Source organism: Streptomyces sp. NPDC054863 (assembly GCF_053610825.1).
The window spans coordinates 1-46,644 of the sequence record NZ_JBSGZD010000033.1 but is presented as its reverse complement, the minus strand read 5'-3'; the positions used below and the strand labels follow the sequence as shown (position 1 = coordinate 46,644).

The 46,644-nt window shown below is 71.1% G+C and carries 25 protein-coding genes and 4 pseudogenes; 10 read left to right on the top strand and 19 right to left on the bottom strand.

Annotated elements, in window-relative coordinates; all coding sequences use genetic code 11:
• Positions 1-11,532 (bottom strand): amino acid adenylation domain-containing protein (locus ACWGIG_RS09510; protein WP_453320959.1); only part of this gene is annotated, 11,532 nt, incomplete at its 3' end.
• A gap of 427 nt (positions 11,533-11,959) precedes the next feature.
• On the opposite strand from ACWGIG_RS09510, the gene ACWGIG_RS09505 reads away from it, so the two are divergent.
• Positions 11,960-13,495 carry an MFS transporter gene (locus tag ACWGIG_RS09505; RefSeq protein ID WP_453320958.1) on the top strand — a complete coding sequence of 512 codons (1,536 nt, stop codon included), beginning with the start codon at positions 11,960-11,962 and terminating at the stop codon, positions 13,493-13,495.
• Positions 13,496-14,324: 829 nt separating this feature from the next.
• Here the strand turns inward: ACWGIG_RS09505 and ACWGIG_RS09500 are convergent.
• From ACWGIG_RS09500 to ACWGIG_RS09470, 7 genes are read right to left on the bottom strand one after another with little or no spacing between them, the layout of a single operon-like run.
• Entirely contained in the window at positions 14,325-15,302 is a 978-nt protein-coding gene (locus ACWGIG_RS09500) for a radical SAM protein (protein ID WP_453320957.1), read from the bottom strand.
• The gene (locus tag ACWGIG_RS09495; RefSeq protein WP_453320956.1) at positions 15,299-16,357 is read right to left on the bottom strand and encodes a hypothetical protein; all 1,059 of its coding nucleotides are present in this window, start codon (positions 16,355-16,357) and stop codon (positions 15,299-15,301) included. The genes ACWGIG_RS09500 and ACWGIG_RS09495 overlap by 4 nt, the downstream gene beginning before the upstream one ends.
• Positions 16,357-17,103: an SDR family NAD(P)-dependent oxidoreductase gene (locus ACWGIG_RS09490; RefSeq protein ID WP_453320955.1), complete on the bottom strand. Its 747-nt coding sequence runs from the start codon at positions 17,101-17,103 to the stop codon at positions 16,357-16,359. The genes ACWGIG_RS09495 and ACWGIG_RS09490 overlap by 1 nt, the downstream gene beginning before the upstream one ends.
• Positions 17,096-18,202, bottom strand: coding sequence for a DegT/DnrJ/EryC1/StrS family aminotransferase (locus tag ACWGIG_RS09485; protein ID WP_453320954.1), 1,107 nt, complete (start codon positions 18,200-18,202; stop codon positions 17,096-17,098). The genes ACWGIG_RS09490 and ACWGIG_RS09485 overlap by 8 nt, the downstream gene beginning before the upstream one ends.
• 15 nt (positions 18,203-18,217) lie before the next feature.
• Entirely contained in the window at positions 18,218-18,970 is a 753-nt protein-coding gene (locus tag ACWGIG_RS09480; protein ID WP_453320953.1) for a class I SAM-dependent methyltransferase, read from the bottom strand.
• Positions 18,971-18,985: 15 nt separating this feature from the next.
• Positions 18,986-20,293 carry a glycosyltransferase gene (locus ACWGIG_RS09475; protein ID WP_453320952.1) on the bottom strand — a complete coding sequence of 436 codons (1,308 nt, stop codon included), beginning with the start codon at positions 20,291-20,293 and terminating at the stop codon, positions 18,986-18,988.
• Entirely contained in the window at positions 20,290-23,376 is a 3,087-nt protein-coding gene (locus ACWGIG_RS09470) for an amino acid adenylation domain-containing protein (protein ID WP_453320951.1), read from the bottom strand. The genes ACWGIG_RS09475 and ACWGIG_RS09470 overlap by 4 nt, the downstream gene beginning before the upstream one ends.
• 1,125 nt (positions 23,377-24,501) lie before the next feature.
• On the opposite strand from ACWGIG_RS09470, the gene ACWGIG_RS09465 reads away from it, so the two are divergent.
• The 5 genes and pseudogenes from ACWGIG_RS09465 to ACWGIG_RS09445 form a co-directional block, all read left to right on the top strand.
• Complete coding sequence (locus tag ACWGIG_RS09465) at positions 24,502-27,828, top strand: condensation domain-containing protein (RefSeq protein ID WP_453320950.1); 3,327 nt, start codon at positions 24,502-24,504, stop codon at positions 27,826-27,828.
• Positions 27,829-27,864: 36 nt separating this feature from the next.
• Positions 27,865-29,664 (top strand): asparagine synthetase B family protein, encoded by a 1,800-nt coding sequence (locus tag ACWGIG_RS09460; RefSeq protein ID WP_453320949.1) that lies wholly within the window; start codon positions 27,865-27,867, stop codon positions 29,662-29,664.
• Between the two features lie 51 nt (positions 29,665-29,715).
• Complete coding sequence (locus ACWGIG_RS09455; protein ID WP_453320948.1) at positions 29,716-31,299, top strand: amino acid adenylation domain-containing protein; 1,584 nt, start codon at positions 29,716-29,718, stop codon at positions 31,297-31,299.
• Positions 31,300-31,361: 62 nt separating this feature from the next.
• The gene (locus tag ACWGIG_RS09450; RefSeq protein ID WP_453320947.1) at positions 31,362-31,574 is read left to right on the top strand and encodes a hypothetical protein; all 213 of its coding nucleotides are present in this window, start codon (positions 31,362-31,364) and stop codon (positions 31,572-31,574) included.
• Positions 31,575-31,940: 366 nt separating this feature from the next.
• Positions 31,941-32,099, top strand: a pseudogene (locus tag ACWGIG_RS09445) (IS701 family transposase); the annotation flags it as partial.
• Positions 32,100-32,157: 58 nt separating this feature from the next.
• On the opposite strand, the pseudogene ACWGIG_RS09440 reads toward ACWGIG_RS09445, so the two are convergent.
• From ACWGIG_RS09440 to ACWGIG_RS09430, 3 genes and pseudogenes are all read right to left on the bottom strand, one after another.
• Positions 32,158-32,356 (bottom strand): annotated as a pseudogene (locus ACWGIG_RS09440) (IS701 family transposase); the annotation flags it as partial.
• A gap of 259 nt (positions 32,357-32,615) precedes the next feature.
• Positions 32,616-33,005, bottom strand: coding sequence for a hypothetical protein (locus tag ACWGIG_RS09435; protein WP_453320946.1), 390 nt, complete (start codon positions 33,003-33,005; stop codon positions 32,616-32,618).
• A 935-nt stretch (positions 33,006-33,940) separates the two neighbouring features.
• Positions 33,941-34,843 carry a hypothetical protein gene (locus tag ACWGIG_RS09430; RefSeq protein WP_453320960.1) on the bottom strand — a complete coding sequence of 301 codons (903 nt, stop codon included), beginning with the start codon at positions 34,841-34,843 and terminating at the stop codon, positions 33,941-33,943.
• A gap of 143 nt (positions 34,844-34,986) precedes the next feature.
• Here ACWGIG_RS09430 and ACWGIG_RS09425 point away from each other — a divergent pair.
• Positions 34,987-35,085 (top strand): annotated as a pseudogene (locus tag ACWGIG_RS09425) (dihydrofolate reductase family protein); the annotation flags it as partial.
• A 38-nt stretch (positions 35,086-35,123) separates the two neighbouring features.
• Here the strand turns inward: ACWGIG_RS09425 and ACWGIG_RS09420 are convergent.
• Together ACWGIG_RS09420 and ACWGIG_RS09415 are read right to left on the bottom strand one after the other, a co-directional pair.
• Positions 35,124-35,651: a tetratricopeptide repeat protein gene (locus ACWGIG_RS09420; RefSeq protein WP_453320945.1), complete on the bottom strand. Its 528-nt coding sequence runs from the start codon at positions 35,649-35,651 to the stop codon at positions 35,124-35,126.
• A 40-nt stretch (positions 35,652-35,691) separates the two neighbouring features.
• Positions 35,692-35,799 (bottom strand): annotated as a pseudogene (locus ACWGIG_RS09415) (hypothetical protein); the annotation flags it as partial.
• 393 nt (positions 35,800-36,192) lie between these two features.
• On the opposite strand from ACWGIG_RS09415, the gene ACWGIG_RS09410 reads away from it, so the two are divergent.
• The gene (locus ACWGIG_RS09410; RefSeq protein ID WP_453320961.1) at positions 36,193-36,333 is read left to right on the top strand and encodes a hypothetical protein; all 141 of its coding nucleotides are present in this window, start codon (positions 36,193-36,195) and stop codon (positions 36,331-36,333) included.
• A gap of 258 nt (positions 36,334-36,591) precedes the next feature.
• Here the strand turns inward: ACWGIG_RS09410 and ACWGIG_RS09405 are convergent, their stop codons facing one another.
• The 3 genes from ACWGIG_RS09405 to ACWGIG_RS09395 all read right to left on the bottom strand — a co-directional run bounded on the left by ACWGIG_RS09405 (position 36,592) and on the right by ACWGIG_RS09395 (position 38,982).
• Entirely contained in the window at positions 36,592-37,050 is a 459-nt protein-coding gene (locus ACWGIG_RS09405) for an NUDIX hydrolase (RefSeq protein ID WP_453320944.1), read from the bottom strand.
• 409 nt (positions 37,051-37,459) lie between these two features.
• Positions 37,460-37,837: a hypothetical protein gene (locus tag ACWGIG_RS09400; protein WP_453320943.1), complete on the bottom strand. Its 378-nt coding sequence runs from the start codon at positions 37,835-37,837 to the stop codon at positions 37,460-37,462.
• A gap of 254 nt (positions 37,838-38,091) precedes the next feature.
• The gene (locus ACWGIG_RS09395) at positions 38,092-38,982 is read right to left on the bottom strand and encodes an MBL fold metallo-hydrolase (RefSeq protein WP_453320942.1); all 891 of its coding nucleotides are present in this window, start codon (positions 38,980-38,982) and stop codon (positions 38,092-38,094) included.
• Between the two features lie 828 nt (positions 38,983-39,810).
• On the opposite strand from ACWGIG_RS09395, the gene ACWGIG_RS09390 reads away from it, so the two are divergent.
• A complete protein-coding gene (locus tag ACWGIG_RS09390; protein WP_453320941.1) occupies positions 39,811-41,145 on the top strand; it encodes an NAD(P)/FAD-dependent oxidoreductase in 1,335 nt (444 codons plus the stop codon).
• 152 nt (positions 41,146-41,297) lie between these two features.
• Here the strand turns inward: ACWGIG_RS09390 and ACWGIG_RS09385 are convergent, their stop codons facing one another.
• On the bottom strand, positions 41,298-41,963 hold the full coding sequence (locus tag ACWGIG_RS09385; RefSeq protein WP_453320940.1) for a DUF1345 domain-containing protein: 666 nt from the start codon (positions 41,961-41,963) through the stop codon (positions 41,298-41,300).
• A 194-nt stretch (positions 41,964-42,157) separates the two neighbouring features.
• Here ACWGIG_RS09385 and ACWGIG_RS09380 point away from each other — a divergent pair, with 194 nt between their 5' ends.
• Complete coding sequence (locus ACWGIG_RS09380; protein WP_453320939.1) at positions 42,158-42,829, top strand: TetR/AcrR family transcriptional regulator; 672 nt, start codon at positions 42,158-42,160, stop codon at positions 42,827-42,829.
• Between the two features lie 142 nt (positions 42,830-42,971).
• Here the strand turns inward: ACWGIG_RS09380 and ACWGIG_RS09375 are convergent, their stop codons facing one another.
• A complete protein-coding gene (locus ACWGIG_RS09375; protein ID WP_453320938.1) occupies positions 42,972-43,361 on the bottom strand; it encodes a hypothetical protein in 390 nt (129 codons plus the stop codon).
• Between the two features lie 2,036 nt (positions 43,362-45,397).
• Positions 45,398-45,688: a hypothetical protein gene (locus tag ACWGIG_RS09370; protein ID WP_453320937.1), complete on the bottom strand. Its 291-nt coding sequence runs from the start codon at positions 45,686-45,688 to the stop codon at positions 45,398-45,400.
• Between the last annotated feature and the right edge of the window lie 956 nt (positions 45,689-46,644).

The following is a 46,644-nucleotide window of genomic DNA, read 5'->3' as shown; positions in this document are numbered from 1 at the left end:
CAGTGGCGCGAGGTCGGGTTCGAGACCGGCCAGCCGTCGGCGGTAGGCGGCCGACAGGTCGGCGGCCAGCGGGCCGAAGGACCAGCCGTCGGCGGCGATGTGGTGGATCACCAGGGCGAGGACGTGATCCTCCTCGCCCAGGGCGAGGAGGCCGGCCCGCAGCGGGAGGCCGGCGGCCAGGTCGAAGGGCTCCCGCACGATGCGCTCCAGGGCGGCCGTGAGCCCGGCCTCGTCGACCGGGGTGCGCACGAGGGCGGGGCGGGCTCGTTCCGCGGCCAGGACCACCTGGTGCGGGAGACCGTCGGTGTCGGGGTAGACGGTGCGCAGCACTTCGTGCCGGGCGGTGAGGTCGGCCAGTGCGTCCCGCAGCGACGCGAGGTCCAGCGGGCCGCGCAGGCGCAGCACCACCCGCATGTTGTACGCGTCCGATTCCCCTTCGGCGAAGCGGTGCAGGAACCACAGGCGGCGTTGCGCGAAGGACAGCGGCAGCGGGTCGGGGCGCCGTACCAGGGCGGTCGGCGCGGGCCGGAGCGGGGCCCCGGCCGCCGCGGCGACGCGCTCGGCGAACGCGGCGACCGTCGGCGCATCGAAGACGGCCCGGACGGGCAGTTCTGCGCCGAGTTCCGAACGGACGGCGCCCACGAGCCGGGTGGCGAGCAGGGAGTGTCCGCCCAGCTCGAAGAAGCTGTCGTCGATGCCGACCCGGTCGGCGCCCAGGATCCTCCCGTACAGACCGCACAGCACTTCTTCGAGCGGTGTGCGCGGTACTCGGCCGGTGCCGGTGACCGCGGCGCCGGGGGCGGGCAGGGCGCGGCGGTCGAGCTTGCCGTTGGGGGTCAGGGGCAACCGGTCGAGGAGGACGATCACGGACGGCACCAGGTGGGCGGGCAGCCCCGCGGCGACGTGCCGGCGCAGCTCCGCCGGGGCCGGGTCGGTGCCCGGCTCGGGCACGGCGTACGCGACGAGGCGGGGGGCGGCGTCGGGCCCGTCCTCGCGCATCACCACGGCGGCGCGGGCGATCTGCTCGTGGTGCTCCAGGAAGGTCTCGATCTCGCCGGGTTCGACGCGGTGGCCGCGTATCTTCACCTGGTGGTCGGCGCGCCCGAGGTGGTCCAGACGGCCGTCGGGCGTCCGGCGGACCAGGTCGCCGGTGCGGTACATCCGGGTGCCCGGTGCGCCGAAGGGGTCGGCGACGTAGCGTTGCGCGGTCAGGGCGGGACGGCGGTGGTAGCCGCGGGTGATGCCGGGGCCGGCGAGGTAGAGCTCTCCCCGGGTGCCGGGCGGGACCGGTCGCAGCCGGTGGTCCAGGACATAGGCGCGGGCGCCTGGAACCGGGCGCCCGATGAGGATGCGGCCCTGGGCCCCGTCGGCTTCCGCCCGCTCGTCGAGCGGCTGGAAGGTGCTGGTCATGGTGGCCTCGGTGGGCCCGTACTGGTTGACGACGCGGACGCCGTCGCCCAGCGCGTCCACCCGCTCCAGGTGTCGTTCGGCCAGTGCTTCGCCGCAGGTCATGACGGCACGCAGGGCCGGGCCTTCGGCGTCGGGGAGCTGGGCGGCCTCTTCGGCGAGGGAGGCCAGCAGGGACGGTACGGCGGACAGCAGCACCGTGGCGCCGTGCCGCCGCATGGCGCGGACCAGGGCGCGGGGGTCGTTGGCCTCGTCGGGCGCGACCACGGCCACGGTCCCGCCGGCCGTCAGGGTGGCGAAGATGTCCCTGACCGAGGGGTCGAAGGAAACGGAGGCGAGGTTCAGCACGACGTCGGCGGCGGCCAGCCGGGCGGTGGCGGTGAGGTGTCCGAGGTAACCGGCGACCCCGCTGTGCGGTACGACGACACCCTTGGGGTGTCCGGTCGATCCCGAGGTGTGGATGACGTAGGCGGGGTGCGCGGGCAGCAGCGGGCGGGCCCGGTCCTGGTCGCGCGGGTCGGTGTCCGGGGACAGGGCCAGGGCGGCGCCGGTCTGCGGCTCGTCGAGCCGCACGGTCCTGGCCGGGTCCGCGTCCGGAAGGCGCAGGCCGGTCTGCGAGGTGGTGACCAGGAGGGCGGGTGCCGTGTCGGAGAGCAGGTACGCGATGCGGTCCGCCGGGTATCCGGGGTCCACGGGGACGTAGGCCGCACCCGATTTGAGGACCGCGAGCAGTGCGACCACGAGGTCGGCCGAGCGCGACACGGCCACGGCGACGGTGCTCTCCGGGGCGGCGCCGCGGGCGACGAGCAGATGGGCCAGCCGGTTCGCGCGGGCGTTGAGCTCGCGGTAGGTGAGCCGCTCGTCGGCGGAGACGACCGCCTCGGCGTCGGGGGCGGCCGCGACGCGTGCCTCGACGAGGGCGGTGACGGTGGTGGCGGGGGCCCGTACGGGTGTGCCCTGCCAGGATTCCAGCCGGTGGCGTTCCTGCCGGGTCAGCAGGCCGTCGCGCCCTGCGGGCCGGTCCAGCCCCTCGGCCAGCTCCTCGAAGAGCCGTACCAGCCGGTCCATCGTCGCTCCGGCCGTGGCGTCGTCCATGGCCGAGGCGTGGTGGCCCAGCGTGAGGTGGAGGCGCTCGCCCGGGGCGGCGAGCAGCCGTACGGGGTAGTCGGTGGCGACGCCGCCCTCGGCGGCGGTGACCCGCAGGCCGTCCACCGCCCGGAACGCGGCCGGGTCCAGCGGGAAGTTGAGGAAGACCACCATGGTGTCGGCGAGGGGGCCGGTACCGGCGGCGCGTTGGATCTCCGGGAGTCCCAGGTGCTGGTGGGCGACCAGGCGGGCCTGCTCGGCCTGGAGGCGGCGCAGGACGTCGGCCATGGGCCGTACGGGGTCGAGGCGCACCCGTACCGGAACGGTGCTGAGGAACAGCCCGATCATCGACTCCACGCCGGCGACCTCGGCCGGGCGGCCGGCGCTGGGCGCGTCGAGGACGACGTCGTCACGGCCGGTGAGGGCGCCCAGGAGGACGGCCCAGGCGCCCTGCACCAGGGTGTTGAGCGTCAGGTCGTGGCGTCGGCACTGGTCGGCGAGGCGTGCGGTCAGCTCCGCGGACAGCAGCCGTTCGACCGTCCGGGCGGTGCGCGGCGCACTGTCGCCGGGTCCGGTGGGCGGTGCACCGTCGCCGGGCCCGATGCGCGGCGCACCGTCGCCGGGTCCGGTGGGCGCGGGGAGAAGGAAGGTGGGCTCCGCACCGTCGAGGGCGTGGCGCCAGGCGTCCCTTGCGGCTTCCCGGTCCTGCCGGCCCAGCCACTGCAGGTAGTGGGCGAACTGCGGCGCCGGGGCCCGGGGGCCGGGTTCGGCGTAGGCCGTCAGCAGGTCGTTGAGCAGCAGGGGCTGTGACCAGCCGTCGAGCAGGATGTGGTGGTAGGTGACGACCAGCACGTGGTGGTCCGGTGCCAGGCGCGCCAGGGCGGCGCGCAGCAGGGGCGGCCGGGCCAGGTCGAAGCCGCCTGCCCGGTGTGCGGTGCGCAGGGCGGCCAGTTGTTCCGCGCGCGCCTCGTCGTCCTGTCCCAGCAGGCAGGTCTCGGTCCACGGAAGCCGCACCTGCGCGGGGAGGACCTGGACCGGTCCGGCGGCGGTGTCGTGCACGAAGGCGGCCCGCAGCACGCCGTGCCGGTCCGGCAGCGTCTCCCAGGCGGCCCGCAGCCGCGCCGGGTCGAGTTCTCCTTCGAGGGTGAGGGAGAGCTGGACGACGTAGTCGTCCGCGTCGGCCCCCCGCGCCGCGCCTTCCCCGGCTCCGGTCAGCGACCGGTAGAGGAGCCCTTCCTGAAGGGGCGTCAGGGGCAGGAGGTCCAACGGGCCGTGGTAGCGGGCTTCGAGTTCCCGTCGCACGGGTGCGGGCACGGTTTCCGCGGGTTCGCGGGACTCCGCGACGGCGGCCACCGGCCGTGCGGCGGTGGCGAGTGCGGCGACGGTGGGGTGGCCGAAGACGTCGCCGACGGTGAGGCCGAAGCCCGCCCTGCGGGCGGCGGCGACCAGCTGCATCGCGAGCATGCTGTCGCCACCGAGGGCGAAGAAGCTGTCGTCGATGCCGACGTCCGGCACGCCGAGGAATTCGGCGAACAGCGCGCACAGTGCCGTCTCGGCCGGGTCGCGGGGCGCCCGGCTGTCCGGCGCGGCCGCGAAGTCGGGGGCGGGCAGCGCGGTGCGGTCGAGCTTGCCGCTCGCGGTGAGGGGAAGTGCGGGCAGCACGACGACGGCGGCGGGCACCAGAGCTTCCGGCAGCAGGCGGGCGGCGTGTTCGCGCAGTGCGGCCGGGAGTGCGGCGGCCCGGCGGCCGACGGCGGGGTCGTTGGCGTGGGCGGCACCGGGCGCCGGACCGGACGACGGGGACGAAGGGTAGGGCAGCCGGACCGTCTCCGTGGGCGCGAGGGTGTCGGTGCGGCGGAACACCGCGTCCACCGTGCCGGGGCCTCCGGTGGCGGAGGGAGCCACTGCCACGCGGTAGCCGTGTGTGCCGGCGAGGGAGTGCAGTTCCTCGGGTTCCACTGCGTGCGTGTGCGGTTCACCGGAGCCGAGCGCCGCCACGGCGGCGGCCACGTCGCCCGTCGAATCCAGCCGCAGTGCCGCGCGGACCTGACGGGCGGTGCGCGCGTCGGGCAGTCCGGTGACGCGCACCGCGGGCGGGCGTTCCCCGGCCAGGACCCGGTGGAGTTCGCCCGGTTCCGGTTCGGCCTCGTAGGGGGCCGGGGCGTGCGGTGCCTCGGTGGTGTGGAGCACCACGTCGTAGCGGTAGCGGCTCAGTTCGTTGCGGTAGCGGCCCCGCTTCACACGGATGTCGGCGGCGGCCAGGGGCAGGTCTCCGGCTTCCTCCGCCAGAGCACTGAAGTAGGCGGGGTCCACCAGCAGTTCGTTCTCGCCCAGCAGCCCTCGGCCGATCGAGCGGTGCAGGGCGGCGGCGGTCGTGCGGCGGGCCGGATGGACGCGGACCAGGTGCTTCTCGGTCTCGAAGATCCGCGCGGCACGCAGGTCGCGGACGTCGCCGACGAAGATCCGTCCGCCGGGTGCGAGCAGCGCGGCGACGGCGCGCAGGACCCGCGTCAGGTGGGCGGCGTCCGGGAAGTACTGGACGACCGAATTGAGGACGACCGTGTCGAAGTGGCCCCGGGGAAGGCCGTCGGTGTCGTCCGCGGTGCGGCAGCTCAGCGTCACCCGGTCGGCGAGGTCCGCGGGCAGCTCCTCGGTGAGCCGGTCGATGACCTCGGCGGAGAAGTCGGTGGCCCAGTACGCCTCGACGCGCCCGGCGAGTTGCGACAGCAGCAGTCCGGCGCCCACGCCGATCTCCAGCACCCGCGCGGGCCGCAGGGCGAGGATCTCCTCGACGGTCCGCTCCCGCCATTCGCGCATCTCGTGGAGCGGCAGCGGCCGGCCGTCGTAGCTGCTGTTCCAGGTGGAGAAGTCCTCCCCGAAGGCGGGGAGGTGGGTGTCCGTCTCCGTGGCGGCCGCACCGTACGCCGACTCCCAGACCTCCTGCCACTCGCGCACCCGCCGTGCCGACTCCCGTTCTCCGTCGGGGGGTGTGCTCGCGCCGCCGGAGGGGGCCGGTACGACGTACGCGGTCAGCCGGCGCTGTCCCGGCCTGTCCTCCCGGACGGTGACCACCGCGCTGCCGACCCCCGGGTGGGCGGCGAGCACCGTCTCGATCTCGCCCGGCTCCACGCGCACGCCGCGGATCTTGACCTGGTGATCGGTGCGCCCCAGGTATTCGAGCTCGCCGTCCCGCCGCCATCTGGCCAGGTCACCCGTGCGGTACATGCGGGTGCCGGGCGTCCCGTACGGGTCGGCGAGGAAGCGCTCCGCAGTCGTGCCTGCCAGTTCCGGGTAGCCGCGGGCGAGCTGCTGGCCGGCCAGGTACAGCTCGCCGGGGACGCCCGGGGCCACCGGTCGCAGCGTCGCGTCGAGCACGTACGCGCGGGTGTTCTCCACCGGCCTGCCGATGGGGACGGGGCCCGGTCGGCCGGGCCGGCAGCGCCACTGGGTGACGTCGATGGCGGCCTCGGTGGGGCCGTAGAGGTTGTGCAGGGGCACGTGGGCGAACACGGTGTGGAAGTCGGCCGCCGTGTCCACGGGCAGGGCCTCACCACTGCAGATCACCCGCCGCAGCGTGCCGCCGCAGGAGGCGGCCGCCGGATCGTCGAGGAACGACCGCAGCACGGAGGGCACGAAGTGCACCGTCGTCACCCGGTGCTCGCGCACGGTCGCCGCCAGCCGGGAGGCGTCGCGGTGCGCGCCCGGGGCCGCGACGACCACCGTGGCGCCCGTCGTCAGCGGCCACAGCAGTTCCCACACCGACACGTCGAACCCGATGGGCGTCTTGTGCAGCACCCGGTCGTCGGCGGTCAGGCCGAAGGTCCGCTGCATGCCCAGGACGCGGTTGGTGATCGCCCCGTGCGGCACGACGACGCCCTTGGGCCTGCCGGTGGAACCCGAGGTGAAGATCATGTACGCGGCGGTGGCGGGCGGCACCGGCCGCGGGGGCTCCACCGGTGCCGCGTCGCCCGGCGGGTGGGGGAGCAGGATCAGGTCCCGGCCGCCGGTGCCCAGCAGTTCGGCGGTCTCCGCGGTGCTCAGCACGCACAGCGGGTCGGTGTCGGCGAGCAGTGCCTCGATGCGCTCCCGCGGGTGGTCGGGGTCGAGGGGTACGTACACGGCGCCGGCCCGCAGCACGGCGTGCACGGCGACCAGCAGTTCGACCGAGCGGGGCAGTGCCACGGCGATCCGGACCTCGGGGCCCGCGCCGCGTTCCCGCAGCAGCGCCGCCAGGGCCGAGACCCGCCGGTCGAGCTGGGCGTAGGTCAGTTCCCGTTCTCCGTCCACGACGGCGAGGGCGTCCGGGGCTGCCGCCGCGCGGGCGGCGAACTGCTCCGGTACGGAACTGGCCGGCACCGGCACGGTGGTGCCGTTCCAGCCCTCGGTCACCTGGTGTCGTTCGGCGGCCGACAGCACGTCGAGAGCGCGCAGCGGCCTCGTGCCGCTGCCCTCGGCGGTCACGGCCCGCAGCAGCCGGACCAGTCGCCCGGCGATCAGGGCGACGTCGTCGTGGCCGAACGCGTCGGTGCGGTAGCCGAACCGCAGACTCAGTCCGTCCCCGGGCACCACGAGCAGGGTCAGCGGGTAGTGGGTGCCGGCGTAGACCTCCGGATCGGTGACGCTCAGCCCGGGGCCGGGCCGGAAGGTGGCGGGGTCGACCGGGAAGTTCTCCACGGTGAGGAGCGTGTCGAAGAGCAGGTCGAGCCCGCTGAGCCGGGTGATGCGGCCCAGGCCCACGTGCTGGGCCGCCCGCAGCCCGGACTGATCCGCCTGCAGGGTGCGCAGGGTGTCGAGGAGACCGGCCTCCGGGCGCAGCCGTGCCCGCACCGGCACCGTGTCCACGTACAGGCCGACCATGGACTCGGCGCCCGGTATCTCCGCGGGGCGGCCCGCGACGGTGGTGCCGAAGACGACGTCGTCGCGGCCGGTGAGCGCACCGAGCAGCACTGCCCAGGCCCCTTGGATCACGGTGCTCAGGGTGAGTCCGTGGGTTCTGCTCCACTCACTCAGCGCGTTCGTGACGTCGTGCGGCAGCTCGGCGGTGAAGCGGCTCTGGCTCGCCTCCTGCCGGTAGCGGGTGGCGGCCGGCGCGAGGAGGGTGGGTGACTCGACCCCGTCGAGCGCGGCCGTCCACAGGGCGTCGGCGGCACGCGGGTCCTGCCCGGCGAGCCACGCCGGATACGCGTGCGGCGGGACCGCCGGGGGCAGCTCGCGTCCGTCGTACAGGGCGAAGAGCTCCCGGCCCAGCAGCGGCAGCGACCAGCCGTCCAGCAGCATGTGGTGGTGGGTGAAGAGCACGGCGTGCCGGTCGGCGCCGAGCCGGACCAGGACGACGCGCAGCAGCGGGGGCCGCGCCAGGTCGAAACGGCCGGTCCGTTCCTCGGCGGCCAGGCGGGCCAGCCGCTCGCGCTGTGCGTCCGTGTCGCCGGCCGCGGACAGGTCCTCCTCCCGCCAGGGCAGGTCCACCCGGTCGAACACGAGTTGCAGCGGGGCGACCGTCGTGTCCCCCGCGCCGACGGACGTGCCGGAGACGAACGCGGACCGCAGCACGGGGTGCCGGTGCGACAGGCCCTCCCAGGCCATACGCAGCCGTTCGGCGTCCAGCGGGCCCTCGACGGTGAATCCCAGCTGAACGGTGTAGTCGTCGTCCCGGGCCGCCCCCTCGTCGAGCAGCGACTGGAAGAGCAGCCCCTGCTGGGCGGGCGCCAGGGGCAGTACCTCCCGCAGACCGGGGTGGTGCTCGCGCAACAGGCTCAGCTCGTCCTCGGTGACGGCGCTCACGGCCACGGCGGGGACCGGCGGTGCGGTGTCCTGCTCCCTCAAAGGGGCTGCCGCGCATGCGAGTTCCGCCACGGTCGGACCGGCGAACACGTCCCGTACGGTGAGGAGCAGGCCCTCCCGGCGGGCGGCGGCGACCAGCCGCATGGCCGTCATGCTGTCGCCGCCCAGCGCGAAGAGGCTCTCCCCGACGCCCACTTCGGGCAGCGCGAGCAGCTCGGCGAAGATCTTGCACAGGGCCCGCCCGGCCGCGTCGCCCGGCGCCGTCCGGTCGCCGGAGGCCACGCGGGCCGGCACGGGCAGCGCGCGCCGGTCCAGCTTGCCGTTCGGGGTGAGGGGCAGCACGTCCAGTGCGACGAAGACGGCCGGCACCATGTACGGCGGCAGACGTAGCGCCAGTTCGTCGGCGAGGGCCTGCGGGGGTTCCTCCGCACCCTGGTCGCGGAGGACGACGTAGGCGGTCAGCACCTGGTGCCCGGGGGTGTCCTCGCGTACCACCACGGCGGCCCGGAGGACGTCCGGCCGTCCGCTCAGGGCGGCCTCGATCTCGCCGGGCTCGATCCGCAGCCCCCGCAGCTTGACCTGCTGGTCCGCCCGGCCCACGTACTGGAGGGTGCCATGGGCTCCCCAGCGGGCGAGGTCACCTGTGCGGTACATGCGGGAGCCGGGGGCGCCGAAGGGGTCGGCGACGAACCGTTCGGACGTGCTGCCCGGCCGGTGGGCGTAGCCTCGCGCGACCCCGGCCCCGGCGATGTACAGTTCGCCCGCTCTGCCGGGCGCCACCGGCTGGAGGGCGCCGTCGAGGACGTACACGAGCGTGCCGGTGACGGGCCGTCCGATGGGCGGCGGCGTCGACTGCGCGTCGCTGGGCGCCAGGGCGGCGGCAGTGGACGACTGCGCGTCGCTGGACGTCAGGGCGGCGGCAGTGGACGACTGCGCGTCGCTGGACGTCAGGGCGGCGGCGGTGGACCAGACGGTGGTCTCGGTGGGCCCGTAGAGGTTGGTCACCGACGCGGCGGCGGCGGTCAGTGCCGCGGCCAGCGGGGAATCCAGCGCCTCGCCGCCCACCAGGACCCGCACCCGGGACAGGACGGGCAGCACCTCCTCGGCCACGGTCCGCCACAGACTGGGGGTCGCCTGCATGACCGTCACGCTCTCCGAGACCAGCAGGTCACGGATGAGGGCGGGGTTCCGTACGGCGTCGGGGCCCGCCACCACCACGGCGGCGCCGGCCGTCAGGGGTGCCAGGAGTTCGAGGTTGGCGATGTCGAAGCCGAGGGTGGTGACGGCGAGCAGCCGGTCGCCGGGGCCCAGACCGGTCCGTGCGGCCATGTCGAGCAGCAGGTTGGCCAGGCTCGCCCGGTCGACGACCACGCCCTTGGGGCGGCCCGTCGAGCCGGATGTGTAGTTGACGTAGGCGGCCGTGGAACCGCTGACCCCGGCGGGCGGCACGTGGTGTGCCCGGTCCCGGTCGCCCCGCTCCGCTGCCGGAGCTCCGGCGAGCACCGGTCGCGGGCCCTTCGGTACGGCGGCGGCGAGTTCGGCGGTGGTCAGCACCACTTCGGGCCGTGCCTCGTCGGTCATGAGGGCAAGCCGGTCCGCCGGGTGGGTCAGGTCGAGCGGGAGGTAGGCCGCGCCGCTGCGCAGGACGGCCAGGAGTCCTGCCACCAGGTCCGCCGAGCGGGGCAGGGCGAGCGCCACGCACTCCTCGGGGCCTGCCCCTTCCGCCGCCAACGCGTCGGCCAACTGCTCCGCACGCTCGGCCAGTTGGCCATACGTCCAGCGCGTGGCGCCGCAGACGACGGCGATCGCGTGCGGCGTCCGGGCGGCCTGCGCCGCGAACAGCTCCCAGGGGCCTTCCCCCGGGCGCGGGACAACGAGGTCGTGCTGTGCGCCGGCTCCCGACCACTGGGTGAGGACCTGACGGCGCTCGTCGCGGTCGAGCAGGTCGATGCCACCGATCGGCAGGGCCGCCGCGGCGGCGTCCGCGGTGACCGTCTCCAGCAGCCGCAGGAAGCGGTCGCGGTGGGCGGCGAGCTCCTCGTCCGTGTAGCGGGCCGTATCGGCGGTGAAGTCGACCCGGATCTCGCCCGGCTTCCCCGGACGGCCGCCGTAGCAGGCGAACGCCAGGTCGGGCACGGCGCCCGAGGTGAGGTTGTGCATCGTGCCCCGCACCTGGGCGAAGGCGAGGTCGTAGTCGAACGGCATGACGTTGACCAGCGGTCCGTAGAACGCGGTGCCAGGGGCGACCCCCAGTTCGCGGGCGAGGTCGGCCTCGGGGAAGCGCTGGTGCCTGGTGGCGCCCTTCAGCGCCTCGGCGGCCTGCGCCGTCAGCTCGGCGAAACTGGTACCGGGCCGCACCCGCAGCCGCAGCGGGACGAGGTTGGAGACCATGGAGGGGATCGCGCTCGCCGCGGGCCCCACCCGCGAGGCGACGGGGAAGCCCAGCACCAGGTCCTCCACGCCGGTCGTACGGTGCAAATAGGCGGCGGTCGCCGCGACGAACGCGGCGGGCCAGCTGGACCGGCTGCCCCGCGCCACAGTGCGCATCCCCTTCTCCACGGACAGGGAGAGCCGCGCGGAACAGCGGCGGGTCGTCCGCTCCCCCGGGCCCGTGCGCTCGGACAGGGAGACCGGCTCGGGCCGGCCGGACATCCACTCCCGCCAATAGGCCCGGTCGGCGGCGAAGTCCGGCGACTGCCGGTAGGCGAGTTCCTCGTCGATGACGGCGTGGAGCGGACCGAGCCGTCCGGGCACCGGGTCGCGACCCTCGGTCAGCGCCGAGTAGAGGGCGGCGACCCGGCGGATGAACAGGGCCGTGCCGGCTCCGTCGATCAGTATGTGGTGGCCGCAGTGGTAGAACCAGTGCCGCTCCGGTGCGATCCGCAGGACGGCCGCCCGGTAGGAGTACGGATCGGACAGGGTGCGGGTACGGGCCAGGGCGGCGTCCATCCAGGTGCGCGCGGCACTCTCCGGATCGCTCTCGCCGCTCAGGTCCACCCGCAGGAGCCGCCATTGGTCGTGCCGGACGACGCGCTGACGGAGCTCCCCGTCCCGCTCGTCCACCCGTATCCATGCCGCGTCGCACTCGGCGAGGCCACGGTGCACGGCCTCGTCGAGGAGGTCCGTGTCCAGGGGGCCCGCGAGGTCGATGTAGAGACCGAGGTTGTAGTGGGCGCTGTCGGCGTTCAACTGCTCCCCGAACCAGACGGCCGACTGTCCTGCCGTCAGCGGATAGTCAATCGAATTCTCGCCAGTCACGACTTCTCCCCTATGAGCAGAACCAACGAAACGATCTTATGCACAGCAATTCCATGAAAGGTGAACCGGGCGCCAACACACGCTTACGGTAAAGGAGTTGTATACATCGGAAATTTTCGGCGAGTTCACCTCACGGCCACCTCCTCCCCGTATCAAATCGCCTCTCACCAGGGAGCTTTGCAAAACAGGGTGACCACAACCCGGCCGCGAGAAGAGGCGGCACCCGTAGTACAGTCCCTTTCGGTTCCGAAATTCAGCACGCTCCCCCTTCCTTTGGGAGCACTCCTTCATCAAGTCCCGGATGCGTCTTCCGGATTACACCTGGAACCCAACCAATTTCCGCCCCTACTTCCGCCGCCCGTAGACCGTTCGGAATTTCCGCGCCCCGCTCGCCGCGGCGTCCGCGGAAGGGCCGGAAAGGACGCGCATGCCCCGGCCGGGCCGGTCGCCGATGGACCCCCGTGAGACCGAACTCGCCTTCCGGAGCCTGCTGCTCGGGCTGTTCGCCGGCCTGCTGTCCGGGACGGTGGTCACCACCGCCCTGCCTCGTGTCGTCGCGGATCTGCGCGGCAGTCAGACCGCGTACACCTGGGTGGTCGCGGCGACGATGGTGGCCTCCACCGTGAGCCTCCCGCTGTGGGGGAAACTCGCCGACCGGGCGGACCGGAAGACGCTCATCCAGCTCGCACTCGGCCTCTTCGCTCTCGGCTCCGTGCTCGCCGGCCTGGCCGGCTCCGTCGGCGCGTTGATCACGGGGCGGGCGGTCCAGGGTCTGGGTGCGGGCGGGATCACCGCGCTCACCCAGGCGCTGTTGGCGGCTCTGGTCCCGCCTCGCGAACGCGGCCGTCACCACGCCCGGATCGCGGTGGTCATGACCGCAGGAACGGTGTGCGGACCGCTGCTTGGCGGCGTCGTGGCCGACACCCCCTGGCTGGGGTGGCGATGGTGCTTCCATCTCGGGGCGCCCCTGGCCGCAGCCGCCGCTCTCTGTCTTCACCGGTTCCTGACGCAGCCGCCCACGAAGCCGGAGGTACGCCGCGCATCCCCGGACCTCACGGGCGCGGTCCTGCTCACGGGGGCTGTCGGAGTGCTGCTGGGCGGCGTCACCGTGCTCGGGGCCGGAGGCCCGTTCCTCGCCCGCGGCACCACCGCATGGGTGTGCGCCGCTTCCTTGGTGTGCGCCGTCGCCGTCCTTGTCGGTCTGTTCCTGCGGGCGGAGTCCAGAGCCGCGGACCCCGTCGTACCGCCGTATCTGTTCCGTGACCGCACCGTCGTGCTGTGCGCAGTCGCGGGGTTCGCGGTGGGACCCGCGCTGTTCGCCTCCCCGGCGCTGCTGGGCCAGTACTTCCAGCTCGCCAGGGGCCAGTCACCGACGGTCTCCGGACTGCTGACCCTGCCGATGGCGGGTGGCCTGCTGCTGTCCGTCACGATCACCGGGCGGCTGATCAGCGCGGACGGGCGCTGGAAACACCGGCTGCTGCTCGGCGGGGTACTGCTCGTGCTGAGCTTCTCGCTGATGGGGACGGTACGCGCGGACACTCCCCTGCCACTGGTGTGCGCCTACTTGTTCCTGGGCGGCGCCGGAGTCGGCGCGACCTCCCAGCACCTGGTGGTGATCGCCCAGAACACGGCACCACCCGGCGAGTTGGGAGCGGTCACCTCACTGGTGACGCTCGCCCGGAGCATCGGAGGGGTGTTCGGCGTCACGGCTCTGGGGGCAGTCCTGTCCGCCCGGCTGGATGCCCTGGCGACCGCTGCCCACCAGGACCGGGTACCCGACCTCCGTACCTTGCCACCTGCGGCTGTGGACGTTGTGCAGACCGTCTACGGTCGTGCCCTCGGCGACGTCTTCGCCGTCTGTGTCCCCTTCGCACTGATCACCCTGCTCGCCGTCCTGCTGCTGCGGGAGACACCACTGGGCACGACCCGGAAGGCCGGGGCCTCCCCGGACACGCCGCGGTGAACTGCCCTGAAGGGCAGGGATTCCAGTGCAGTCTCCCGTGATCGATCAAGAGAAAGCTGCGCTGCCGCGGCGGGTACGGACCGTGTCCGCCGCGGCCTTGAGCCGCCGCGAAACGACACAGCCGACCTGGCCCCGCTCACCGTGGCTGAGGTCCGGCGCCTGCCGGCAGCTCTCGGCCCCAGTCGGCGCACCCTGGCTTCTTCGCATGGAGCTGGTCACGCTGGCGCAGACGCCACCAGGCCATCGCCCGAGCCTGCCACTACCGCAGACGCACCCGCGCCTGAAGCGGCTTCCCGGAACCGGCCACTGAGGGACCGTCAGCCCGTTAGCTCGAAAGAACGTCTCTGACCAGCGGAAATGGTGAAGTACCACTGGAGTACCAGGACGGCATAAGCCCGGGGCTCAGCGACAGCTGCGGGCCGGTGGAGGTCCGGCTCGCGGTCCGTCTGCGTCCGCCACCGCATTGCCGAGCTCGCGGCGAAGGATGCGTGACATGCTCCAAGTCGCTTGTGATGTTGCGGGGAAGGAATGAAGGGTGACGGGCAATCAGCTGGTCGTCGGCTCCGAGATCATCGACGCGATCGGCGTCGCAAAGGCAGCGGACTTCCATGTCCCTGGCTCTCTGTGCCGTCGAAGAGGAACCGGCTCGCCTTGCCCTCACCCCGACTGCCATGGTGGACGCGGGACCGGGTGAGAAGGAATGCGGCGCCCGCTGTCGTCGGCCTGACGCCCCCGATACCCGCGCCCCGGCCGGGCGGGGCATGGCGTCCGTCATTCTGCACGGCGTGGTGGCGAGCCGCAGGAGCCGCGTCACGGGCCGCCGACGGCGTTACCCCGGCAACATGGCGGTGTTCATGGCGAAGTTGAGCGGATCGCAGGCGTGGCAGCCGCGCCGGTCGCTGTTGTGGTCGATCTCCAGGGCGCGGCGGCGGCGGTCGAGGACGACCTCCGGCGGATCAACGTTGAGGTCGCCGAAGCCGATGGAGCGGCGTTCCTCCCAGGCGATCGAGTTGCAGGGCAGCACGTGCCCGGAGGCGTCGATGTAGAGCTGGGACCGTTCCACCGCGCAGGAGCGGCCCCGGACGGTGGCCTCGGTGGGGCGGGAGCCGCGGATGTCCGGCAGCGGGAGTTCGGCGAAGCCGGACGGCAGCGGGCCGACCAGGGCCGGACCGGGGCCGGACCGGTGTTCCAGGGCCGCGGTGGTGACCGCGAACCGCCGGCGTCCTTCGGCCGTCCACCCCCTGGCCATCGCGCCCTTGACCGGGATCAGGTGCCACAGATGGATGCTCGGCCAGAATGGCAGCCCGGGAAAGTCCGTCAGCACGTCGGCGTTGAACGGCATGAGCACGGTGTTGACCTGGCAGAAGACCCCGCGGCCGGACAGCCGGGCGAAGACGTCAGTGATGACGTCGTCGGGGAAGAGCGGCAACTTGCGCCAGTCGGCGTGCCGCCGGGGGTCGGCGAAGTCCCGCGACAGGACGACCTTGGTCAGACGGGGAGAGTCCAGGAGGTCGTCATGGGATGGGTCCAGGACGGTCCCGTTGGTGATGAAGCCGTAGTCGAGACCGAGTTCTCCGGTGAGGGACAGCAGCTCGGCGAAGCCCGGGTAGGTGACGAACTCCCCGCCGGTGAAGATCAGCCGCTGCCAACCCTGTTCGGCCAGGATGCGCACGGTGGCGAGTATCTTCGCCAAGGGCAAAGCGCTGTCGTCGCGCCAGCTCAGGCACATCGGACAGCTCGCGTTGCACGGGTTCTGGAGCGACAGGTAAGCCGTGCCGGGCCGGACTGCCGGGTCGGTGGGCGTCAACGGAGCTCCTTGACCTGCGGGACGGGGGCGGGGCGCTGCGCGAGACGGGCGTCGAGCGTGGTCACCAGGGAGGCCAGCCTGTCGTGCAGCCCCCGACCGGTCAGGCGCAGCGTCACCAGTTCGAGGTAGTCGCGGTAGACGATGGCCCGGGTGTCGAACAGCCACCCGGCCAGGCACAGTTCGTCGTACGCGGCAGGCCCCGGCAGCGTGGCGGCGCCGCTCGCCGTGTCGTGGAACAGGTCGCGCAGCGCCTCGTCCGGCAGGTGCACCCGGCGCAGGTACGGCTCCTCGACGTTGAGCGAGATCCCGGTCTCGTCGTTGCGCTCCCAGTACCACTGGTCGTTCTCGTCGAGGAAGCGGCACCACAGCATCGCCAGCACGTACTCGCACAGCAGGGGTTCACCGTGCTGGGCGCGGTGGGTGTCCTCGTGGGACTCCAACAGGAAGGTGTAGAGGCTCATGATGCCGGTGTGGCCGTGCCGGGCGAGCAACTCTCCGCGCTGCCGTTCGCTGACGCGTTCCACGAACGACGGGCCGAGGAGCGCCGGCGGGTAGAAGGGGTGGAGGACGGAGGTGCGGTACATCCCCAGCCATGTCAGACCGGGACGTGGCGGCAGGAAGAGCGCCGGGTCGCAGTTGATCCCGAGCCCGGAGAGATACCCGCGCCAGCGGGCCAGTAGGCCACGCAGCAGGGGCGTGTCGGGGACGGTGTCCGTCAGCTTCACCGGTGCGAGCCCCACGCTCGGGGCGCCGCGCAGCCGGGAGCGTGTCGTCTCCTCCCAGCGTTCGGCCTGCGGTCCCCGGGGGCGGGAGAAGCGGTCCGCGACGCGCACGCCGGTCGTGGCCCGCATGAATGCGCGGAACGCGTACCGGTCCAGCAGGTAGCCGGGCAGCGTGGACGGCGGGCTCCCCGGATCGCCCAGTGCGCGCCAGTCCTCCCGCGCGCATTGCCGCCAGTGTTCCAACCTGCCGGAGAAGGCTGTGTCGGCCGCCGCGGTCAGGGGTGTCTGCGGCGGTGGGCCGTCCCGGCGGGCGCGCAGGGCGATCGTGGGCATCAGAGACCTCCATTTGCCGGTAGGACCTGGCCGGTGACGAACCCGGAGGCGGGGGACAGCAGAAACATCACGGCTGCGGCGATCTCGTCGGCATCCCCGATCCGGCCGAGCGGGATCCGTCCCGACAGCCGCTCCTCGTCCAGGGACTGTCCCGCACGCACCGCGCGGCTCAGCCCGGGGGTCCGGGTCGGCCCGGGTGCCACGGTGTTGACCCGGACGCCGCTCCCGGCAAGGTCCCGTGCCAGTACGGTGGATGCCGCCTCCAGCGCGGCCTGCGACGCGGCGTAGGCGGCGGTGCCGCGGCTGAGGTGGCGGGCGGCGCCGGAGGTGATGTTGACGACCGCACCGCCGGAGGGCAGACGGGGCGCGATGCTCCGGCAGATCTCCATGGGCGCGAAGAGGTTCACCTCGAAGGTCTGGCGCCAGTGATCACGGTCCGCCTCCGCCAGTGGTCGGGGCTCCCGCAGCGAGGCGTTGTTGACCAGGTAGCGGACCGGTGCGCCGCTGTCCACCAGCGTGGCGAGCACGCCGTCGAGGGCGGCGGCGTCGCCGAGCTCCACGCGGTGGCTGCGGATCCTGGGGCCCCGGGCGGGTGAGCGCCCCAGGCTGATCACCTCGCCGCCCGCCCGGACGAAGGCCTGGCAGACTGCCGCGCCGATGCCCTTTCCACCGCCGGTGATCAGCAGCGTCGAGTCGGCCGCCCACCCCGGTGCGTCCAGCCCCGCCGCCGGCGCCGGCTCAGACATGGCCGGCCTTTACCAGGCGGGCGGCGGCCACGACGTCGCCGAAGTCGTGGAACGGCTGAAGCGTCACCCCGACCAGACGTCCCCACAGGTTCCGGCAGCGCTCGGCAATGTCCTCGGTGACGACCGCGTGCCGGGCCACCACGGGCTCGTCCACCAGCGCGGCGATGTAGAACCGCTCCGTCCAGGGGTGGGCAACGAGTACCTCCTCGGCCCTGGCGGGCGTGTCCAGAGTGATGGCGATCCGCTGCCAGGCACTGACCGCGTCGTCGTCGACGTGCTGGAGTTGGGCGTGCGGGGACACTGCCGGCAGCGTCTCACGCAAGGCCAGCGCGGTGTCGGTCCGTACCCGTACCAGCTCCTCGAACAGGTCCATCTGCGGTGCCAGGACGGCCGCCTGGAACTCGGTCATCAGCAGCTTGCCGCCGATCTCGTGGGCCAGGAAGCGCCCGTCGGGCCCCTCCTGGAGCCCGGCGTGCCTGATGGCTTTCGCCCGCGCGTGGACCTGCGGGTCGATGGCAGCGAACATCCCGCCATCACCGCAGCTGAGGGGCTTGGAGGCGTTGAAGCTGAAGGCCGCCCCGTCGCCGAGTGAGCCGATGGCCCGGTCGCCGAGTCGGCCGCCGAACGCCTGCGCGGCGTCCTCCAGCAGCAGCAGCCCCCGCTCGGCGCAGAAGGCCGCAACCCGCCCGGCGCCCGATGGGTTGCCGAAGGCGTGCACGAAGACCACCGCCCGGGTGGCCGGGGTCAGCACCGCCTCCACGTGCTCCGGTTCCGGGTTGTACGTGGTGTCGTTCACGTCGCACAGCACCGGGCGGGCACCGGTGAGCAGCACGGCCTGGGCGGTTGCCACGAAGGTGGAACTGGGGATCACGACGTCGTCACCCGGTCCGATCCCGTGGGCACGCAGACCGAGTTCGATCGCGGAGGTGCCCGCGTTGGTGGTCAGGCAGGGCACGCCGATGAGCTCCGCGGCGCGGGCCTCCACAGCGTTCACGAACCGCCCCCTGTAGATGTTCCACTCCTTGCTCTCCACCAGGCCCGCCAAGTTGTCGCGGATGCGGGCCTCGATGTGTCCGGCGAGTTCTTGCTGTGTCGTCATCATCACGGAGCCCCCTCAGAAGTCCGTCGAGTCCGGGTGGGGCCACCGCTCGGTCAGCCCCGCCAGGTAGCCGGGCAGGGACTGCTCGGCGCGTTCGCGGACCACCGTCACCCCGGCCCCGAACGGCAGGTCCAGCATCTGCCAGCGGTCCGGTTCTCGCTCGGCCATTTCCAGCAGCAGTCGGCGCGGACCGGACCATTTGGGGTTCGCACTGCGGCTGACCGTGTCGTGGAAGATCATCGTGCCGCCGGGCGCCAGGCGCGGGGACATCAGGCGGAAGTCGGTCTCCACCGGTTCGTAGAAGTGGCCGCCGTCGATGAACAGCAGGTCGATGGGCGGGAGTTGGGCGCATGCCTCAGTGGCGGAGAACTCCTCGGTCGTCATCAGGTGGTGAACGATGTGGTCCTCCACCCCGAACGAGGCATACCACTTGCGCACCTTCTCCCGGTCGGTCCAGAAGTCGTCGTCGAAGGAGGGGTCGACGAAGGTGATGGGGTCCGCGTCACGGTCGCGCTGTGCCTTGGCGAGCAGGATCGGCACGAAACCGCGACCGGAGCCGATGCTGAGTACGGTGCGCGGTTCGAGCGCACGGGACAGGCCGTAATAGAGCCAGCCGAGTCCGAGCCGCCCGCGGTGCTCGGCCCGGACATCCTCCGACGCCTCGCGCCCGCCCCATCCGGGCGGACCGGCCGGAAGGGTCGCGTGTCCGGTGCGGTTCGGCTCCATCTCCTCGTGCGCGAGGAATTCCGACACCCAGGTCTCATCCAATTTCTCATGTCCTCTCTAGCGTTCGACCTTGTTGAACGTCGACCTGCCGCGCAGCATCAGGCCCACGGCGCCAGCAGCCCCGAGGGACTTGAAGGCAACCGCGAGCGGGATCCGTCCGCGCGTCCCCCGCGTTGCCGCGCCGGTCGTGGGGCCGGTGGTCCGGCGCAGCGCCGCCACGCCGATCCCGTAGTACGAGTACGCCGCGGCGGCCAGCAGCAGCGGGCCGCGCCGCCCGTACGCCCGGTAGGCGCCGGACATGGCGAGCAGGAAGACCGCGGGACGCGCCAGCCACTTGGCCGCCAGCATGGTGTGGGTGAGCAGCGGCAGAGCGGTCCCGCGGTTCAGGGAACGGGGTGAGTACCAGCGGAAGAACTGGAGGTTCCCCGAGAACCAGAAGGTGTGCTGGCGCACCATCTCCGCCGGGGAGGTAGGAGACTGGCACGAGTCGTCGAACGGCACCGGATGGACGGCGATACCCGCGCGGGAGAGGGCGAAGCCGATCTGGATGCCGTCGCATGGCCCGGTCCGCGGGAATCCGCCCAGCCGGGTCAGCGCCTGCAGGTCGAAGAACTCCCCGTGGCCCATGCAGTAAGGGGGGAAGGGCAGGGTCCGGCCGGCAGCCGTTCGGTCTCTGGAGGCCAGCAACCGCGGAATCTCGAAGGCGTAGTTCCACACGCTCTGGTACACCGCGTTCGCGTGCGCCAAGCCGTGTCCGGCGAGTGCGTCGTGGTTGGCCAGGTAGGTGACGGTCTGCTGGAAGGCCATCGCACCGGGTCGGCGGCGCAGATGGTCGTCGATGTAGGCCAGCGTCTCCGGCTCCGGCCGGGAGTCGGCGTCGTACACGCCGACCACCACCCGTCCGTGCGGCGGCCGCTGCGCCACACGTTCCAGCACGTGGTCGAGGGCCGTGTTCAGCTGTAAGCTGCGGCGCTGTTCGGGACCGATGTGCGAGATGACGGTGACGGGCACGCCGCCGGGGTGGCGCTCACTGTATTCCTCGACCACCTGGGCCGTGGTGCGTTCGCCGGACTCCTTGGCGTCGACCGCCACGAGGATCTCGAACCGGTCCGCCGGGTGGTCGAGACGGCGCAGGTGGGTGAGGGTGTCCTCGATGACGTTCTGCTCGCGCAGCGCCGGCACGAGGAGGTAGAAGTAGGCATTGCCGGGCTTGGTGCGCTGCGCGGTGAAGCCGGCCCTCGCCCGGCTCTTCCAGCGTGCCGAGCGGACGATGTTGCACACCCCGGCAGCCGTGTACCCGACCACGGTCACCAGGGCGGCCCGCTGGAGGAGCCGGACGGGGACTTTGACGCGTGCCGTGCTCACAGGGCGCCTGCCCGGGCCACGAAACGGCTCAGCGCGTCGGCTGCGGCGTCCGCGAGAGCGGCGGCGAACTCCGGCGGGTAGCCGGCTTCGGCGTACTCGACGGCGATTCTTCCGCCACCAGGACCCGAGTGCGTGGTGACTGACAGGGCGGGGTCGCGGCGCAAGCCTTTGCGAGAGGCGGGCGGCCTCAGCGGGATCAGGTCCAGGCCGGGGGCGAAGAGCGGCACGTGTGTCTCCTGGCGGTGGTGGAACAGCAGGTAGGGCCGGTGGCGCAGGCGTTCCACCTCGCCGCCGTGGCCGTCCGCGCGCAGCCGGGCCAGCGCTGCGGCGAACGGCGGCGGGTCGGTGGCGAGCCGCACGAGTTGCCGGCGTGTGCCCTCGCACAGCCGTGTGAAGTCCGCGCAGTCCGCCCTTTCGAAGTGGACGAAGGCGAGTTCGGTGAGGCAGCCCACGGTCGTGTCCGTGCCGGGCAGATGGCGGCCGGACTGTGAGACCTGGAAGCCGAATTGTTCCTTCGCGGCGAAGCGAGAGACCGCGGCGGCCACGGCGCTCAGATGGATGCAGCCGGGTGTGATGCCACCAGCGAGCCGGTCCGCGGGGACGGCGGGCAGGTCGCGTTCCACGGTCCTGGTCGGACCTGCCGCCCGGGCGTCGTACCCCTGGTGGGCGGGGAGCGGCAGCGGAGGGCGGAAGCCCCCGGTGCGCAGCTCGTCCACGGCCCGCCCGACGGCGGCTCGCCCGGAGGAACCGCTGTGCCGTTCGGCCGTCAAGAGGGCGTAGGTCTGGTACTGCGTGACGGGACCAAGCCCGGCGGGCGCGCCGCCCGCGGCCTCGCGGTAGAGCGCGGACAGTTCGCCGAGGAGGAGGTCAGCGGACAGCTCGTCGAAGGAGATGTGGTCGACGGCGAGGCCGAGCAGGTGTTCCCGGTCGCCGTTGGTGGTCAGCAGGGCGCGCACTACCGGGCCCGTGGCAAGGTCGAACGGGCGGCGGCCGAAGTCGTGCTGCTCGCGCAGCGCGGCGGCGTCCCCGGACCGTAACTGCGGCCGCGCCCGCACCTCCAAGGGCCAACGGCGGCCTCCGGCAGCGGCGACCTCGCCGACTGGTTCGGAGCCGTCGGGATAGCGCGTGGCGAGGACGTCGTGCCGGGCCACCAGGGCGTGGAGCGCCGAGCGCAGCGCGGACACGTCGAGCCGGCCGCGGAGGTGGTGGACGAGGACGACGGGCTGCGTGCGTCCGTCGCCCGCCGCGCGGTTGGCAGCCAGCCGGGCGCGCTGCTGCGCGGAGAGCGCGACGGTGAACCCGGACTCGGGCCGGGGTGCGGCGGGGGCCGTCCGGGGCGTCGGAGCGGCGGACGCGGCCTCCACCGCGTCGACGGCGCGGGCGACCTCGGCCAGCGACGGCGTGTCGAAGATGACGGCCAGCGGCAGTTCCACCCCGAGACCGGTACGGATCCTGGCAACCACCCGGGAAGCGCCGATCGACGTGCCGCCCTTGGCGAAGAAGTCGTCCTCGGGGCCGACGGCGTCCACCCGGAGCACCTCGCACCAGATCGCGGCCACCCGGCGTTCCGTGGGCGACAGCGGCCGCGGCGCCGTCGCGGGGCTCCGGGCACTCGCTTCCTCGGGGAGCGGCAGCCGGTCGCGGTCCACCTTGCCGTTTTCCTTGAGAGGCAGCCGGTCCACGACAACGTACTGATGGGGCACCAGGTACGCCGGGAGCCGGCGGCAGAGGAACTCGCGGACCACCCGCGGGTCGAGGCCGGTGGCGCGCGGGACAAGATGGGCGACGAGCCGCCTCTCCGCGCTCGGGACGTGCTGCGCGTGGACGAAGGCGTCCGACACCGCGGGATGGCGGCGCAGCATGTGTTCGATCTCGCCGGGCTCGATCCGGTGCCCCTCGATCTTGAGCTGGTCGTCGATCCGCCCCTCGAACACCAGGTTGCCGTCGGCACGTCGGTGGCCGAGGTCCCCACTGCGATAGAGACGGTGGCCCGGCACACCGTCGATGTGCGGGACGAACCGCGCCGCGGCCGGTCCGGCGGCGCCCAGGTAGCCGTGGGCCAGACCGGCACCACCGAGCCAGAGTTCACCTGTCACGCCGTCGGGCACAGGCCGGCCGTCCTCGCCCACGACGTGCACCTCGGCGCCGTCCACCGGCCTTCCGATGGGCACGGGGGAGGTTACCGGCGTGTGCGGCGGCACCGGGTACATGGTGCTGGACACCGTGTTTTCGGTGGGGCCGTAGAGGTTGACCAGTCGGCGGTTCGGGAGCTTGCGGCGCAGCCGTTCCAGGTGCTCGGCGGAGGCGACCTCACCGCCGGTGAACAGCAGCCGCAGGCCGTCGAGGGCCGTGGGTTCCTCGTCCACCACGAGCCGCAACAGCGAAGCGGTGAGGTAGAGCGTATTGACCGCGTGCCGGTGCAGCACCCCGCCCAGGTCCGCCGGGGAGAGCCGGCCCGGCGGGGCGATCACGAGTTCGCCGCCGTTGAGCAGCGGGGCGAAGATCTCGAAGACCGAGGCGTCGAAGGACAACGGGGAGTGCAGCAGCATCCTGGTGTCGGGGCCGAAGCGGGCGTACCACTGGTCGCGTACCAGGCGTACCACGCCACCGTGGGGCACGGAGACGGCCTTGGGGCGGCCCGTGGTGCCGGAGGTGCACATCACGTACGCGGGGGCTTCCGGAGAGACCGGGCCCTGCGGCCGCCAGGGGGTCGCGGGAGACGTTGCGAGTTCCGCCAGGGACACCACGGTGACGTTTCCGGGCATCTCGGGCGGGCCGACGGCCGTGTCGGCCACGGCCAGCCGCACGCCGCTGTCGGCGCAGAGATCGCCGACGCGGGCGGCGGGCTCGGCCGGATCCAGTGGCAGGTAGGCGGCGCCCGCCGCCAGGATTCCCAACAGGGCGAGCACCGCAGGGGCTCCCCTGGGAGCCCAGAGGGCGACGACGTCGCCCGGTCGCACCCCCCGTCCGGCCAGGTCCGTCGCGATCCGGGCGACATCGTCACCCAGCTCACGGTAGGTCAGGCTGCCGGCCTGAAGGCGCAGCGCCGTTGCGTCCGGGGTGCAGCGTATTCGTTCGGCCAAGATTTCAGGCAAAGAAAGTAAAACCGGAGACATCCGGACGGCTCCCTCGGATTCTTTCTGCGGCAAGAACACGTCTGCGCTACCGAATATCTCGGACAATCGCTGCTCTGCTCCAGGCGGCGTGCGCACAGATTTCAAAGCATCGGTCCGGTATCAATATCGAAGCGTTCTTCCGTGATCTTAGGTGGATCTGTGAACCCGTCAACCCCCTAGTTGCTTTCTTTGCGATCTCCATATCCCTGTGCGCAGCAGCGCATGCCGGGACCGCAAATCCGGTACGGAACGGACGGCGGTCCACTCGTTCCTCGCATCGGGGCGCGGGCCGCCCACGCGCCGGGATGCGCCCGCCCGACACCGCTGCGTCGTGCCCGGATCCTGCCGCAGCGGTGCTTCCCGCGGCACAGATGACCGGGTCCGTGAGCGCCGGCCCAACACCCCGCAGGACCTCCGCGACACCGACTCCGCAATGGCCCGCCGTACGGGCCGCACTGCTGCTGACGGGCGGGTTCCCCCTGTGGAGCACTGTCGAAACGTGGCGTATGCCATGTCGCAGCCGGACCGCCCGGCACTCCCCGCCGGGCGGACATGCCGCGCGAGGGGCGCCGGCCGGACGCCGCCCCGCCCGGCACTGCCGTCCACCACGGTGAACGCCCCCGCCCGTCCTGGTTCGCGACGTCCGGAGACAGGCCGCCAATTTGCGCCATGATCTCCGTAAAGTCCCTCGAATTCCATCTTGACTGGCTAAAGGGGAGTCAGGAGGAATTATCCAGACCTGTGTCCGGCGTAAGCAGATGCGCTCTAGTGGGGGGATGCAGGAAGAGCTACAGTGATCCGAAAAGCAGTCCCTGCCCGCGCCAACCTCATTTTCCAAACGTTTCTTGCCTGCGAAAGTGCTCGTTATTTCTGCGTTTCCCGAGAAGGTAATCCGGTCAATATTCGGTGACTCGACGACAATCCGGAGTCACCAGACCGGAGCTCCCCGCACTGTTCCCCCGTCCCCTTCAGCCGTCGTGTCCCTCCCGTCGCGGCAAGGCCGCCCTGCCCGCTGCCGATGGGACCGGCTACCCCCGCGCGGATCGGCGTCCGGCGTCACCATGACGCGCATCACCTCAACAGGAGGGTTCCATGGCAACCGACGAGGTCACGCCCACAGCCCGGCCGGCAGGCGACGGCAGCCGGATCCCGTTGTCCGTGACGCAGCGGGCCATGTGGATCGGCTGGCAGCTCGACCCCGGCCAGTGGACGCACATCATCCCCCTGGCCTTCGACGTGCACGGCGACCTCGACACCGGACGGCTGCGGACCGTGCTGACGGCGGTCGCCGACCGATACCCCTTGTTGCGCGGGCATGTTCACGACACCGGCGACGGCGCCCCCGACCTCGACCTGTCGGCGCCCATGCCTCTGGAGATCCGCGAGCACACAGCCTCCAGCAGCGTGGACCGGGCTGTACGGGCCGCTTGGCAGCACCCCTTCGACCTGACACGCGGTCCGCTGCTGCGCGCCGACATCGTCCGGCACCCCGGCGGCACTGTCCTGCTGATCGCCATCCACCATCTCGTCTGTGACGGCGCGTCGGTCCTCATGCTGCTGGACGCGCTGGAACGCGCCTGGCGCGGGGAGGACCTGGGGAAACCCGACGGCACGGCGGTGTTCACGGCCCACGCCGACCACTCTCGGGCCCTGGCCGAGGGGCCGGAGGGCGAGGAGCACCGGAGGTTCTGGCACCAGGAACTCGGCGCCGTCCCCCCGGCCTTCGAGCTGCCCGCGGCGCTGGAGCCGACCGGCTACCAGGTCTTGGACCGCCCGCTGGACCGCGGCCTCCTCGAACGGGTCGATGCCCTCGCCGCACAACTCGGCGTCAGCCGCTTCGCCGTGATGTTCGGCGTCTTCTTCGCGCTCCTGCGCCGCTACAGCGGCCAGGACCAGCTGCTGGCCTCCGTCCCCTTCCACGGCCGGAGCCGGCCCGCAGCACGAGAGGCGATGGGCTACTTCGTCAACGTCCTGCCGGTTCTGCACACCGTCACCCGCAAGGAGGACCACGCCTCGCTGATCACCGGGCTTGCCGCGCACCTGCGGACGCTGACGGCCCACGGCGACCTGCCGCTGCCAGCCATCCTGCGCAGCGCGGGACTCAGCGGCCCCGACGCCCACCCCCGCACCCACCAGGTGGTCTTCCAGTGGTGGGACGCCGGGCGTCACCCCAGCGTCGACGTCCGCGCCCTGCGGCTGTCCGCCCCCGGCGGACCGTCCTGCACGCTGACGTTGCGGCAGCTGGAGAGCACCGCCGACTACCGTGCCTCCTTCATGCTCCGTGGCGACAAGGGGGGTCTCTCCCTGCTTCTGAAGGACCCGGGCGGCACCCTGGGGCCGACCCTGCTGGCCGCGCTGGCCGACGACTACGTCGCGCTGCTCGGTGACGCCTGCACCACCCCGCACCGCCCCATCGGCGACGTGGCCACCGTCCTGCCGCATCCAGGGCACGCGACGGCCGGGACACGCGTCACCGGCGTACTGCCGCCGGCCTGGCGCACGGCGGACCCGGCACCCGGAGGCGAGGACCAGGTCGGTGCATTGTCCGGCGGCGTGTGCGCCTACGTGGCCGACCAGGACGGCAACCCGGCCGCGCCCGGGGTCCCCGGCCAGCTATGGCTCTCGCAGGAGTCCGCGGCCCTGGCCGTACGGGAGAGCCCCGCTGCCGGTTGCACCGCACCAAACCCGGTCCGGCTGCCGCTACCCGCCGCGGAGGGCCCGGCCTGGCGGACAGCCGCACGGGCCCGGTGGTTGCCGGGGAACCTGCTGGAACTGCTCGCCCCCGCCGCGGCAGACCCTGAGGGCACCGACCAGCCCCCGGGCCGCGGCGTGCACACCCCGGCCTGCCTCGGCGCGCTCGCAGTGATCTGGGGGCAGGTCCTGGGCATCGACCCGCCCCGCCCCGAGGAGTCGTTCTTCGAACTCGGCGGTCACTCACTGCTGGTGGGGATGCTCGTCACCCAGGTCCGCGAGGACCTCGGCACAGTGATCACCCTGCGGGACGTCTTCGACCACCCCCGCCTCGGCGACCTTGCCGCGCTCGTCGACGAGCGGGCGGTACCCGCCGGACCGGCGCTCCGCGGCGGACCCGCCCCGCACACCGAACAGATCCCCGCCTCCGGCTTCCAGGAACGCATCTGGCTGGCCGAACGACTCGACCCGGGCCGCTCGCTCTACAACATCGTGCTGGCCTGGCGCCTGCACGGCCGCCTGTCCGCCGTCACCCTGAAGGACGCCCTGGCGGTTCTGGTGGCCCGGCACGAGATCCTGCGCACCCGGTTCCTCGACGACGACGGCCGGCTGGTCCAGAGCGTCGGCGAGCCCTGGAACCCCGCGCTCGAACTCCTCACCCTCGACGAGCTGCCCGAGCCGGACGCCCTCAAGGCCGCGGAGACCTGGCTGCGGGATGCCGTGCGGACCGGATTCGACCCGGCCTCCGGCCGTCTGGTGCGCTTCGCCTTGGCAGCCATGCCAGGGGGCTCCCAGGCCCTGCTGGTCTGCGCCCACCACCTGGTGCTGGACGGCGGATCGGTGCAGACCCTCGCAGCCGAACTGGCCGCGGCCCACAGGGAAGCCGCCGGCGGCCCTCCGCAGGAGCGGCCCGCCCAGCAGTACCGGGACTTCGTCGCCGCGACACGGTCCCCCGGGGCACGGGCCGAGGCCGCCGCCGCTGTGGACTTCTGGGCCGCCCGCCTTGCTGGGGCGCCCGCCCAACTGCCGCTGGAACCGCTCTCACCCGCCGGACCCGACGGGGTGGTCGTCCTCGACCTCCCGGACGACCTGCTGCCCCGGCTGCGCGCCTTCGGCAGCGCCCGAGGGACCTCGTGGTTCATGGTCGTCGCGGCCTCCCTGGCTGCCGCGCTGCACCAGCTGACGCAGCGGCAGGACCTCACCTTCGCCTTCCCCGTCGCCGATTCCCCCGGTGAGAGCTTCGCCGACCTGCTGGGCCCCCGGCTCGGCACCGCCATCCTGCGCTCCACCCGAAGGCCTGGCGAGACCCTCGGCGACCTGCTGGCCGCGACCCGCGAGACCGTCCTGCTGCATGCCGACCACCCGCGCGCCCCCCTTGACGAACTCGTTGCCCGACTCTCCCCGCCACGCAGCTCCCACACCACCCCGTACGCCGAGGTCATGCTCAACATGAGCGCCCGCTCCACCGCCCCGGTATCCATCGCCGGGACGACGGCGACCCCGCTGCACTCCGACGAACGCTACGGCTACGACACGAAGTTCGGACTCACCGTCACCTTCAGCGAGGACGGCGGGAGGCTCCGCGCCGGCCTCTCCTACCGCGGCGACCGCTTCGACCCCGCCGATGTCTCCCGGCTCGGCCGCCTCCTGACCGTGCTGCTGACCACGTTTCCCGACCGCCTCGCGGAACCGCTGGAAGCTCTCGACCCCATCGATGCCCCGTTCTGAACCACAGCCGCCCCGGCTCCCGGTGAAAGGTGCGCCATGTCCGCGATCAGTGGCCGGGTCGACCGGCGCCACGACCTGACATCCGAGGTCACCGGCCCTGCGCCGAGAACTCCGTCGCCCCGCGGCGGTCCGCTCGAACGTCGTTGGGCCGGGCCCTGTGCCGTGCTCGGCCACAGCCCCGACCCGCTTGACCCGGCCCGCGCGCAGCCCGCCATCGCGGGAGAACCCGGCCGCCCCCTTGCCGTACTGGTTCTCGACGGCTTCCTCGACAACACCGGCGAGCTGCGCTCGCGCCTCGACCTGCCTTTCCCCCACCCCACCGACGCCGACCTGGTGCTCCACGCCTACCTCAGGTGGGGCGACGCGGTGGCCGAGCACCTCTCGGGTTTCTTCGCCTTCGCGGTCTGGGACGCGCGCACCCGCGAACTCGTGCTGTGCCGCGACCGGTTCGGGGTACGGCCGCTCCTCTGGTTCCCGCTGCCGGAGGGCGCGCTGTTCGCCTCCGACGTGGCCACGCTCGCCGCCCACCCCCTCGTCGAACCCGAACTCGACGCCGAGGGCCTGTGCGCGTTGCTCTCCCAGGTACGCCGACCCGGCCACGGCGCCCTGCGCGGTGTACGGGAAGTACGCCCCGGCCACCTGCTGCGCCTCGGTGCGGCCGGGCCGCGAGAACGCCGCTACTGGTCCGTGGAGGCACGTCCGCACGAGGACGACCTCGCCACCACCATCGACACCGTGCGCGGCCTGCTCGGTGAGGCCGTCGCCCGGCAGACCGGTGGCCCCGGTGACGCCGTGCTCCTGTCCGGCGGCCTCGATTCGAGCACCCTCACCGGCCTCCTGGCGGCCCGGCACGGGACGGGCTTGCCTACCTTCACCGTCTCCTTCGGCGACACCGCGACCCCGGTGCCCGACGGGCCCTTCGCCCGCGCGGTGGTGGACCACCTCGGCTGCGATCACCGCGAGATCCTGGTCGACCCGGCCGAACTGACCGATCCGCGCATCCACGACGCCGTACTCGACGCCAAGGACCACCCGTCGCCCTTCGGGGACAAGAACATCACCCCGTACCTGTTCTACCGTCAGGTCGCCGGTGTCACCCCGTCGGTCCTCAGCGGCGAGGCCGCCGACGTGGTCTTCGGCGGTCTGCCCAGCGCTGCGGAAGGGGAGGTGACCGGGCACCGGACCTTTCCGTGGATCGAGCGGGCCCGCGCCTTCGGGATGACCGACGGCTTCGGCAACGGGCTCTTCGACCGCAGCCTGCTGCGCCGGGTAGACCTCGACGGCTTCTGCGCCGACCGGTACGCCGAGGCCCGGCAGGAGGTCGCCCACCTGCCGGGTGCCTCCGACGACGACCGGCGGGCCAGGGAAATCGACCACTTCCACATGACCCGGCTCTACGAACAGGGCATCAACCACTCCGAGCGGCTCGGCGCTGCGGTCGGCCTGCGGATCTGCTTCCCCTTTTCCGAACACCGGCTCTTCTCATACCTGTACAACGTTCCCTGGCGCATGAAGTCCTTCGACGGCCGGGACAAGAGCCTGCTGCGGGCCATCGCCCGCGACCTGCTGCCCGACGCGGTGCTCGACCGGCCCAAGGTTCCGTTCCCGATCACTTATCACCCCGGCTACAAGCAGTCCCTGACCGACCGGCTGCGCGCCCTGCTCGACGACCGCGACGCCCCCGTGCTGCCGTTGCTCGACCGGGAGCGCTCGCGGCAGGTGGTCGACGACCCGCGCCGGCTGGACCGGGGCGGCTGGCTGGGCCGGGCAGACACCGAGATGGTGCTCCAGCTTGATGCCTGGTTACGCCGGCGACGGGTTCGGCTCGTTCTGTGACCCACGAGGCCGCCCCTCCCCACACCCACACACCGGAAAGGCAGGCCGACCATGATTGAGGACCACCCCCTTCCCACAGAGCGAGGTCTCCCCTCCGGTCCGCCGCTCCTGCACCTCCTCTTCGACCAGCAGGCGGCCCGCCGGCCCGGCCAGGTCGCGGTGCGTGACGAACACGGGGACACCACCTACGACCGTCTCTGCGCCGACTCCGTCCGCCTCGCCGACCTGCTGCGCCGGCGCTGCCCCCGGCCCAGTGCCCGGATCGGTCTGCACCTCGCTCGCGGCGCCCAGGTCGTCACTGCCATGCTCGCCGTGCTCCGGGCCGGGCACACCTACGTACCGCTGGACCCCGACTACCCGGCCGAGCGACTGCGCTTCACCGCGCAGGACGCCGAGCTGTCCCTGATTCTCTCCGACCGGCCCGTGCCCACTACGGTGGGCGCCACTCCTGTCCTGCGGCTGGACCGCCCGGCGGCACCCGCGCCGCCGCAGGCCGCCGTTGCCCCGGCCGTCGACCCGGGCACCCCCGCGTACGTGATCCACACCTCTGGCTCCACCGGCCGTCCCAAGGGCGTTCCGGTCCCGCACCGCAACGTCGTCGCCCTGGTCCGCGCCTGCGCCGACCGCTACGACCTGGGACCGGACGACGTGTGGACGCTCTTCCACTCCTACGCGTTCGATTTCTCGGTCTGGGAGATCTGGGGCGCGCTGCTCAACGGGGCCACCCTGACGGTCGTCCCGCAGGAAACCGCGGCCTCCCCGCAGGAGACTCTGGACCTGCTCCGCCGCGAGGGCGTTACCGTCTTCAACGTGGTGCCCTCCGTCTTCCGCCACCTCACCCGGGCGGCCCGTCTGGGCCGGCGTGCCCCGGAGGCCCTGCGGTACGTGATCTTCGGCGGGGAGTCCATCGACGTGCGGGACGTCCGCGTCTGGCGCACCGCCGTCGGCAGGACCACCCGCTTCGTCAATACCTACGGCATCACCGAGTCCACGGTCTTCGTGACCTCCCGCCCGCTCACCGGCGATGAACTCGACCGCGCCCCGGACCCGGACGCCGACCCGGACTTCGCACTCGACCTCGGCGAACCACTGGACGGCTGGGAGCTGCGAGTCCTCGGCCCGGACGGCACAGACGTCCGACCCGGTGAGACCGGGGAGATCGTCGTCTCCGGCGCAGGCCTGGCCCCCGGCTACCTGGGTCGACCGGAGCTCACCGCCGAGCGCTTCCCCGAACTCCCCACACCCGACGGTGGCACCCGCCGCTGCTACCGCAGCGGCGACCTGGCCGTCATGCTGCCCGGCGGTACCTACCGCTACGCGGGCCGGGCCGACGACCAGGTGAAGATCAACGGTTACCGGATCGAACCGGGCGAAGTAGAGGCTCGGTTGCGCGACGCACCGGGCGTCCGTGAACTGGCAGTCCTGCGCACGGTCAGCCGTATCGGCGAACCGGCCCTCACCGCCTTCTACACCGCTGAAGAACCCCGGACCGACGACACCGGTGCCGCACTCGCCGCCCACGCCCGCCGTGTCCTGCCTGGCTACATGGTCCCGACCCGGTTCGTCTGCCTGCCGGCCTTCCCGATCACCCCCTCTGGCAAGACCGACCGCCGCATCCTCGCCACCCGGGTGTAGCTCTTCCGCGGGGGCGGTGTTGGCGAGGCCGCGAGGGTTCATTTGTCCTGGTCAGGAGTGTGGTGGACACGGTGGTGTTCGCGGGTGAGGTGTTAGCGCCAGTAGGTGTCGAAGTCGCCGTTGCTGTTCAGTGCCCGAAGTTCCAGGAGGGCTTCGACGCCGACGAGTCCCCAGTACGCGCCGGTGATATCGAGCCGGTCGGCGATCAGACGGCGGCAGGCACCTTCGATGACGCCGGTCGCGATGGCCAGCCCGCCGCGAGTGCGTGTTCGTAGTAGAGGAAGGGTTCTTTGTTGGTGAGGTAGCGGATGCAGGCTTCCGCACCGTGACGTTGGAGGTCCGCCAGGTTCATTGCCTGCGCCTGGGTTTTGATCGCCTGGCTGTTCTCCGGGCACCTTTGGCAAGGGTGCTCAGCGCGTGGATGGCGACCCAGTCCTCGGCGGCGGGATCGCCGCTCTTGTGGAAACTCCAGGCGGCGCCCCAGAGGGACTCCAGGACGTGGAGGAAGTCGATGACGATGTTGACCGTGGTTCCTCGCGAGGCGGCTTCGTTCTGGATGAGGTCGAGTTGGTGACGGGCTCCGTCGACGAGCTAGTTCTGCAACGGTGCTCGGCGTGACTGCTGCCAGTTCACTCGTTGGTGTGGTTAATGGGTGGGACCCTGAGGGTGTCAGGTTGTGGGCGGGTGAACTGGACGCTCTGCATGGGCGGTTCGTGCACAGGTTCAATCGAGAGGAACCGCGTCAGTCGGCGCTGGCGTACATGCGGGGCCTGGTTGCGCCGCTGCAGCGCAAGAACGGATGAACGCTGGCGGAGGAAGCCGGGCACGCGGGTCCCGATCGCATCCACCGCTGTCGGCGAGCAGCCGCTGCAGCCCGTCCGGGGTGGCGTGACCTGCATATTCGGCCAGTTGCCAGCTGTTCTTGCGGCCCACCGGGCCGATCAGACCCCGCACGTAGTCACGCATCTGACGCCGTGGCTCCACCCGGCCGCCCCCCTCCCCGCAGGATCAACTCCTTGAGTTCGGCGGTCCATCGCCCTGTAACGAAGTCGCCCATCACACCCCAAGCCTGCCCGACTCCCCTACCCCAGTCACCCTTCCCTGCCCGACTTCCCGGAACCACCGACTGATGCACCGTCAGCCCGATAGGCTCGAAATGACGCCGCTGACCAGCAGAGATGGAGTGCTGCTGGCGTACTAGGTGGTCAATTCCAAGGATGCCGACGGAGGGTGCGGAGTGAACGACGGCCGAAGCCACCGCGAAGACGGTCAGGCGGCGGGCTGCCAAGCCTGGTTGTGGAGATGGCAGCAGGCAATCAGACGTCAGGGTCAACTTCGGGGTGCGTGAACCGCACGGGCTTGCCCAGCGACCGGCTGTAGGCGATTTCGGCTCGGGTGCTGTCTCCGATGTAGTCGCCGACTACCAGGACCTCATCAGCGAGCCGGATTTTCGCTCGGTGCAGATCGTCGAGTCGAATCTTCAGCGCCTCTGCCTCGACAGAATCGGACCACAGTTCGTGCGGCGACTTCATGTCGATGCCCGGTTTGACGACAATCTTTCCGACTTTGGTCTCCCGCAGATCGGCCTCGTGCATCTCGGTCATGAAGCGGGTGGAGCCGCAGATTACGACGATACGTGGGAGGCTCAACAGCTTCTTCGCGTCGGCGAGCTTCTCCTCGGGGGTGAGCAGTTGCGAGGATGCCACTGGTTCCTCCTGGTGGTGTGGTCCCAAGGGGTGCCTGCGGAGACGAGAACGAGGGTATCCAAGGTCGCTTTGTGACGAACGACGTGGACACCCTCGCGACAGCGCTGCTATATGCCCTACGTCCCTCACTCTTCCACGGGGCTCTGAACTGCAATAGAGGTGTCCGAACCCGAGATAACCACGGAGAAGGTGGCGTCGCTGGAGACGTGGGCCAAGCGGCTTCCGTGCTGGAGTGCGGCCATCGCGAGCCGTACGGGGGCCTGTGCGGTGACCGTCCAGTGGTCCTTGCTGCTCGATGCGTTGAGGACGGCCTGCGGGCGCACCCTGGCCATGGGCGTGTCCAGCTGTCCTGCCACTGGGTCGGGGTGGCGTCGCCGGGCCCGGAAGCGTAAGTGGCGGCCGTGGTGTGCCCGGCTGTGCGCGCCTGCCGGATCAGTTCGGTGCCCGGGAAGCCGCTGCCGCCGATGATCAGAACTGTCATGGGTGACACGGTAGACGGGGTCCGGTGGTCGTCGCCGGAGGCTCGGGGATGGGGCGGAGGGCGTCCGGGGCATGGGTCGGCCCTGCCTGCCGGGGGCCAGGAATCGGTCGCGAACGGCGAAGTCGGCATGCCGTGTTGACGGCTTCCCTCCTCGCCGGTGCGCGAGGTCCGCATCCTTCGGACCGGCTGTACCTGACCTCAGGGGACGTCCAGATCGTTCGCCCTGACCTCCAGCACATCGTGGCCGGTACAAGTCGCGCTCCCCGCATCCCTCCAACGCCACCCGCCACGCCCACTCGCCGCTGATCTGCCAGCGCCGGACCAGACGCGCCCGTTCTGTGAACCAACAGAACCGAGAAACCGCGTCCCTGCCTCTCCGCTGGCCCGGCCCGTGTTTGTTGTCGATCGGCAGCCGCGGTGTTCCCGAAGCCCGTCCTGACCGCCACCTTCCCGGCTACAGGCCCAGCACGTACCACTGCTTTGTGGATCGGCCGTGCAGATAGAGGTTCCGGCCTCGACCCACGGGGCGTGCGTAGCGTCGGAGCGGGTCTCCGTTGGGCATGGTGAGTTCTGCCTCTTCGACGATGACCGCCTCGCTGTCGGTCATGCGGCAGTTATGAACGGTGGCGAGTTCGCTCTGCCGGACACCATCGCGGCGGCAGCCGCCGAGCATGAGTACGCGGTCGTCGTGTACCGCCAGTCCGCGTGGCGACATCACGGGGTGCTTCCGCACGCGGAGCTGTCCGTTGGCCTGTGCCTCAAGGAGTGGGGAGGAGGGCCAGTAGACGGCCCAGGCTGCGCCATCGGTGATGTTGAGCGCTTCGATGTCTGCGATGTGGTCGATGCCCTGGGGCGGCCAGTACTCCCACAGTTGGTTGCCCCCACTGTCCCATCGGGCCAGGCCGGCTGAGCTGATGGGGTCGCTGTAGATGCCTTCGTCCCCGTAAGCGGTCCAGAGATTGTGACAGCGGTCCGCCAGCATGAACGCCGCTGAGGCTCCCACGGCGAAGCTGCGTCGGGGACGGCCGTCGCGACCGAATATCTGTGCATTGCGATCTCCGACAGAACTCCCGCCCTCCAGAACGATTCGGCCATTGGGCAGGGCGTCGACCAGGTGCGGGAGCACTGTCACGCCGTGCAAGGTCCGCTCTTGCACCGTGCCCGCGTGGTCGGTGACAAGCAGCGCGTCGAAGGGTAGATCCACGGGCTGCGGCCGGGTCCTCCCGTAGGGACTTGACGGGAAAACGGCATCGGGGCAGATCAGCCACAGGGCCCTTCCCCACGCATCCACCGTGGAAGCCAGGACCTTCCGCTCGTCGTACTGCCGAGGCAACAGTGCGTAGGGACGCAGTGCCACCTTCTTCAAAGGACCACCTCGCGGGCGCAGGAATACAGCAGTCCATCATCGCAGAGGCCCCTGCCCTGCTCTGCATGGGTATCGCCCACAAATCAACTCGTCGCGGAATCTCAGCCCAGGCCCGTCCGGGGACCGTGCTGTGCCTCTTCAGCACCACCGAAACGGAGACCCAGAGGCTCAAGCGCGTCGAGCACGAGGCGTACGCGAACGGACTGCAGAAGCAGGTCTTCGACGTAGTCCACCGACTGAGCCGTGCCAGACTCTTCTGGGTGCGGAACTTCTACGAACGCGGGACGGATTCGGTGAGTGCGTCGAGGTCGGCGCGGGCTGCTTGTGTGAAGGGATGCTCGGGTCCTGGGTCCACCTCGTAGGCCGCTACCACTTCTCCCAGTAGCCGCCTCGCCCGCGGGATGAGTCCTTGGTCGTGCAAGACCTGAGCGAGGCGATGACGGGCGCTGTTCGCGTCGGGGTGATGTCCCCAAGGCACTCTGCAGAGCGCTGGGACAGCCTCCAGCTCGGTGCGGGCCCGGCCGGTGTCGCCTTGGCTGCGCAAAACCCATGCGAGGTGACACCGGGTGTTGAGAGTGACGACATGGTCTTTGCCGATGGTGCTCTGCCTGATCGTGAGAAGGGCCTCCAGCTCGCTGCGAGCCCCGTCGACGTGTCCTTGGTCGTGCAGCACACGGGCCAGTTTCTGCCGGGTGGTGAGGACGACCGGGTGCTGCTCGCTGAAGGTGTGCCACTGCACGGTGAGAACTGCATCGAACTCCGCGCGGGCCAGGGCCAGATGGCCTTGGCGGTAGAGCATCCAGACGAGACTGTTGCGGACGGAGAGAGTCGCGATGGTCGTCGCCGAGAGTACTCCGATACGTGGCAAGGACTTCTTCAAGTCCCGCCCGGCCTCGGCCGTAGTCCCCCTGGATGAACAGCACCCAGGCCAGTTCACCGCGAGCCATGAGGGTGTAGGGATGCTCATCGCCCAGGGCGCGCCGCTCGATGTCGAGGACTGCCTCCAACTCGGTTCGGGCACGCCCAGAGCAGCCCTGGGATTGCTGGGGAAGTGCCGGGCGGTGTGCTGCATGTGCGGGCTCAGCGCGGTCCAGGCGGGCCAGTATTCCGGGTCCACGGGAGTTCCTGCCCGATCCACGGCCCTCCCCAGGAGGTGAACGACCACGGCGAGGTGTCCGGCCCGCGGATGCGCATCATGAACAAGCGGGTGGAGTACAACCGCCGTGGGATACGCGTGGGTGGGGGAGGCCGTCAAGCTGCCCAAGCCAAGGCGGTCCAGAGCCAGGAGGGTCTGCCATAGCTTCCCGGCATCCAGTCCGGCAAAGGCTGCATCTTCGCAGATGAGTCGATGGTCCAGGAGATCGAGAGGCAGGGGCGCGGGGGCGACCGCCGGATTCTCGCCCTCCGGCCGCACCCTGGCCGTCGCCACCAGCAGCGACCTCACTCTCTGGACCCGCCAGCGGCTCCACCGCAACAACTGAGTGCAGCGCCGGCACCAAGGACAGGAAGGGGCCGATGAACGGGGCAGATCCCGCCGAGATGCTCAACGGCCCGACCACAGCCTGCCACCCAGCGAAAGACAGTGCTTCTCGCCGGAGGCGACTTCGTCCTCTGGGACAGCAACTTGCAGCATCTACGCGGCTAGCCACCGGCACGCAAAGGGACGGGTTACGGGGAGCGAGACTGGTAAGCCCGCATGCTGAGGTGTCACGTGTTCAGCGGCTGTGGCCGACCTTCGATTACTGACTGTCGACGGTGACGGTGGCCCAGCACGGGTCAATGTGGCCCAGCCATGCGTCTTGGTCGTCCGCCAGTGGTTGCTCCAGAGGGAGGGGGAGGAACCGGCAGGTGAAAATGAGGCCAGCGTCCTCTCCGTCGCCCTTGACGTGGTGGTTCCACGCATCGCGGGTTTCTGCTGATGCTTGCAGAAAGAAGAAAGTGGTTCGTCGTGGCTGACCGGTGTCGGGATGGGGCTTGCTCTCCACGGCGATCCGTTGGACGACTGTGGCTGTCAGCAGACCGGTCTCCTCGGCGACCTCTCGAAGGACCGCTTCTTCCAGATCTTCGCCTGATTTGACTCCCCCCGCAGGGACTTGGGTGCCGGCCTCGGGCATACCGGTGTGGTCGAAGACCAGAACTTCCGGGACGGTGCGGTTCCGGATGACGTATGCGGCGACACGGATTCTGGGTCGGGTCATCCCGGCATTGTCAGTCATCTGCGCCGTGCATGGTCGCCAGGAGCGTATCGGCTCCAGGTTCTCCGGCTTCGGTGACCATGCAAGAGACTCGCCGCCGCCGAAATCCGCTCACCTGCCGGCGCGCTCATCGAGGCCTGCACGACTGGGTCGGGAAAAGGCAGCGCGAACAGCCGCCCACGGACAGTTGAAGGCCCCGGGCCCGGCCCTGCCCGCGCACGACGAGGAACAGCACAGCGCCGTACGCCGGATTCCCCGCCGCAGAACAGAAGCCGACGCAGCCTCCTGCACGGGACGCACGTCGGCCCCGCGCAGATTCTTGTGCCCAGGGCCGGCGTGTGTGAAGGGATCAGGTGCCCTGGGAAGTGCAGCCGCGATGCGCGGCATGCCCTTGCCGAAGCAACGCTGTCGTCTAGGCCGTCGGTGCGCCGAGCGAGAGCGGTTCTTCAAGGGTGGTGAGCGGCGCGAGGCAGGCGTCGGCGACCTTCAGGCGGTCGCTGGAGGTGTAGGTGAGGGCGGCTTTGACCCGGATGCCGAACAGGACTTGCGGGAGCCAGTAGGCGACGTCGGCCCACATCCGATCCAGCGGCAGTTCCTCGACCGGGCACCAGAAGGGGCGGATCTCCTCGCACTCCCTCAGCCGGCCCTCAGGCTCAGTGGCGAGGAAGACCGGGGTGCTGTGATCCCACCGCTGCTCGGGGAAGGCGAGAGACGTCCCGCTGCTGCTACGCGGCGATCCGGCTTTCCACCGGCCTCGCAGCTCGGAGCGCTGCGCCGCCTGTTCCTCCAAGTCACGCAGGCCCGTGCCGAGGTGTTTCAGTTTGGCGCCCCCGGGCGCCAGGGTGAAGATCTGTTCCTGCGCGGCGAGCCGCCACGGCTCACCGTCATCGTCATGGCCGGCATCAACAATCTGCTGAACGCGGCGATCACCTCGGTGTTCGTACCCGTCTGGGCCGGGGAGACCGGCATTGGGCCGACCGCGATGCGCTGCCGTCTCTCGGTGACCGGACTTTCGTGGGCGACCGGGACGGTATACGGCGCAGGTTACGTCGCGCGGTACCTCCCCTGTTCGACCTCTGTGACACGTCCCGTGTCCATCAGCCGGCCCAGGTGGTGCACCGCGGTCCGCCGCTCGACCGGATCGACGTGCGGGCCCGTGACGTGCGGGCGGTAGACAAGTCGGTGCTTGGCGATCTCCTCGACCGTCCGAGGCTCGTCGAGCAACGTCAGGAGGGCTGCGTCGCGCCTCGCCAGCACCGCGACGTAGACGTCGAGCCGCCTGGAGAACTCTCCGGCGCCGTCGATCACACCCTTCTGATGCGCCGTGCCGTACCAGCGGACGCCGATCTCCCGGCACCGGCTCATGGAGGCCTCGAAGTCGGTGAGGCTGCTGCCGACGTCTCCGTAGAACGGACCGAACGAGGTCAGATCGATGTCCGCCACGAAGAGGAAGCCGTCCGGCTCGATCAGGAATCCGCTGTGGCCCGCTGTGTGGCCCGGAAGGTGCACGGCCGTCACGGTGCGGCCACCGAGGTCGAACACCGTGCCGTCCTCGAACCCGGAGGCATCGGGACGATCCCGCACGTGGAACTGGTCGCGCAGCATCGTGCGGGTGTGCGCTGCGGCGTCCGGCGGAAGCCCGTAGCCTTCGACCATGACCTCGCACGAGCGCAGCGCGGCGAGGTCCTTCTCGTGGATGTGAACCGGTACTTCGTACTCGGCGAGACCTGCGACGTGGTCCTCGTGCGCGTGGCTCACGAGAACCACGTCCGCACAGGGCGCCGCTCCGACGAGCGACAGTGACGGATCGATGACCAGTGCTTCGGAAGTGCCGCGCACGAGTACCGAGTTGGCGTAGGGGTAAGCGCCCCGTTTGGCGCCCACCAGCACGGTGACTCCGCCGTACTGCCTTGGCGTGTATGCGGTGGTGGGCAAGGGCTGCGCTCCTCACGTCTTGTGTCCGCGCGCGTCGCGGCGGGTCGGATCGAGGTGTCGGGGAGGTGCTGTTGCCAGGACGCCCGGCAAGTGGTGCTTTCCGCAAGGGACTTCGAGGAGAAGTGTGCCTCGTCCCTGCCATGGAGGCGGGGGCAGGGTACGCAGTCAGCCGTGCGGCGCCGAGGCTTGATGATCCCGGGCAGCGGGGAGCCCGCCGCGGCAGGGTCACCGGGGGCGGGTGAAGAACCACGGGGCCTGGGGGCGAGCCCCCTGTCGGGAGCGGTCGGCGGATGGCTGGAACGGGTCGCGCACCACGGTGCGTCCGGGCCCGTTCCCGGGGTGCACGCGTGGTGCACGACTCCGATGCCGCTGTGCGCGGTTGCACGGCAAGACGCCCGCGAGGCGGTAGCGGCGGGTCGGCCGACTCCGGCCCGGGCATGTAACGCGACTGTGCCGTAGCGGAGTTCGGTGAGGGACGCCTCCACAACGGGTGAGCACGGCCGTGGTCCCGGACCCGCGGCCCTTCTCGCCCGCGGTGCGAGCGGCTCGGCGAGGAACTGTCGTTGCCGTGAAGGGCCAGGACCGCTGGGCGCGGGAGCAGCCCCTGAGGCGCGGTACGTACGAACCGGCGGCCGACGAGCCGTCAGGAACAGCGATGCCCGTCCTCAGTGCCGCCGCTGTCTCCGCAGCGTGGCCGAGGTGCGTGGCGCACGGCCCCTCGGTGGTACAGGGCACGGCGGAGAAATTTAATAACACCTGTTGTGTAAATTCTTTCGGCTGGATACGGTGCCGTCATCTGCTGTTTCAGGACAGGAAGCCGTGATCAACATGAACGACGTGACAGCGAGCGGGGCCGGTGTCTCCGGGGTGGCATATTCGGCATTCGGTGGCTGGACCGACCGGCCCACCGACTTTGCCCCGATGCTGGAGGGGGAGCACACGTGTGACGTCGCCGTTGTCGGTGGCGGATACACCGGTATGGCGGCGGCGCTACGACTGGCTGAGCGCGGCGCGGACGTCGTCCTGCTGGAGTCCGGGTTCTGCGGGTCGGGCGGCAGCTCGCGCAACGCCGGGTATCTGTCGAACGCACTGGCAGGCGATCCACAGCTCCTGAACACCCTGTACGCCCGGCGCCTGCCGGGTCTCATCCGTTACGCGGAGGAGGCGGCCCATTTCACCGAAAGCCTGATCCGGCGGCTCGCCATCGACTGCGACTACCAGCCGACGGGCAATGTCATCGCCGCCGTCTCCCCGGCCCAGCTCCGGCGCACCGAACGGAACGCCCGGATCCTCCGCGGTGCGGGAGCGGACGTCGAGTTCGTGGAGGGCGGCGACTTCGGGCTGCCGAAGACGTTTCTCGGTGGCGTGTTCGAACGGGGCGGCGGGTTGCTGAACCCCGGGAAGTTCGCGCTCGGTCTGCGCGAGATTCTGCTGGCTTCGGGCGTTCGGGTGTACGAACGTACCGCCGTGCGCAACGTCGAGTCCCACACCGGCGGCATTGACATCGACGTCACCGCGGGCCGCCTCCGCGCGGAGCGTGTACTCCTGGCCACCAACGCCTACTCCCGCGACCTCGCGATCGCCCCGAAGCGGATGGTCACCCCGATCTGGACCAGCCTGGTCGAGACCGAACCGATCGCCCCCGAGCGCCTGGCGGCGACCGGCTGGACGCGGCACACCGGCATCGTCACTCCCCACACGATCCTGGAGAACTACCGGCCGACCCCACGCGGCACGATCATGTTCGGAACCCGTCGGCTGCGGACGGCACAGGGAACGCTGGGCGCCCGCGAGCCGGACGACGCCGTCGTGGCGGACCTGGTGCGAGGCTTTCACGACCGGTTCCCCTCGCTCCGCGACGTCGCGCCGGAACGCGCCTGGGGCGGGTGGATCGCCATGACGTCGTCGCTGCTGCCGGTCGCCGGCGAGGCGACGAAGAACGTCTTCTACGCCATCGGCTGCAACGGCCACGGTCTCGCCCAGTCCCCCTACCTGGGAACGCTGCTCGCCGACCGGCTCGCCGGCGACCACATGCACGAAGACCTCGCCACCGTCTGGCGGGCCCGGCCACGGTTCACCCCGTCCGTCCTGAGCGCGCCGACACTGCGCGCCGCCTGGACCGCCGACCGCATCGCGGACCGCCTGCACCGCCGCCGGGCGTGAAATCCGCGCACGGCGGCGGCCCCGGGCATCCCCGCCCCGATACCGCAATCGGCCGAGGGCCGCCCGTGGAGGGCCTGCGCCGTGACCACGGCCGGGGAGTTGCCAACCGGCGGCGCATCGGCCGTGCTGTGCTGCGGCACTGGGTGCGAGCGCTAGTGGCCGCCCAGGGCGGAAACCAGAATCGCGACCGTGACGGTGTTGAAGACGAACGCGATGACCGTATTCGCCGCCACGGTCCGCCGCATGCCCCGTGAGGTCACCTCGACGTCGGTGGTGCCGAACGTCGTCATCGCGGCCAGAGCGAAGTAGACGTAGTCGGCCCAAGCAGCAGACTGCTCTCCGGGGAAGTCGAGCCCCCGTTCGTTCTCCACGAGGTTGTCGGCCTGGAAAGTGACGGCGAAGGCGACGACCACGCAGATCCAGGCGACGACGACCAACGCGAGGGCCACGAGCGTGCGCGGGAGGGTGGAGAAGGTGGTGGAGAAGTGGCCGGGCAACCAGAGCACGGCGACCACCAGTGCGGCTGCCGCAATGAAGAGCGAAGCCCCGGGCCCGGGTGCCGTTCCCAGGACGTAGCGCTGGAGGAACGTACCGCGCGCTTCACGCTGCGCCCAGGAACGGACCTGCTCCGGGGCGACACTCAAGAAGGCGGTCAAGGTGAGGGCGAGATAGGGAAGGAGGTAGGCGAACAGGACGAACACCCCCACATCTGCTGCCGACAGTCGCGCCACGCTGTCGAGGGGAAGAAGCACTGCCGCACATGCCGCGACGGCCAGGCTCACCACCGACCGGCGCCGTTCGGAAAGCCAGCGGTGCACGAGCAAGCCTCTCTGGCCGGTCGTCCGACGGGGACACTGCAGGGCAAGGCCGCATCCGATCCTATGCAGGACTCCGTCTCCGGGTCGGCGGCAACCACGGCGTGTCACGGCCCGGTTCCAGCCACACCCGGGGTGCCCCGCCCTCAACCATTTGCACAACATTTGTTACTTCAAATGTGTGGCAGAATCGCCGGGTGTCCGACAAAGCGACCCGACAGATGCACAACGACGGCGCAGCCGGCCCTGTCGTACGGCGTGGCCGTCCCACGGGCGACCGCGCGGCGAAGCGGGCCGAGCTGCTGAAGGCAGCGGCCTCGGTGATCGCGCAGGAGGGTTACGCGCACACATCGCTGCGCAAGGTGGCCCAGCGATCGGGGTGCACGACCGGGGCTGTGACGTACTACTTCGCCAACAAGGAGGAGTTGGTCACCGCGCTGGCGGAGAACAGGTTCGACGGTTTCGATGCCATGCTCGCGACCGGTCAGGACCGGCCTGACGTCAGGACGATCCTGGAACGGTGGCTGCTGCGGACCACTGACGATCCCGAATTCTGGCCCGTGATGTCCCAACTACTGATCCACGCACGGTACGAACCGGCCTTCGCCGCCGTCATCGAACGGCGTTACGCCCGCCACCGCAGCGAATTGGCCTCGCTCCTAGCGGCCGGCCAGGCACAGAAGACCATCCGCGCCGACATTCCTGCCGACCTCCTCGCCGACCAACTCGGCGCCATCGGCGACGGTTGGATGATGATGTTCCCCATCGAACCGCACAGGTTCACACCGGACCGGGTCCAGGCTCTCCTCGACGCCGCCCTCACCTTGATCGCCCCACCGCCGGACGCCCTCCACGCACCCACCCCGTAGAAGCCCCGCCCGCATCCCGGGACGGCACCCTGGAGCCTCCCGCTACTTCACCGCCGCCCTGGCGCCCGCGGCCGCAGTGGCGGAGTACTTCTACATCGGCGAGGCCGGACGGCAGCCGTTGGTCGAGTTTGCTGAGGGCGTGTCATTTGCCGAAGTCAGCACCGGATGGGCTCCGGGGGAAGCAATCCACTGCCGATGTGCTGCGTCCCGGCCGTCCAGGCCGCGGTGGGGTCCGGAAGGTGCCGGGGGGTGTGCCCTTCAAGGTTTTGTCGGTGCGGACGGCGACGGTCTGTACGCCGCCGGGAGTGGTGCGTTCCTCCGCCGCGTAGCCCTGCTTGCCCGTCACGGTGACGAGTGCGACGTTCTCGCTCGCGGCAGCCACGTACCCGGGCCGGGACAGGTCGGGAGCGCAGAGGGCGTGGGAGGAAGAGGGGGAGGAACTGCCCTGCCACCAGGTGTAGCCCGCCCCTCCCCCGGCGGCGAGCCCGCAGATCGACAGGGTTCCGGCGAGGAGCACGGGGGTGCGGCGCATGGGCTATCCCCAGAGCTTTCGGTAGTTGGCCTTGTCGATCTCGGTGGGCGTCTGGAGCGGGAGTGTGGCGGGCTGGAGCCCAGACGCCGGGGTGAGGCTGCCACCGGCCCAAGTAGCCGCCTGACGCCGTCTCGTCGCGCCGTTCCAGGTCATTGACGGACGAGGCGTTGTCCGGGGCGATCCTCACCCTGCCCAGGGCGCCGGACCTTTGGTGCCACTTGCCCGGCGCACAGACCCGACACGGCCGCGGCCACGAGCCCGACGAGGACAAGGACACGGGGCGGAAGAGAGGGCGGCACATGCAGCTGAACGACCGCCACACGTGGCGGTTATGAGCCAGGCGCAGCCCTGGGTGACCGCGTCGGAAGAACTGGTGCCGCGCGGACGCCGGGCCACGGCTGTTCGTCGGTCGCGGGTCGGGGCTTTCGACGGCGCGTGAATTCCTGGCCAGTTCCACGCGTGATGAGCCAGGTCCTGCCGCATTGGGGCAGGACGCCGATCTCTCGCAGGTGAACTGTGAGGCTCACCGGGTTCCGGGGAACGAGCCACACCCAGCTCCATCGGTCGTAGCTGATCACTGACGGCCAGTCCAACCACCGATACGACCAACAAAGCGCCAGACGGGCCGCTCCCTCTGTCGACCTACGTGCCGATGTGTCTCCCACGTCAGCACACTGCCGCCATAGGCACGAACTGAGAGACGGTTGACCTCGCTCTCGACCTCGCGAAGGTGCCGACCAATTCGCTGAATGCCCTGATTGCAGTCCCTCAACCAGAGCAGACCCAGAAGGAGGACGGCCACCGCGAGATAGAGGTTGGGCTTGTGCAGCGAAAGCCCGCCTGTCGCGATAAGAGCAGCGGCAACTCCCGAGAAGCCCAGGATCTGCATTCTTGAGGTCACTCGATGCACTACTTCGGTCCGCAGAGACTCGTACTCCTGCATGAGTAAGGTGATGAGCTCAGCGTCCGGCTCTACGCCACTTGGTTGCGTCACTGCCTTCCCCCTGAATCGTCCGCACACTCTCGTTGCTGGATTCCCCTTCGCGGACTCGACTGAACCCCGGCCCATGTTCCGAGATCAACACAAAGAAGCACAGAAGAGCTCAGCGCTAGGGTTTCGGGCCCGCAAGGTGCAGCGAGCGCTGGGAGGGGCTGGCTCGGGCGGGTCAAGAAGGGCAGGGGCGGGATGCGGTCGTCGGGGCCGAGCGACACCGGGGTGCCCGTGCGGGCGGTGTCCCGCCAGGCCGGAGCCGGGCCGAGCAGGCCGGTGTCCGTACCCGCGGTGGTCCAGGCCGCTCGGATACGATCCGCGCGCTCCAGCACCGCCGCATCAGCCCACACCAGGGCCTCTTCGCCCCGGGCCGGACGGCTGATGGCCGCGGGGCGTGGAGCGTAGGGCGTGGGGCGTGGGGCGTGGGGCGGCGGGATGGTGGCGGAGCAGGGAGAAAATGCTCCGCTCATACCGGGGCTGCCTGGACGGGGCGACTGGCATGGACAGCAGTCGGTCCGGACGGGCGGATCCGCACAGACCTCTTCAGATGCCACCGGCTCCCGAGGCGGACTCCTGGTCGGTTGTGCCGAGGTCCGGACACGGTGCGGTGGCGGTGGGAGGCTGTGGGGGCGGTCGCCGCCGCGCGGGTGCGGCGACGACCAGGGCACGCGTGAGGCCGGACTCCCCCCAGGAGCGGTCCTCACGCGAGGCGCCCTCCTGGCGGACGAGCAGGGCAGCGGGAGTTGCCCCGGTGAGCCGTCCGCCCGGAGGGCGGGTGGCTGGAGCCGTGTCGTCGGCGGTACGGCTCCAGCCGGCCGGTGGAGTCGGTCGCGGCTCGGGGGCTGGGAGCCTGGGGCGTGGGCGAGGCCCAACTGCCCTCATTCCGAGGGTAGAAGAACAGCCGGTGTGATCGGAAGTGGCCGCCCGGGCCCCGCGCAACCACGAGGCCGGTCATCTCACCGGCGTGCGGCGGGCCCGGGCCGTCGCCGCCGTGCGGGGCGAGGTCAGCACGCCCGTGGCAGTGCGACGCGGCCCGCCCGTCCGGTCATGGGCGGCCCGGTGTGAAGCGCGACATGGCCGACAACACTGCGGACAGCGGCGCGTACGCGGACACCGATCGTTCCTGGCCGGCCGGGGACCTCACCGGCTGGGCCCCGTACCGCGCCCATGACCGGCCCGTCGCCTGGGTGCGCCCGGTGACCACCGCCGCGTATGAGGCTGCTTGTCCGCCTCGGCGGTACGACCCGATGAGCGAGGGCTGCGTCGCGCGCTGCGCCTCGTTCTCGTCCAGGACTGCGCGTGCCTTCTCGGCAGGCCCGGTCGGCTCGCCGCCCATGGGCAGGGCACTTCGCGCTGCCGGTGCGCAGCGTCACGCAGGCGCGGACGGTGCGCTTCTCGTTGTCCACCATCGGCGGATGCGCCGTCGTGCATCAGTACTCGCGCCGGGTGCTTCGTTCTCAGTGCCCACGTCCGCGGGCCGTCACGTCAGGGGGGCTGCCTGCGTTGCTGTACCTCGGCCAGGACATCGGGCGGGTTCTGGCCGAGCTGCCCCCGAGCTCGTGCTCGTCGCCGCGATTACCGCCGACGAACTCGTCCCGCTGCAAGCCGCGTTCGGGCGGGAGCAACGGCGAACAGACGTCACGCGGCGCACCAGGTCCGATCACCCACGCAGTGGGACCGCTCACGGCCAGCTACTGCCTGGGCGTTTGGTTCTGCGGTTGGTGTTTGATTCCTGCTCAGGCTCCGCGCCAGTCAGTAGGCGTTGGTGAGGCGGCAGGTCATGAGGTCTGCGGGAAGAACGGCACCGGGTGTCCCTCCCCCAACCCCTAGGGGCCGGGAGACCCGCGCGCCGGTCCGACGGAGCCGTAGGACGGGAAGGCCGCGCCGAGTGGACCGACGGGCCGGACCGGTCCGCCGCTGTCTCTCCCAAGAAGCTCGCCGCCGACAAGAACGTGACCACCGGTCGGACGCTCGATCCGCACCGCCGCGCACGACACGGCCGAATCGATGCAGGCGATTTGCGCCGATCACACCGAAGCGCTGCTGTCTGCGGGTGGGTGCGGACGGTGGCGAGGCGTCAACTGATCGACACTGCCTTGCTGTTGGCCCCGATCCGCCGACTTGGATGGCTGCGAGGAGCAGCAGCCCGGTCGGGGCGGTGCGCAACGAGGTCGGCGTCGTCACCCACCGCAGTGGATACGGGTACACGGGCACGTTGAGTCGTTCCCGCTCGGGCGCCGACGGCACGGCGACGGGCCGCGCCGTCGGCGCTGCAGCCTCGCGTGCCGACAC

What these genes read in the sequence shown, in the direction of transcription:
- ACWGIG_RS09505 (WP_453320958.1), top strand. Translation starts at nt 11,960, where the DNA reads ATGCCCCGGCCGGGCCGGTCGCCGATGGACCCCCGTGAGACCGAACTC.
- ACWGIG_RS09495 (WP_453320956.1), bottom strand. Translation starts at nt 16,357, where the DNA reads ATGCCCACGATCGCCCTGCGCGCCCGCCGGGACGGCCCACCGCCGCAG.
- ACWGIG_RS09490 (WP_453320955.1), bottom strand. Translation starts at nt 17,103, where the DNA reads ATGTCTGAGCCGGCGCCGGCGGCGGGGCTGGACGCACCGGGGTGGGCG.
- ACWGIG_RS09485 (WP_453320954.1), bottom strand. Translation starts at nt 18,202, where the DNA reads ATGACGACACAGCAAGAACTCGCCGGACACATCGAGGCCCGCATCCGC.
- ACWGIG_RS09465 (WP_453320950.1), top strand. Translation starts at nt 24,502, where the DNA reads ATGGCAACCGACGAGGTCACGCCCACAGCCCGGCCGGCAGGCGACGGC.
- ACWGIG_RS09460 (WP_453320949.1), top strand. Translation starts at nt 27,865, where the DNA reads ATGTCCGCGATCAGTGGCCGGGTCGACCGGCGCCACGACCTGACATCC.
- ACWGIG_RS09455 (WP_453320948.1), top strand. Translation starts at nt 29,716, where the DNA reads ATGATTGAGGACCACCCCCTTCCCACAGAGCGAGGTCTCCCCTCCGGT.
- ACWGIG_RS09420 (WP_453320945.1), bottom strand. Translation starts at nt 35,651, where the DNA reads ATGCTCTACCGCCAAGGCCATCTGGCCCTGGCCCGCGCGGAGTTCGAT.
- ACWGIG_RS09410 (WP_453320961.1), top strand. Translation starts at nt 36,193, where the DNA reads ATGAGTCGATGGTCCAGGAGATCGAGAGGCAGGGGCGCGGGGGCGACC.
- ACWGIG_RS09405 (WP_453320944.1), bottom strand. Translation starts at nt 37,050, where the DNA reads ATGACCCGACCCAGAATCCGTGTCGCCGCATACGTCATCCGGAACCGC.
- ACWGIG_RS09390 (WP_453320941.1), top strand. Translation starts at nt 39,811, where the DNA reads ATGAACGACGTGACAGCGAGCGGGGCCGGTGTCTCCGGGGTGGCATAT.
- ACWGIG_RS09375 (WP_453320938.1), bottom strand. Translation starts at nt 43,361, where the DNA reads ATGCGCCGCACCCCCGTGCTCCTCGCCGGAACCCTGTCGATCTGCGGG.
- ACWGIG_RS09370 (WP_453320937.1), bottom strand. Translation starts at nt 45,688, where the DNA reads ATGGGCGGCGAGCCGACCGGGCCTGCCGAGAAGGCACGCGCAGTCCTG.